General features: G+C 71.3%; 51 protein-coding genes (2 of these 51 running past the window's edge). 11 read left to right on the plus strand and 40 right to left on the minus strand.

Annotation, left to right across the window (positions count from 1 at the left end):
- Positions 1–519 carry the 5' portion of an aldo/keto reductase gene (locus ACFFR3_RS24450; RefSeq protein WP_345386782.1) on the minus strand. It extends 411 nt beyond the left edge of the window, so 519 of the gene's 930 nt are visible here — the first part of the coding sequence; the start codon lies at positions 517–519; the stop codon falls past the left edge of the window.
- Positions 520–583: 64 nt separating this feature from the next.
- Positions 584–1606: a polyprenyl synthetase family protein gene (locus ACFFR3_RS24455; RefSeq protein ID WP_345386784.1), complete on the minus strand. Its 1023-nt coding sequence runs from the start codon at positions 1604–1606 to the stop codon at positions 584–586.
- A gap of 427 nt (positions 1607–2033) precedes the next feature.
- On the opposite strand from ACFFR3_RS24455, the gene ACFFR3_RS24460 reads away from it, so the two are divergent.
- Both ACFFR3_RS24460 and ACFFR3_RS24465 read left to right on the plus strand, forming a co-directional pair.
- Positions 2034–3386, plus strand: a complete 1353-nt coding sequence (locus ACFFR3_RS24460) for a cytochrome P450 (RefSeq protein WP_379483903.1) — start codon at positions 2034–2036, stop codon at positions 3384–3386.
- Positions 3383–4933 (plus strand): prenyltransferase/squalene oxidase repeat-containing protein, encoded by a 1551-nt coding sequence (locus ACFFR3_RS24465; protein ID WP_345386790.1) that lies wholly within the window; start codon positions 3383–3385, stop codon positions 4931–4933. The genes ACFFR3_RS24460 and ACFFR3_RS24465 overlap by 4 nt, the downstream gene beginning before the upstream one ends.
- Here ACFFR3_RS24465 and ACFFR3_RS24470 read toward each other — a convergent pair.
- Positions 4930–5970 (minus strand): terpene synthase family protein, encoded by a 1041-nt coding sequence (locus ACFFR3_RS24470; RefSeq protein WP_364364355.1) that lies wholly within the window; start codon positions 5968–5970, stop codon positions 4930–4932. The genes ACFFR3_RS24465 and ACFFR3_RS24470 overlap by 4 nt on opposite strands.
- 192 nt (positions 5971–6162) lie before the next feature.
- Between ACFFR3_RS24470 and ACFFR3_RS24475 the strand changes: the two genes are divergently transcribed.
- The 4 genes from ACFFR3_RS24475 to ACFFR3_RS24490 are packed head-to-tail and all read left to right on the plus strand — an operon-like array spanning position 6163 to position 9992.
- Positions 6163–8631, plus strand: a complete 2469-nt coding sequence (locus tag ACFFR3_RS24475) for a sensor histidine kinase (RefSeq protein ID WP_364364352.1) — start codon at positions 6163–6165, stop codon at positions 8629–8631.
- Positions 8628–9047 carry a roadblock/LC7 domain-containing protein gene (locus ACFFR3_RS24480; RefSeq protein WP_345386804.1) on the plus strand — a complete coding sequence of 140 codons (420 nt, stop codon included), beginning with the start codon at positions 8628–8630 and terminating at the stop codon, positions 9045–9047. The genes ACFFR3_RS24475 and ACFFR3_RS24480 overlap by 4 nt, the downstream gene beginning before the upstream one ends.
- Entirely contained in the window at positions 9044–9424 is a 381-nt protein-coding gene (locus tag ACFFR3_RS24485) for a DUF742 domain-containing protein (protein WP_345386806.1), read from the plus strand. The genes ACFFR3_RS24480 and ACFFR3_RS24485 overlap by 4 nt, the downstream gene beginning before the upstream one ends.
- Positions 9405–9992, plus strand: coding sequence for a GTP-binding protein (locus ACFFR3_RS24490; RefSeq protein ID WP_345386809.1), 588 nt, complete (start codon positions 9405–9407; stop codon positions 9990–9992). Before ACFFR3_RS24485 ends, ACFFR3_RS24490 begins: the two co-directional genes overlap by 20 nt.
- Before the next feature lie 126 nt (positions 9993–10118).
- Here the strand turns inward: ACFFR3_RS24490 and ACFFR3_RS24495 are convergent, their stop codons facing one another.
- From ACFFR3_RS24495 to ACFFR3_RS24525, 7 genes are all read right to left on the minus strand, one after another.
- Positions 10119–10832, minus strand: coding sequence for a TioE family transcriptional regulator (locus ACFFR3_RS24495; protein WP_379483904.1), 714 nt, complete (start codon positions 10830–10832; stop codon positions 10119–10121).
- Positions 10833–10963: 131 nt separating this feature from the next.
- Entirely contained in the window at positions 10964–12895 is a 1932-nt protein-coding gene (locus ACFFR3_RS24500) for a hypothetical protein (protein WP_379483905.1), read from the minus strand.
- On the minus strand, positions 12892–15438 hold the full coding sequence (locus tag ACFFR3_RS24505) for an alpha-mannosidase (protein ID WP_364364342.1): 2547 nt from the start codon (positions 15436–15438) through the stop codon (positions 12892–12894). The genes ACFFR3_RS24500 and ACFFR3_RS24505 overlap by 4 nt, the downstream gene beginning before the upstream one ends.
- Before the next feature lie 29 nt (positions 15439–15467).
- Positions 15468–16052: a D-sedoheptulose-7-phosphate isomerase gene (locus tag ACFFR3_RS24510; protein ID WP_355430668.1), complete on the minus strand. Its 585-nt coding sequence runs from the start codon at positions 16050–16052 to the stop codon at positions 15468–15470.
- A 98-nt stretch (positions 16053–16150) separates the two neighbouring features.
- Positions 16151–17104 (minus strand): ROK family protein, encoded by a 954-nt coding sequence (locus tag ACFFR3_RS24515; protein ID WP_364364339.1) that lies wholly within the window; start codon positions 17102–17104, stop codon positions 16151–16153.
- Between the two features lie 356 nt (positions 17105–17460).
- Positions 17461–18504: a LacI family DNA-binding transcriptional regulator gene (locus ACFFR3_RS24520; RefSeq protein WP_364364336.1), complete on the minus strand. Its 1044-nt coding sequence runs from the start codon at positions 18502–18504 to the stop codon at positions 17461–17463.
- Positions 18501–20342 carry an MBL fold metallo-hydrolase gene (locus tag ACFFR3_RS24525; RefSeq protein WP_345386823.1) on the minus strand — a complete coding sequence of 614 codons (1842 nt, stop codon included), beginning with the start codon at positions 20340–20342 and terminating at the stop codon, positions 18501–18503. The genes ACFFR3_RS24520 and ACFFR3_RS24525 overlap by 4 nt, the downstream gene beginning before the upstream one ends.
- A 38-nt stretch (positions 20343–20380) precedes the next feature.
- Between ACFFR3_RS24525 and ACFFR3_RS24530 the strand changes: the two genes are divergently transcribed.
- Positions 20381–22093, plus strand: a complete 1713-nt coding sequence (locus tag ACFFR3_RS24530) for a glycoside hydrolase family 84 protein (protein ID WP_379483906.1) — start codon at positions 20381–20383, stop codon at positions 22091–22093.
- A gap of 73 nt (positions 22094–22166) precedes the next feature.
- Here ACFFR3_RS24530 and ACFFR3_RS24535 read toward each other — a convergent pair whose 3' ends face one another.
- The 12 genes from ACFFR3_RS24535 to ACFFR3_RS24590 form a co-directional block, all read right to left on the minus strand.
- Positions 22167–23681, minus strand: coding sequence for an FAD-dependent oxidoreductase (locus tag ACFFR3_RS24535; RefSeq protein WP_379483907.1), 1515 nt, complete (start codon positions 23679–23681; stop codon positions 22167–22169).
- Positions 23678–25387 (minus strand): hypothetical protein, encoded by a 1710-nt coding sequence (locus tag ACFFR3_RS24540; RefSeq protein ID WP_364364327.1) that lies wholly within the window; start codon positions 25385–25387, stop codon positions 23678–23680. The genes ACFFR3_RS24535 and ACFFR3_RS24540 overlap by 4 nt, the downstream gene beginning before the upstream one ends.
- Positions 25388–25390: 3 nt before the next feature.
- Positions 25391–26737 carry a GH1 family beta-glucosidase gene (locus tag ACFFR3_RS24545; protein WP_364364324.1) on the minus strand — a complete coding sequence of 449 codons (1347 nt, stop codon included), beginning with the start codon at positions 26735–26737 and terminating at the stop codon, positions 25391–25393.
- Positions 26734–27561, minus strand: coding sequence for a carbohydrate ABC transporter permease (locus ACFFR3_RS24550; RefSeq protein WP_345386831.1), 828 nt, complete (start codon positions 27559–27561; stop codon positions 26734–26736). The genes ACFFR3_RS24545 and ACFFR3_RS24550 overlap by 4 nt, the downstream gene beginning before the upstream one ends.
- A complete protein-coding gene (locus tag ACFFR3_RS24555) occupies positions 27558–28502 on the minus strand; it encodes a carbohydrate ABC transporter permease (RefSeq protein ID WP_345386832.1) in 945 nt (314 codons plus the stop codon). Before ACFFR3_RS24555 ends, ACFFR3_RS24550 begins: the two co-directional genes overlap by 4 nt.
- A gap of 1 nt (position 28503) precedes the next feature.
- Positions 28504–29895, minus strand: a complete 1392-nt coding sequence (locus ACFFR3_RS24560) for a type 2 periplasmic-binding domain-containing protein (protein ID WP_364364319.1) — start codon at positions 29893–29895, stop codon at positions 28504–28506.
- A 348-nt stretch (positions 29896–30243) separates the two neighbouring features.
- The gene (locus ACFFR3_RS24565) at positions 30244–31863 is read right to left on the minus strand and encodes a monocarboxylic acid transporter (protein ID WP_512699780.1); all 1620 of its coding nucleotides are present in this window, start codon (positions 31861–31863) and stop codon (positions 30244–30246) included.
- The gene (locus tag ACFFR3_RS24570) at positions 31860–32189 is read right to left on the minus strand and encodes a DUF485 domain-containing protein (protein ID WP_345386835.1); all 330 of its coding nucleotides are present in this window, start codon (positions 32187–32189) and stop codon (positions 31860–31862) included. Before ACFFR3_RS24570 ends, ACFFR3_RS24565 begins: the two co-directional genes overlap by 4 nt.
- Positions 32190–32369: 180 nt before the next feature.
- The gene (locus ACFFR3_RS24575) at positions 32370–33212 is read right to left on the minus strand and encodes a carbohydrate ABC transporter permease (RefSeq protein WP_379483908.1); all 843 of its coding nucleotides are present in this window, start codon (positions 33210–33212) and stop codon (positions 32370–32372) included.
- Positions 33209–34093 carry a carbohydrate ABC transporter permease gene (locus ACFFR3_RS24580; protein WP_345386838.1) on the minus strand — a complete coding sequence of 295 codons (885 nt, stop codon included), beginning with the start codon at positions 34091–34093 and terminating at the stop codon, positions 33209–33211. Before ACFFR3_RS24580 ends, ACFFR3_RS24575 begins: the two co-directional genes overlap by 4 nt.
- Positions 34090–35250 (minus strand): ABC transporter substrate-binding protein, encoded by a 1161-nt coding sequence (locus ACFFR3_RS24585; protein ID WP_364364313.1) that lies wholly within the window; start codon positions 35248–35250, stop codon positions 34090–34092. Before ACFFR3_RS24585 ends, ACFFR3_RS24580 begins: the two co-directional genes overlap by 4 nt.
- A 161-nt stretch (positions 35251–35411) precedes the next feature.
- Positions 35412–36569, minus strand: coding sequence for a trans-sulfuration enzyme family protein (locus tag ACFFR3_RS24590; RefSeq protein ID WP_364364310.1), 1158 nt, complete (start codon positions 36567–36569; stop codon positions 35412–35414).
- Positions 36570–36580: 11 nt separating this feature from the next.
- On the opposite strand from ACFFR3_RS24590, the gene ACFFR3_RS24595 reads away from it, so the two are divergent.
- Positions 36581–37627, plus strand: coding sequence for a LacI family DNA-binding transcriptional regulator (locus ACFFR3_RS24595; RefSeq protein ID WP_364364307.1), 1047 nt, complete (start codon positions 36581–36583; stop codon positions 37625–37627).
- A gap of 146 nt (positions 37628–37773) precedes the next feature.
- Positions 37774–38577: a TrbL/VirB6 family protein gene (locus ACFFR3_RS24600; protein WP_345386844.1), complete on the plus strand. Its 804-nt coding sequence runs from the start codon at positions 37774–37776 to the stop codon at positions 38575–38577.
- 78 nt (positions 38578–38655) lie between these two features.
- On the opposite strand, the gene ACFFR3_RS24605 is transcribed toward ACFFR3_RS24600, so the two are convergent.
- From ACFFR3_RS24605 to ACFFR3_RS24650, 10 genes are all read right to left on the minus strand, one after another.
- Positions 38656–40143, minus strand: a complete 1488-nt coding sequence (locus tag ACFFR3_RS24605; protein WP_364364301.1) for a sodium/solute symporter — start codon at positions 40141–40143, stop codon at positions 38656–38658.
- 28 nt (positions 40144–40171) lie between these two features.
- A complete protein-coding gene (locus tag ACFFR3_RS24610; protein ID WP_379483909.1) occupies positions 40172–40648 on the minus strand; it encodes a hypothetical protein in 477 nt (158 codons plus the stop codon).
- Positions 40645–41394 (minus strand): LytR/AlgR family response regulator transcription factor, encoded by a 750-nt coding sequence (locus ACFFR3_RS24615; RefSeq protein ID WP_355430791.1) that lies wholly within the window; start codon positions 41392–41394, stop codon positions 40645–40647. The genes ACFFR3_RS24610 and ACFFR3_RS24615 overlap by 4 nt, the downstream gene beginning before the upstream one ends.
- Before the next feature lie 33 nt (positions 41395–41427).
- Positions 41428–42609 carry a histidine kinase gene (locus ACFFR3_RS24620; RefSeq protein WP_345386851.1) on the minus strand — a complete coding sequence of 394 codons (1182 nt, stop codon included), beginning with the start codon at positions 42607–42609 and terminating at the stop codon, positions 41428–41430.
- Between the two features lie 27 nt (positions 42610–42636).
- A complete protein-coding gene (locus ACFFR3_RS24625; protein ID WP_345386853.1) occupies positions 42637–43041 on the minus strand; it encodes an HIT family protein in 405 nt (134 codons plus the stop codon).
- Positions 43038–43754 (minus strand): DUF1838 family protein, encoded by a 717-nt coding sequence (locus ACFFR3_RS24630; RefSeq protein ID WP_345386855.1) that lies wholly within the window; start codon positions 43752–43754, stop codon positions 43038–43040. Before ACFFR3_RS24630 ends, ACFFR3_RS24625 begins: the two co-directional genes overlap by 4 nt.
- 10 nt (positions 43755–43764) lie before the next feature.
- The gene (locus ACFFR3_RS24635; RefSeq protein WP_379484087.1) at positions 43765–44220 is read right to left on the minus strand and encodes a protease inhibitor I42 family protein; all 456 of its coding nucleotides are present in this window, start codon (positions 44218–44220) and stop codon (positions 43765–43767) included.
- 49 nt (positions 44221–44269) lie between these two features.
- Entirely contained in the window at positions 44270–45196 is a 927-nt protein-coding gene (locus ACFFR3_RS24640; protein WP_379483910.1) for a DUF3618 domain-containing protein, read from the minus strand.
- Entirely contained in the window at positions 45193–45573 is a 381-nt protein-coding gene (locus tag ACFFR3_RS24645; RefSeq protein WP_345386864.1) for a phage holin family protein, read from the minus strand. Before ACFFR3_RS24645 ends, ACFFR3_RS24640 begins: the two co-directional genes overlap by 4 nt.
- A 79-nt stretch (positions 45574–45652) precedes the next feature.
- Positions 45653–45829, minus strand: a complete 177-nt coding sequence (locus ACFFR3_RS24650; protein WP_345386866.1) for a hypothetical protein — start codon at positions 45827–45829, stop codon at positions 45653–45655.
- 167 nt (positions 45830–45996) lie between these two features.
- Between ACFFR3_RS24650 and ACFFR3_RS24655 the strand changes: the two genes are divergently transcribed.
- Both ACFFR3_RS24655 and ACFFR3_RS24660 read left to right on the plus strand, forming a co-directional pair.
- The gene (locus ACFFR3_RS24655; RefSeq protein WP_379483911.1) at positions 45997–48942 is read left to right on the plus strand and encodes a DEAD/DEAH box helicase; all 2946 of its coding nucleotides are present in this window, start codon (positions 45997–45999) and stop codon (positions 48940–48942) included.
- Positions 48943–48944: 2 nt separating this feature from the next.
- Positions 48945–49724, plus strand: a complete 780-nt coding sequence (locus ACFFR3_RS24660; RefSeq protein WP_364364286.1) for an SWIM zinc finger family protein — start codon at positions 48945–48947, stop codon at positions 49722–49724.
- 90 nt (positions 49725–49814) lie between these two features.
- Here the strand turns inward: ACFFR3_RS24660 and ACFFR3_RS24665 are convergent, their stop codons facing one another.
- From ACFFR3_RS24665 to ctaD, 8 genes are all read right to left on the minus strand, one after another.
- A complete protein-coding gene (locus ACFFR3_RS24665; RefSeq protein ID WP_345386876.1) occupies positions 49815–50753 on the minus strand; it encodes a diacylglycerol/lipid kinase family protein in 939 nt (312 codons plus the stop codon).
- Positions 50754–50801: 48 nt separating this feature from the next.
- A complete protein-coding gene (locus tag ACFFR3_RS24670; RefSeq protein ID WP_364364284.1) occupies positions 50802–53549 on the minus strand; it encodes an immune inhibitor A domain-containing protein in 2748 nt (915 codons plus the stop codon).
- A gap of 121 nt (positions 53550–53670) precedes the next feature.
- On the minus strand, positions 53671–54012 hold the full coding sequence (frdD, locus tag ACFFR3_RS24675) for a fumarate reductase subunit FrdD (protein ID WP_345386882.1): 342 nt from the start codon (positions 54010–54012) through the stop codon (positions 53671–53673).
- Complete coding sequence (locus ACFFR3_RS24680) at positions 54009–54416, minus strand: hypothetical protein (RefSeq protein WP_364364281.1); 408 nt, start codon at positions 54414–54416, stop codon at positions 54009–54011. Before ACFFR3_RS24680 ends, frdD begins: the two co-directional genes overlap by 4 nt.
- Positions 54413–55159, minus strand: a complete 747-nt coding sequence (sdhB, locus tag ACFFR3_RS24685; RefSeq protein WP_364364278.1) for a succinate dehydrogenase iron-sulfur subunit — start codon at positions 55157–55159, stop codon at positions 54413–54415. The genes ACFFR3_RS24680 and sdhB overlap by 4 nt, the downstream gene beginning before the upstream one ends.
- On the minus strand, positions 55152–56885 hold the full coding sequence (gene frdA, locus ACFFR3_RS24690) for a fumarate reductase (quinol) flavoprotein subunit (RefSeq protein ID WP_345386888.1): 1734 nt from the start codon (positions 56883–56885) through the stop codon (positions 55152–55154). Before frdA ends, sdhB begins: the two co-directional genes overlap by 8 nt.
- A 5-nt stretch (positions 56886–56890) precedes the next feature.
- A complete protein-coding gene (locus tag ACFFR3_RS24695; protein WP_345386890.1) occupies positions 56891–57124 on the minus strand; it encodes a hypothetical protein in 234 nt (77 codons plus the stop codon).
- Positions 57125–57157: 33 nt separating this feature from the next.
- A protein-coding gene (gene ctaD, locus ACFFR3_RS24700) for an aa3-type cytochrome oxidase subunit I (RefSeq protein WP_345409273.1) crosses the window boundary here: on the minus strand, positions 57158–57671 show its 3' portion. Its footprint extends 1130 nt past the window's final position; only the last 514 of its 1644 coding nucleotides appear in the window; the start codon falls outside the window, past its right edge — the gene reads right to left on this strand; it ends in the stop codon at positions 57158–57160.

A 57671-nucleotide genomic window follows, 5' to 3' on the forward strand; every position in this document is an offset into this window, starting at 1 on the left:
CACGTACCTGGCCAGGCCCTCCTCGTCGGAGATCTTGAGCGCCTCGGCCAGCCGGGGAGCGGTGTAGTTGGACGCCCCGACGTGACGGACCTTGCCCTCGCGGACCAGCGTGTCGAAGGCGCCCAGGGTCTCCGCCGGCGGCGTCTCCTGGTCGTCGACGTGCGCCCAGTAGAGGTCGATGTAGTCCGTACGCAGCCGCCGCAGCGAGTCCTCGACCGCCGCCCTGATCGTGCCCTCGGCCAGGCCCTTGCGCCCCTCCAGCATGCCGACCTTGGTGGCGAGCACGACGGACTCCCGGTTGCCGCGCGCGGCCAGCCACTCCCCGATGATGATCTCGGACGTGGACTCCCCCGTCTCCCAGGCCGGATAGACGTCGGCGGTGTCGAGGAAGTTGCCGCCACCCTCGACGTACGCGTCCAGCACCGCGAACGAGGTCTCCTTGTCCGCCGTCCAGCCGAACACGTTCGTGCCGAGCGAAATCGGGAAAACGGACAGGTCGGAATTGCCGATGGATCTCATCCCGCCATTATCGCCAGGCCGCATCCAGGCGGAACGCCCCGCCCCCTGACCCGATCGAGGCCGATCAGCTGGCCCGGTGCACCAGGGAGCCGCACAGGGCGCGCAGGTCCGCGGCGTCCGGCAGGCACTCGTCCAGCACGCCGAGCGCGGCGGTGACGTACCGCTGGGCCAGGTCCTCGGCGCCGGCCCGGCCGCCGGCCGCCTCCACCAGGTGGGCGGCGTGCCGTACGGACTCCTCGCCGTCCACGCCGGAGACGAGCAGGTCGGACAGCTCGCGGGCGGCGGGGCCGCCGCCGGCGAGCGCGGCGAGCACGGGCAGGGTCTTCTTCTCGCGCCGCAGGTCGCTGTGGACGGGCTTGCCGGTCAGGCGCGGGTCGCCCCAGATGCCGAGGATGTCGTCGGCGATCTGGAAGGCGACGCCGAGGTCGCGTCCCATGTCCCACATGCGCCCGGCCAGCTCGGGCGCGCCGCCCAGGGCCACGCCGGCCGCGGCGGCGGCGCCGAGCAGGCCGCCGGTCTTGCCCGCCGCCATCTCGGCGTACTCGTCCACGGTGACCTCGCCGGGCCCGCGCCACGGCCGGTTCTCGAAGGCCATGTCGGCGGTCTGCCCCTGGACCAGCTCCATCAGGGCCGCCGACAGGTAGGGCATCGCCTCGGGGCGTCCGGCGAGCTGGCCGACGGCCAGCGCCAGCAGCGCGTCGCCGGTGAGCAGCGCGGGCCCCACGCCGTACGCCTTCCACAGCGCGGCCCGGTGCCTGCGCAGCTCGTCGCGGTCGATGATGTCGTCGTGCGCCAAGGAGAAGGCGTGCACCAGCTCCACCGCGACCGCGCCGGGCAGCGCGGACTCGGCGCTGCCGCCGACCGCCTCGGCGCTGAGCATGACCAGGGCGGGCCTGACGCCCTTGCCGACGCCGCCCTGCCGCGGGCTGCCGTCCACGTCCGACCAGCCCAGCGTGAACGCGGCCATGCGGGCACCCCAGGGGTGCAGCGCCCCGACGGCCTCGCGCAGTGCGGGTTCGAGCAGACTCCGGTAGCGCGCCAGGGAGTCGGCGCCCTGCGGCAGAACGCCCGGCCGGCTGACGTTCATCGGGTGCTCCTACCTCCGGTTGATCTTGAAAATCCATGCAGAAGCATGTGATACTCCACTGTGGATTTGACATCTGTCATTACATGTCCCTTATGTGAGACAGAGGTCCACAGAGCTGACCCGCGCCCCGAGCACCGCCGGCACAGGCGGCCCCGGGGTGGCGCACACGATCGCACCCAGGAGAAACGACTGGTCGAGGACATCGGCGAGAGAGCCGGAAGCCGGAGTACGAGTGGAACCGACCACCATCATTCCTCCGTGAATGCACAAGATGGGCAACATCTCACCATTCGCCCAAGCTTGATCATACACGCACTTTCGTACGATAATCACTCAATGAGTGAGAAATCCTCACATAGCCGACTTCTAGCTACATAACGCTCTCTGATCGGGGATCGCCGCCATGCCGCACCCCACGGAAACCTCCGTGTCCACTCCCCACGTCGTCCCCTTCTACCGGGCCCTCCCGAGGCTGGTGAAAGACCCGGTGACGGAACTGGCCAACATGGGAACCGAGGCCAAGGGCCGGATCGTCCAGGTGAATCTGGGCCCGTTCCGACCGTACCTGGTCTCCCATCCGGAGCACGTGGAGCAGGTGCTCAAGACCGACTGGACCAACTTCGCCCGTGAGGGCATGTTCTGGCGGCCGCTGCACCGCGTGACCGGCCAGAGCATCCTCGGCGAAGGCGAGACGTGGGCGTCCACGAGGAAGATCCTCGCGCCGCTGTTCACCTCGCGCTACATCGCGTCGCTGGCCGACGACATGGCCGACATCATCGACGAGTGCATCGTCGAGCTGGAGGACTTCGCCGCCACGGGCCGCCCCATCGACGGCGGGCACCAGATGACCACGATCGTCAACCAGGCCGTCATCAAGGTGCTGTTCGGCGGCCGGATCTCGCGCGACACCGCCGAGCGGCTGGCGCCGGAGTTCGCCACGTGCGCCACGTCGATCGGGTTCCGGCTGCTGTTCCCCTTCGCCCCGTACTCCGTCAAGGTGCCCGGCGACCGGGCCTTCCTGCGTTCGGCGCAGAAGATCGACGAGATCGTCTATCCGCTCATCGAGCAGGCGCAGCGCGAGGGCGACACCTCCAGCAAGGAGGTCGTCTCCAAGCTGCTGTCGGCCCGCCTGGAGCAGGAGGGCAAGGCCGACCTCAAGCAGGTGCGCGACGACCTGGTCAGCATCTACGGCGCCGCGTCGGAGACCACCGCCATGTCGCTGACCTGGCTGTGGTCGGTGCTGCACGACCACCCGGACGTCAACGCCCGGCTGCGCGAGGAGATCGACAGCGTGGTGGGCGGCGAGCCGGTGCGCCCCGAGCACGTCGGCCGGCTGCCCTACCTGCGCATGGTGCTGCAGGAGCTGCTGCGGGTCTATCCGTCGGCCTGGATCATCCCCCGGCAGGCGGTCAACGACGTCGAGATCGGCGGCATGCGGATCAAGGCCGGCTCGCAGGTGCTGGTCAGCCCGTACACGACGCACCGGCTCGAGGAGTTCTGGGACCGGCCTGAGGTGTTCGACCCCGACCGCTGGGCCGACGAGAAGGCCGTGGTCAAGCACCGCTACTCCTTCATCCCGTTCGGCGCGGGCCCGCACGTGTGCCTCGGCCAGCACCTGTTCTACGTCGAGGCGCCGCTGGTCATCGCCAACGTGCTGAGCCGCTACCGGCCGGAGCTGACCAACCCGCAGCGGCTCACCCCGCTGCCGGGCGCGTCCGTACGGCCGAAGGAGAAGCTGTGGCTGCGCCTGCACCCCGTCGAAGGGCGGCGGGCGGCGTGAACCCCGCGGACCTCACCACGGGCCCTGAGGACCTCACCGCGGTCGCGAACGACCTGATCGCCAGCCTCATGCTGCGCCCCTGGGGCCAGGTGTCACCCTCGGTGTACGAGACCGGCCGCCTCGTCTCGCTCGCCCCCTGGCTGACCGGCCACGGTGAGCGCATCGGCTACCTCGCCCGCACCCAGCGCCCCGACGGCTCCTGGGGCGCGCCCGACGGCTACGGCCTGGTGCCGACGCTCAGCGCCACCGAGGGCGTCCTGGCCGCGCTCACGCGCGGCGACCCCGGCATCGACCGGGCCCGCCTGCTGGAGACGGCCGAGCGCGGCCTGTCGGTGCTCGGTGGCTGGTTAGCGGGCCGGCTCGACCTGCCCGACATGCCGGCGATCGAGCACATCGTGCCGTCGCTGGTGGCGCTCATCAACCAGCACCTCGACGCGCTCGGCGCGGGTCACGAGCCGCTGCCGCTGCCCGAGGGCATGAACTACGACACGCTCACGCTCCTCAGGGAGTGGGTGAAGTCGGGCGCGGAGGTGCCGGAGAAGCTGCTGCACGCGCTGGAGATCGCCGGCGCGGAGGCGGCGGGCGCGCCCGGCATCCGCCCGACGGTGATCGGCACGATCGGCGCCTCCCCCGCCGCCACGGCCGCCTGGCTGGGCCGCTCGGAGACCGGCGCCGACGGCGAGTCCGCCAGGCGGCACCTGGAGGACGTCGTCCGGCTGCACGGCGGCCCGGTGCCCGTGGGGCTGCCGATCACCGTGTTCGAGCGGAGCTGGGTGCTGAGCTGGCTGGTACGCGCCGGGGTGCCCGTCGAGGTGCCGCCCGAGATGCTGGCCGACATCAGGGCCGCCATCGGGCCCGAGGGAACGCCCGCCGGGTACGGCCTGCCGCCCGACGCCGACACCACCTCCGTGGCGCTCTACACGCTGGCGCTGGCGGGGGTGCCGTACGAGCCGGACTGCCTGTGGCGCTTCCGCTCCGGCACGCACTTCGCCACCTGGCCGGGTGAGCAGGGCACGTCCGTCAGTGTGAACGCTCACGTTCTCGACGCCTTCGGCCAGTACGTCGCCCGCCGCCCCGGCGCCGCGCCCCGCTACGCCGAGACGATCGCCGACCTGTCGGCCTGGATCGCCGAGCGCAGGGAGCCGAACGGGAGCTGGACCGACCGGTGGCACGCCTCGCCCTACTACGCCACGGCGAGCTGCGCGCTGGCGCTGGACGCCTTCGGCGGCCCCGCCGTGGCGCCCGCCGTGGCGGAGGCGGCCGAGTGGGTGCTGGCCACCCAGCGGCCCGACGGCTCGTGGGGCCGCTGGGAGGGCACCGCGGAGGAGACCGCGTACGCCATGCAGGTGCTGCTGCTGACCGAGGGGCGGGCCGATCCGCGGCGCGTCGCGGCCGCGGACCGGGGGCTCGCCTGCCTGGCGGGCTCGACGGGCGGCGAGCACCCGCCGCTCTGGCACGACAAGGACCTGTACGCGCCGTTCGCCATCACCCGCGCGGCGATCATCGCCTCGTCGTACCTGGCGACGCGGACGGCCGTGGTGTCCTAGCCGTGCGACTCCGACCTGGCGTCCTCGGCCAGCTCGCGCACGGTGTAGGCGTGCGTGTCCCTGGCCATGTACCAGGCGCCGTTGAACGCGACGCTCCTGCGCTGTCCCTCGACGACGCCGGCCAGCTCGGCGGGCAGCCGCCGCAGCTCGGCGTCGAAGGCGGCGTTCAGCTCGGCGATGTGCGCGCTCACCCGCTCCACGGCGGCCTCCGTGCTCGTCCCCGCGCGTTCGAGGATGAGCACGGAGTTCGGCTTGCCCTCGCGCCGCTCGCGCTCGAACGTCCTGAGGTCGTTGGCCAGGCGCATGCACTCCGCGCCGAGCGCGGTGGCCGGCTCGATCGCGGCCCAGTGCTCGGTGCGGGCCGGCTCAGGGCCGCAGACGCCCAGGGCGGCCGCCCACCAGGTGCGGTAGAGGATGGTCAGGCCGCCGTTGGCGAGGTAGCGGTCGTAGCCGGGCCACGGCTCGCCGCCGATCGCCCACCGGCGCTCCAGCGCCATGGCGGCGCCGGCCAGGTCGAGCTGCCCGAGCAGCGAGGAGGTGTGCGCGGCGGCGCCCGGGTGGGCGCGGAAGCGCGCGCACCACGCCCGCCACGCGCTCAGCGCCGCCGCCATCGGGCCGGCTTCTCCGGAGGCGCCGCCGGGCTCGGAGCCGGACAGGACGCCCTTGATGCGGCCGAAGAACGCGTCCACGTCGGCGTCGGACCAGTCGCCCGCGATGCTGTCGGCGATGTCGTCCATGCCGAACAGGACCGCGGTCAGCGCGCCCAGGTCGGCGATCTGGTCGCGGGTGGCGGCGGGGAAGGTGGCGGCGGCGGACAGGCAGCTGAAGGCGAGCCTGCTGGAGGCGCTGTCGCCGTCGGCGAACAGGGTGGTGTGGGGGCGCAGCAACCGGTCGGCCTCCGGCACGGCGTCGAGCGCCGCCGTCAGGACGGCCGCGCGGTCGCGCCCGGGCACCCCGGCGAGCTGGTGGGAGGCTTTGAGCAGGCGATCCGCGAGGTCATTGCGAATGTCGAAGTATGCGGAGGAAGGGTCACTCACCCGCGCAGGATATCCATTTTGCACGATTTCTGACTAAATCTGTCAAAAATCGGATATTTGTGCGCAAAGGGTTTGGAGTTGCTTGAGGGGCACTTTGTCCTGCGCTACAGTTTCGTGATCGACACCGTCCGTTGCCACCGCCGAGTGAGCTGGTGGCCAGCACTCGATTAACACTTTCTCAGGGTGGGTAAAATGGGCTTCCGCAATACGAGACTGCGGACCAAAGTCACGGCTCTGCTACTCTCCCTGGCGGCGCTGTGGGTCTTCGCGGCATGGGTCACTCTACGCGAGGGCGTCAACCTCCTGTGGGTCACCCAGGTCAACGACAGCGTGGTCGATCCCAGTGAGCCTCTGCTCGTCGAGTTGCAGAAGGAGCGCCGGATCTCGGCCGTCCACCTGAGCGACCCCACCTCACGTTCCCGCAAGGACCTCGAGGCCCAGCGCAAGCGCTCCGACGGCACGCTCGCCACCTTCAAGGAGGCCGCCACCGGCACGCTCGTCGGCTGGGCCACCGACGAAGAGGGCTCCGAGCGGCTCAACGAGGTCTTCCGCCGCCTCGACACGATCAAGCAGACCCGCCAGGCCGTCGATGCCGGCCGGCTGAACCGGGTGTCGACCACCGACGCCTACAGCGAAGTCATCGACTCGATCTACAACCTCTACGGCGCCCTGGCCACGCTCGACGACAAGGTCCTGGCCAGTGACATCCGTAACCTGCTCGCGCTGAGCCGGGCCCGCGACATCATCTCCAAGGAGGACGCGCTGCTGTCCGGCGCGCTGGTCAACGGGCGGCTCTCGGCCTCCGAGCACGCGCAGTTCGTCGCCACCACCGGCGCATGGAAGGTGGTGGCCGACCAGGCCGGCGCCGAGCTGTCGGACTTCGACCAGGGCGAGTACGAGAAGGTCAGCAACGGCCAGTCGATCACCCGGCTGCGCAACCTGGAGACGCTCGTCGCCGAGCAGGGCCCCGACACCGGCAGCGTGCCGTTCAGCGCCTCGACCTGGCGCCAGGCCACCGACCGCGCGCTCAACGACCTCAACACGATGGTCCTCGGCGCCGGTGACCGCCTGGTCGACCGCTCGGTCCCGGTCGCCGTCAACGTCATCGTCCGGCTGGTCCTGGCCGGTGGTCTCGGCCTGATCGCGGTCATCGCCTCGATCATCCTGTCGATCACCACCGCACGTGCCCTGTTCGCCCAGCTGCAGAAGCTGCGCGACGCCGCGCACGAGCTGTCCGACGACCGCCTGCCGAGCGTCGTCGAGCGCATCGGCCGCGGCGAGAAGGTCGACGTCGCCAGAGAGGCCCCCGCGCTCGACTTCGGTGACGACGAGATCGGGCAGGTGGGCCAGGCGTTCAACACCGTGCAGCGCACCGCCATCGCCGTCGCCGCCGAGCAGGCCGAGCTGCGCCGCAGCATCCGCGACATCCTGCTGAGCCTGGCCCGCAGGACGCAGGGCCTGGTGCACCGCCAGCTGACCGTCCTCGACGTGATGGAGCGCCGCGAGACCGACCCGGAGGAGCTGAAGGAGCTGTTCCGGCTCGACCACCTGGCCATCCGGATGCGGCGCAACGCCGAGAACCTCATCGTCCTGTCCGGCTCGTCCCCCGCCCGTACGTGGCGCCGCTCGGTCCCCATGGTGGACGTCGTCCGCGGCGCCCTGGCCGAGGTCGAGGACTACACCCGCGTCTCGCTCATGCCCATGGGCGACGTGGTGCTGGCCGGCCGGGCCGTCGGTGACGTCATCCACCTGCTCGCCGAGCTGATCGAGAACGCCGTGTCGTTCTCGCCGCCCTACACCAACGTGCAGGTCAGCGGCCAGCTCGTGGCCAACGGCTACGTCATCGAGATCGAGGACCGCGGGCTCGGCATGAAGCCCGAGGACCTCGACGCGGCCAACGAGCGCATCGCCGACCCGCCGGAGTTCCGCCTCTCCGGCACCGCCCAGCTGGGCCTCTACGTGGTCAGCCAGCTCGCCAAGCGGCACGACATCCAGGTGGTGCTCAAGTCGTCCCCGTACGGCGGCACGACCGTCGTGGTGCTGCTGCCGCAGGAGCTCGTCCAGCTCGACCCGTCGCCCGAGCCCCGCGACGACGGCCGCGAGCGGCTGCCCCGTCGGCAACCCGGCCGGGAGAACGGCAGGGAGAACGGCCGGGAGAACGGCAGGGAGGCGGGCCTCGCCACGGCGGCCAGGCCGATGGCGGAGAACGTCCGCACGCTCAAGTCGGCGCGGTCGGCCGCCCCGCTCGCGGCCCCCACCCCGGTGCGTGAGGTCAGGGAGCCCCGCACGGCGCCCGCGCCCGCGACCAGGCCCGAGCCCGCGGCCAGGCCGGAGCGCGTGAGCAGGCCCGAGCGCGTGAGCAGGCCCGAGCGCGAGCCCGCGCCCGCCCCAGAACCACCCCGGACCGAAACGCCGGCCGATCCGGAGCAGCAATCCGTGACCGAGTTCACACCGTCGGGGCTGCCCTTGCGGGTGCCCCAGGCCAACCTGGCGCCAGCGCTGCGTGACGAGACCCCCACGCAGCCCGACATCGAGGAGGACGATGACGAGCGATCGCCGGAGGAGATCCGCGCGATGATGGGATCCCTGCAGTCAGGCACCCGTCTCGGCCGCTCCGACGCGGCCAAGATGCTGGATGAGCACACGGGAGGTGAGAAATGAGTCCCACGGCGGGCACCGACCTCAACTGGCTGCTCGACGACCTCGTCGGCCGCATCAAGGATGCGGAGCACGCCATCGTGCTGTCGTCCGACGGACTGCTGATGGCCTCGTCGGCCGCGTTGCAGCGCACCGACGGCGAGCACCTGTCAGCCGTCGCCTCCGGGCTCCAGAGCCTGGCCAAGGGCGTCTCCGACCACATCTCGGGCGGCCAGGTCAGGCAGACGGTCGTCGAGTGGAAGAGCCAGTTCCTCATCGTGACCACCGCCGGTGAGCGCGCCTGCCTCGCCGTCCTGTGCGGGCAGCACGCCGACATCGGCCTGGTGGCGTACGAGATGGCCATGCTGGTCGCCAGGGTCGGCCAATACCTGACCTCCGGCGCCCGCAACGCCGAGGCCGCCGCCAGGAGCGACCGGTGAGAGCCCCGGACGGCGAGCCCACGGACGAGCACTGGGTGGATCCGGAGATCATCCGCCCCTACGTCGTGACCCGTGGCCGTACCCAGCCTGCCCACGGCAGGTTCGACCTGATCTCCATGGCCCTGGCGGTGGGCCCGCCGCCAGGGCCCGACGCCGGGCTGGACCCCGAGCACCTGCGCATCCTGCAGCTCTGCCGCGAGCCCAAGTCCGTCGCCGAGATCGCCGCCTACCTGGATCTGCCGGCCGGCACGATCCGGGTGCTGCTCGGTGACCTGTTCGATCGCGAACTCGTCTCTGCCCAGGAACCCCGATCCGAGGTGGACATGCACGACATGAAGATGTACAGGGCGGTGCTCGATGGCCTTCGCTCGCTCTGAGCGTCCGCGCCTCCCGACGGCGATCAAGATCCTGATCGCGGGCGGCTTCGGCGCGGGCAAGACGACGATGGTGGGCGCGGTCTCCGAGACCCGGCCGTTGCGCACCGAGGAGGTGCTGACCGATCGCGGCATCGGCGTCGACGACCTCACCTCGGTGGAGGCCAAGCGCACCACCACCGTGGCGATGGACTTCGGCCGCATCACGCTCGGCAACGATTACGTCCTGTACCTGTTCGGCACGCCCGGCCAGGAGCGGTTCTGGTTCGTGTGGGACGAGCTGGCCGAGGGCTCGCTGGGCGCGGTCATCCTGGCCGACACCCGGCGGCTGGCCGACTGCTTCCCCTCGGTCGACTACTTCGAGCGGCGGGGCACGCCGTTCGTGGTGGCGGTCAACTGCTTCGAGGGCGCGCCGACGTTCGAGCTGGAAGAGGTACGCCTCGCGCTGCAGCTCGGGCCCGACGTGCCGATCATCATGTGCGACGCGCGCAAGCGCGACTCCAGCCGTGAGGTGCTGATCACGCTGGTCAAGCACTCGGCCAGGCTTCGCGCCGAACCGGTCGGCAGCTGACCCACGCCACCAGCGTCCCACCGGCCCTCACCGGCCCCCGGCCGGTGAGGGCCGGTTCAGGTCCGTTCCGCCGGTCCGCTCGGCGGGCCCGGCTGCTGAGTCCGCCCGTTCGCGTCTCGGGCGGGCTCAGGGGGTGGGTTTCTCCATGTGGCCGGTCAGGTAGGCGTCGAGTGCGGCGGCGCCTTTGACCATCGCGCGGCCGCGGGCGGAGAGGCGGCCGTGCCACTCGTGCAGGGCGCTCTCCAGCGGCTCCTGGCCGCCCGCCGCCCGGACCTGGGCGATCAGCGGGGCGATCTGCTCCAGCAGGTAGCCGCCGCGCCTGAGCTGGTGGGCGAGGCGGGCGTCGCGGACGTCGGCCCCCGTGTAGACGCGGTAGCCCGTACGCGGGTCGCGGCCAGGCTGCACCAGCCCCGCGCGCTCCCACTTGCGCAGGGTGGCGGGACGGATGCCGAGCTTCCTGGCCAGCGGGCCGATGAACGTCACCCCCGGCTCGACCGGCTTGGCGGGCGCCAGCGCGCGCAGCGCCTCCTCCACCGCCTGGAGGGTGCGGCGGTCGTCGAGGAGCTGGGCGTGGCTCTCGTCGATGAGCTTCAGTGCCGCGTCCGTCTCGCTCCTGTTGACCGCCTGCATGATCGCGGTGGCCGTGCGGTGGCCGTGGGCGGGGATCAGCGCGATGAACGCGGCCAGGGCTTCGGCGTGGCGCTCGGTGTAGGCCCGGTAGCCGCTGTCCGTGCGGGCGGCCGGGGGCAGGATGCCGGCCTCCTCGTAGTTGCGCACCGCCTGCGTGGACAGGCCGTGCCGCCGGGCCAGGTCCACCGGCCGCAGTCGGCCACCGGGCATCGACGCCACCTCGCCGCGTTTGAGGGTGCCGCACCGGCATGCGGCGTGGCACCGGGTCAGAGCTTCAACAGAAGTCCAACCCTACCGTCGAGCGAGCGGAGGCCGGGAGCGCCGGACGCCCTGCGCCGGCGTCAGGCCGGCGTCGCGCGGTAGGCGTCGCCCGGTTTGGCGGCGAGGACCTGTTCGCAGGCCAGCAGCAGCACGCCGGCGCTCCAGGCGTGCGACAGCGTCAGGTACATGCCCTTCGGCTGGAAGCAGTCCGTCTGGTAGTAGCGTTCGGTGATCATGCCGCGGTAGGCGTTGAGGTCGCCGTCGGCCGCGGGGAGGAGCTGGCGGAAGCAGTCGAGGGTCTCCTGGGCCCGCTCCGCGTAGTACGGATCCCCCAGCGCCTCCGACAGCTCGGCCAGCTCCGCCGTGCACACCAGCCCGTACGCGTGCAGGTGCTGGTTCGACGGCGACGCCTGGTCGGCGCCCCGGGTGGCGAAGCCGTACACGCCGAGCGGGGTGCGCGGCCCGAAGCGCACGTTGTAGGTGTAGCGGAAGGTGAGCATCCAGTCGGCGGCCCGGCGGGCGAGATCGAGCCAGCGGGCCGCGCCGGTGCGCCGGTGCAGCGCCATGTACGCCATCACCGCCGCGTACCCGTCCTCGGAGGTGGGCGCGAGGTCCACGTCCTCGGGCGCGCCGTAGATGAACTCGTCCTCGACGAACCTGGCGTAGTACTCCCCCGCCCGCTCGGCCGCCCGCAGGTCGCCGGGGTCGCCGGACTCGGCGAGCGCGGCCACCCAGGTCAGGCCGGACGCGCCCGACCACGACAGCACCTCGCCGGTGACGGCGTGGTGCAGGGTGCCGAGGTTGCCGTCGGGGCGCTGGCGGGCGACCATGACGTCCAGGTTGGAGCGGGCGGCGGCCGCCCACTCGGCGTTCGGCCGCAGGCGCAGCGCGCGCAGCAGGAACAGGGTGGCCTCGCCGAGCGTGCGCGCGTGCAGGGCGTCCTTGACCGGGCTCCAGCTCTGCGCCCAGCCGGTCTTGCGGTACCAGGTGCCCCAGAACGTCCCGGACGGCGACAGGTTCGCGCAGATGAAGCCGATGACGCGCTCGGCGGCGGCGACGTGCTCGGGACGTCCGGTGCGCAGGCCGTGCTCCAGGAGCGCCGTCGCCCACGGGATGCCGCTCACCCAGCCGACGTGCATGGCCTGCCGGTCCACGCGCTGCCCGTCGCCGCCGCTCACCTCCCTGTCGAACCCGACGGTCTCCAGCAGCACGCCGGGATCGGGGTCGTAGTGCCAGCGGTAGAGGCCCTCGGCGGCGATGCCGGCGGCGGTGGTGACGTCCTCCCACGGCTCGATCGGCGCATCGGGCAGCCTCAGGTCGCGGTCCTCGCGCAGCAGCGGCGCGTACGCGTGCCGGTCGGCCGGCAGCGGCGCGGTGGCGAGCGTCAGCGTGCGCGCCTCGCCCGGCTGCCAGACGTGGGTGGCGGCCTGGGCGGGGAGCGGGTCCGCCGAGCCGTAGTAGGTGACCGGATGCTCGCGGTACGGGAACAGCAGCGCGGCCGTCGCCCGCCCGTCGTCGTAGGAGAGCTCCAGGCCGGTGAGGCCGAGCGGCGAGACCTCGTCGGCGATCAGCGCGGCGCCGCCGTCCTCGCCCCACACCAGGACGGCGGGGGTGGCGGCCCGGTCGGCGCGGAAGCCCCACGACGCCGAGACCATCTCGTCGGGACGGTCGGCGCCCGGCTCGAAGCGGGGGAAGACGCGGTGGCAGGCCGCCGGCCGGTTCTCGCCGTAGAACAGGCCGGGGATCAGCCACCACGGCTCGTCCTCCGACGGGACCGACCTGCTGACGCGCACGGTCGCGGCGGCCGGTTCCGCGCCGCCGTACCGGACGTCGAGCCGCAGCTCGCGCCGCCCGCTCGCCCGCCGCTCACCCCAGCCGTACGCGACCGCGAACGGCCCCGCACCCAGCACCTCGACCCGCACCTCTCCCCCGTCGGGGACGGCGATCAGGATTGCGGCGCCAGGGGCCGGCGACCCCGCCGCTCCGGCGGCGGGGTCGGAAGCGCTCGTCACCACGGCTCCACCGTGAACGCGCCCTTACGGGTCTCCAGCTCCACCAGGTCGGTCTCCACCGCCGAGAGCGGGTCGTCCAGCGGGATGCGGAACGTGCGGATCTGGCTGGGGCCGAAGTCGGCGGTGAGCCGGATGCCGGCGACCGGGATGTTCAGCGTCGCCGTCCCGGCCTGGCCGGTGGTCTCGACGGCCCTGACCACCAGGTCGCGCGGCGCGTCCTCGTGCAGCTTCACGGCGGTGACCATCACCTGGCCGCCGCCGTCGTCCAGGTAGCCGCGCGAGCCGGGCAGCGGACCGTCGTGGAAGCTCTCCAGCATGGCCCGCACCGGCGAGCCGAGCAGCGCCGCACGCCGGGTCAGCCCGGCCGCCCGCCAGTCGCCGGCGTGCGGCACCAGCAGGTACGAGAACCGCTGCACGCCCTGGTCCTGGAAGGAGTAGAAGCCGTCGGGGTCGAGCAGCCTGGGGTCGTGCCAGGAGTAGACCGGGCTGCGCACGGCGGTGATGCCGATGCTGTGGCTGCGGCCGGGCCCGGGAGGCGCGACGTCGTAGCCGTGCTTGGCGTTGTTGACCACGGCGAGGCCCGCGCGGGTGCCGTTGACCGAGCCCGACAGGTCCACCCACGACTGCGCCGGCTCCTCGGCCCCGTCGATGGGCCTGGTGAGGTGGGCGAACGGGATCTCGTACGTCGCCACCGGGCTCTCCAGCCCGACCGGGAAGCGCAGCTTCATCAGGTGCGCCTGCTCGCGCCAGTCGAGCGTGACCCGTACCTCGACCGCGTCGTCGTCACCGGCGCCGAGGATGAACTCCTCGGCCATGGTGGAGCGGCCCCACTCGCGCTCGACGCGGATGCGGGCGCGCAGCGGCCCGTGCTCGCGCAGCACGATGTCGGTGACGGCCATGGGCTGACCGGGCCAGTCGTAGGAGACGACGCGGTGGCCCCACGTGTCGGTGGGGTCCTCGCAGATCTGCGTGTGCTCGCCGGACGCGCCGGCCACGAGGTCCACGCCGGTGCGCTTGTCGACCAGGCTGGACAGCCAGCCGGTGACCGGGTCGAGCTCCAGGCGCAGCACGTCGTTCTCGAGGTGGTGCTCGGACGCCTCCAGGGTGCCGCCGGGGTTCATGCCGGGGCCCTGGCGCAGCCGGTAGAGGCGGTAACCCAGCGGCGGCAGCTCGGCCTTGAACACGGTGGCGCCGCGGCCCTTGTCGTCGGTGGTGGCGACGGACTGGGTGCGCTGGCACGGCACGTCGGCGCCGTCCGCGTCCACGACGTGCACGCCGTTGGGCGCGACGCCGTACTGCAGCTCGACGCGGGTGCTGACCGGCCACGGGTGCGGGTTGAACACGATCACCGGCTGGGTGCCGGTCTCCTCGGGCACCTGCACGTCGCGGGCGATCACGTTGTGCGCCCTGGTGATGATGCGCTTGGAGATGGCGACGGCCTCGCCGAGCTGGTCGCGGGCGTCGTCGTAGGCGGGCTCGATGGCCGAGCCGGGCAGCACGTCGTGGAACTGGTTGAACAGCACCTGCTTCCAGGCCCGCTCCAGGTCGGCGCGGGCGTCGTGGCCGGCGATCGCGGCCCACCGCTCGGCCGACAGCACCGCCGCCTGGGCGCGGCGCTGCCACGCCTTGATGCCGGAGTGCGAGGAGTAGCAGCCGGCCGCGTGGTGCTGCAGGTCGTCGCGCCACACGGGCAGCTCGGCCAGGCCCTGCTCGCCGAGCCGCTTGACCATCTCGTCGAAGTAGCGGCGCGGCGAGGACAGGGTCAGTTCGCCGTACGTGCCCATGCGGTCGTAGCGGTGGATGGACTCGATGTTGGCCTTGGTGGGGCCGCCGCCGTGGTTGCCCACGCCATAGAAGATCATCAGGTCGCCGAGCGAGCGGTCGAGCTGGGCGAGCGCCTTCTCGGTCTGTCCGCCGACGTCGCCGGGCGGGCTGCAGTATTCGAACGGGATGCGGTACGCCAGCACGCGGCTGCCGTCCGGCGCCTCCCACCAGAACATCGTGCCGGGCAGCTCGCTCTCGTGCGGGGCCGGGCGCAGGAAGGTGTAGGAGTCCATGCCCTGGCCGCGCAGGATGGCGGGCAGCATGGCGTTGTGGCCGAACGGGTCGACGTTCATGCCGACCGTGGCGGTGACGCCGAACTTCTCCTTGAGGTAGCGCTGGCCGTACAGGCCCTGGCGGACGAACGACTCGCCCGAGGGCATGTTGCAGTCGGGCTCCACCCACCAGCCGCCGGTCATCACCCAGCGGCCCTCGGCCACCTTCTCCTGGATCCTGGCGAACAGCTCGGGGTCGGACTCCTCCACCCACGAGAGCAGCACGACCTGGTCGCAGGTGAAGACGAAGTCGGGGTACTCGTCCATGCGGTGGATCGCCGACCAGAACGTGGCCCGCGCCTCCTGGTAGCCCTCCTGCCACGGCCACAGCCACACCGGGTCGAGGTGGGCGTTGCCGATCATGTGCAGGGTGCGGCCCGGGGTGGCCACCGGACGGGGTGCGTGGGGCAGGTCGCGCGGCTGGGCGCCGGAGGGCGCGTTCGCCATGGGGGCGCGCAGTCTGGAGGGACGCCTGGTCATGCGGCCGCCCAAGCGTCGACCTTGTCGCTGATCATGTGCAGCATCAGTGTGTGGATCTCCTGGATGCGCGGGGTCTCGGTGCTGGGGGCGAGGAGGAGGTGGTCGGCGTACGCGGCGGCCTTGCCACCGTCGCCGCCGCCGAAGAGTACCGTCACCGCCCCATTGGTCTGTGCGGCCTGCAGGGCGCCGACCACGTTCGGGGAGTTTCCGCTGGTCGTGAAGGCCGCCACCACGTCGCCCCGCCTGGCCAGCGCCTGGACCTGGCGGGCGAAGACGTCGTCGTAGACGTAGTCGTTGGCGATGCAGGTCATGACCGTGGCGTCGGTGGTGAGCGTCACGGCGGGCAGCGGGCGGCGGTCGCGCCGGTAGTGGCCGATCAGCTCGCCGGTCAGATGCTGGGCGTCGGCCGCGCTGCCGCCGTTGCCCACGGTGTAGAGGGTGCCGCCCCGGGTGAAGGTCTCGATGAGCAGGTCAGCGGTGGCTTCGACGGCGGGCAGCAGCGCCGCCATGCCGCGCGCGGCGGCGAGATGGCCATCGACGTGCTGCGCCAGCAGCTCGGGCATGGGAGATACGTCGGGCATTTGGTCTTTCCTGGTGCTAGGTCTGTGCAGTTCGGGCACCGCAGGAGCGAGGGCCTGTGGTTCCCGTCTGGGGGCGGGGCCTTCGCCTTGCGTGCGCGTCAGCGGGCGGTGCCGGTGATGAGGTCGTGGGCGACGGCGCCGGCCCCGACCACGCACACGCCGGCGCCGAGCGTGGCGAGCTGGATGCGCGCGCTGCGGGCGGCCGGCGGCATGGCGTCTCTGGCGACCGCGGCGGCGACGGGGTCGAGGAGCCGGGCGCCGGAACGGGTGACGCCGCCCCCGAGCACGACGAGCTCCGGCTCGAACGCGTTCACCAGGTCGGTGAGCGCGCTGCCCAGGGCCCATGTGGTCTCGTCCCAGATCTCGACGGCGAGCGGGTCGCCTGCCTCGGCGGCGCGGGAGACGTCCTCGGCGGTCGGTCGCTCGACGGCGGACAGGGACGAGGTGCGGCCGGCGGCCAGCGCCTCCCTGGCGCGCTCGGCGATGGAGGTGCCGGACGCGTACGCCTCCAGGCAGCCCATCCGGCCGCACGAGCAGCGGCGACCGCCCGGACGCACCATGACGTGACCCAGCTCGCCACCGTTGCCGGCCGCGCCGCGGTGGAGCCGGCCGCCGATGACCGAGCCGCCGCCGACGCCCGTGGAGATCGTCAGGTAGAGCATGGTGCTGGTGCCGCGTCCCGCGCCGTAACGGAATTCGCCCAGCGCGGCGGCCGTGGCATCGTTCTCAAGGACCGCGGGGAGGCCGTATGCCTCCGTGGTCAGTGCGCAGATCGGGATGTCGACCCAGCCCGGGAGGTGCGGCGGGCACTCCAGCACGCCGGTCACCGTGTTCAGCGGCCCGCCGCAGGAGATGCCCACGGCGGCCACCTCGGGCAGGCCGGCCTCCGCGATCGCCTTCCTGCCCAGGTCGAACAGCCTGGTCAGAACGGCTCGCGGCCCCTCCTCCCTGTGGGTGGGGGCGAGCTGCCAGCCGTGGATCAGGCCATCGCCTGTGACCACGCCCGCGGCGAGTTTGGTGCCGCCGATGTCGAGCGACAGAACGGGGGGCAAATCGTGCTCCATTGGGCCTCCGACTGGGAACGACTGACGCACATGCCTATGACATCGTTCCCACATCGGATCCTAGGGCGAGTTTTCCCCGCGGGTCAACGCACGCCACGGGAGAAATGTCAGATCGCGGAGGTCGCTGGAGGTGGATGCGGCGGATCCCGGAGGTCGAGAAAGACCGGCGCGACCAGGTCGCGGGGCGTCTGACGCGGGGGCCGGCGTCACGCGGGGGCCGGCGTCACGCGGGCGCCGGGCGCCCGCCGCGGTGAGTGTGTCGCCCGTGCGGTGCTTCCAGGGGCGTGACGCGGGTCGCCGGGCGGCGTCTGCGGATCGCGAGAGTCGCCGGACCTTCGGCGCCGTCAGAGGGCCGGGGGGTGGGTGGTGGATTCGCGTTCGATGAGGTGGACGTTCAGCACCGTGGTGACCGAGTCGGACTCGGGCATCTCGATGCGTTCGTGCAGCCGGCGCACGGCCGTCGCGCCCAGGTTGAAGGTGTCCTGGGAGACGGCGGTGACCTGGGGCGAGACCATGCTCATCCAGGGCGCGTCGTCGAAGGCGACCAGGCTGATGTCGCTCGGCACGGCGAGGCCGCGTTCGCGGATGGCCCGCCAGACGCCCTCGGCGAGCACGTTGTTGGCGGCGAACACGGCGGTGGGACGGTCGGGGCCGCTCAGCATGTCGAGGGCCCGGCGGCGGGAGTCGGCGACGTCCCAGCCGGAGGAGACGACCAACTCGGGGTCGACGGTGATGCCCCCGGCCGTCAGCGCCTCCAGATAGCCCTGGTAGCGCTCGTAACCGGTGGTCCAGTCGGTCTCGTCGATGAACAGCGCGATGCGGCGGTGGCCGAGCTTGACGAGGTGGGCGGTGGCCGTACGGGCGCCGACGCGGTTGCCGACCACGACCCCGTCGGTCGAGCCGGCCGCGAACTGGCGGTCGACCTCGACGACCGGGATGCCGTGGGAGGACAGGTAGGTGGACACGGCGGAGGAGTTGGGGGTGACGATCACCCCGGCCACCCGGAGCGCCACCAGCGCCTCCGCGGCCTCGCTCTCGGTCTCGCCGGACAGGCTGGTGTCGGCCAGCACCATGGTGTAGCCGCGCTCACGGGCGGCGCTGCTGGCCCCGGCGGCCAGCTCGGCGTAGAAAGGGTTGCGCAGATCGCTCACCAGCACCCCGACCGACCGGCTGACCTGCTGCTTGAGCGTGCGGGCCATGATGTCGGGCACGTAGCCGAGCTCCTCGGCGGCGCGCAGCACGCGTTCGCGTACGTCGCTGGCCGCGTAACCACGCCCGGTGAGCGCCCGGGAGACCGTGGAGCGCGAGACGCCCGCGGCCTCGGCGACGTCTTTGATCGTGGGACGGCGGGAACGGCTGACGGGGGTGCTGCGCCGTTCTACGGTCATCGGTTCCCTTCCACGACCACGTCGACCAGCGCCTCGGCGTGCTGTCCGAGGCGCAGGTCGCCGATGGTCAGATCGACTGCCAGGCGTACGCGGCGGCGCGGCTCCGCGGGCGCGCCGAGCCGCAGATGCACCTGCTCCATACCCCCTCCAGGCAGCCTAAGCGTCAAAGATCCGGGCTCGCGCCGCCAGCCGGGCGGCACCACAGGCTCGATGGTGGCCACGGCCTTGTCCGGCCACGGGTTGCGCACGGTGGCCGTCAGCGTGATCTCGCCGCCCGCGGGGACGCTCGTATAGTACGGCGTCAGGCGGCACAGCACCCCGTCGGCACCGAGATCGAACCGCCCGGACGGGAGCAGGTCGTGGTGCAGCGCGACCAGCTCCTCACCTCGTTCGGTCAGCATGTGCAGGTAGTCGTCGTCCACCCAGCGGGGGCGCCAGTGGCCGCTGACCATGAGGTCGGGGCGCAGCCGGTTGTAGAGCGCGGCGCTCTTCCGGTAGTCCTCGATCCGGAACCTATTCTTGTACTGAAAATTCAGGATTTCCTGTCGTTCGCCCGGAACGCCCAATCCGTCCTGCTGGTCGCCGGTCACCAGCACCCGGTGCCCGTCCACCTCGAACGCGTACGCCGCCGCGAACATCGTGTGCCCGGGCAGGTCGTGGACCGTGATCTCGTACTCCCGCCAGCGCACGCTCTCCCCCAGCCCCAGCACCCGGTCGGCGGGGATGGGGTCGAACCACGTGCACGGCAGGTCGTGGTGGAGCGGCGTGGCCAGGATGGGCGCAATGTGGGAAGGTGCCCAGATCTCCGTGCCCTCGACGTCGCGCAGCAGCGGCATGCCGGCCACGTGGTCGTCGTGGTAGTGGGTCGGCACGGCCACCTCGACGGCGGTGACGCCGTAGTGCTCGCGCAGCGCGGGCAGCGAGGCCAGCCAGGGCCGCCGCGCCTCGCGGGCGGTGCTCTTCACGAGGCCGGTGCACATGTCGTAGCCGAAGTCGAAGACCATGGCCGCGCCCGACTCCGACAGCAGCACGTAGCTGTAGGACTGGCTGCTCCTGTTCATCAGCAGGTGGGGCGTGACCTCGATGAACGGGTTCTCCAGCAGGCCGCGCACGTCCCAGGGGCGCGGGCGGCGGAAGTCGACGTACCGCTGCATGGCGGACGAGAGCCTGGACAGCGCGTCCCGCGGCTCGGTCATCGGGTCGCCGTGCGAGGGCAGCAGCACGTCGAGGTCCTCGCGCTGGAGCAGCTCGGCGCTGACGACCACCATGGCGGGGCCCTCGTTCTCGGTGTACGACCACTGGGTGGCGGCCAGCGACCACACCTTGCCGGGCGCGTAGATCAGGTCGCCGGTGAAGGCCGTCCCGCCGACGACGTACGTCACCGAGCCGGGCGTGTGGCCGGGGGTGGGCAGCACGCGTACGTCCACCCCGCCGTATCGGGCCGTCCGATATTCGGGCACCACACCGGTGATCTCGACCGGCTCCAGCAGCGAGAACCGGTCGTCGCGCAGGTCGTAGTCGTTGTAGATCTGGCGGCCCGACCACAGCTCGTCGACCTTGTCGAACAGGTCGCGCTCGACCGGCGGCACGTGGATCGCGACGCCCGCCTCGGCCGCCCGATGCAGCCCCTGCACCTGGTCGCGGTGGTGGTGGGTGACCAGCACGTCGGTGATGCGGTCGAGGCCGAGCTCGCCCAGCAGGTCGAGCACCCGGCCGGAACCGAAGTCGATCGCGATGCCGGTGCGCGGCTCTCCGGGCTCGCCCGGGGCCTTGATGACGTAGACGTTGCAGGTGTCCTCGACGCGGAGCACCCCGGGCGCGACTTCGGTTACTTCCATACCCACGGGCCAGGAGTCTATCCGGTATCGTTCCCACAATGGATGCCCTGGAGTGGATTGTTCCCTGTCCGAAAAAGGCCACCATCGGTAGCGAACATCTGGTTCTGCGCGAGTGCCGGATCACGGGCGACCCCGCCGCCGTACGCGCCGTCGCAGCCCTCACCACCGCCCTGGGCGAAGCGGCAGCCGCCTGCCTCACCATCGACGTACGCCTGGACGCCGAGTTGCCACCCGAGGGCTACACGCTGAGCGCGGGCCCGTCCGGCGTGGTGATCACCGGCGCCGACCCGGCCGGGGCGTTCTACGGCGCGCAGACCCTGCTCGCGCTGGCCGCCGCACCCTGCGGGACGCATGCGCGGTGCGTGCCGGAGTGCGACGTGCGCGACTGGCCCGACCTGCCGCTCCGGGGCACGATCGAGGGCTTCTACGGCACCCCGTGGAGCCACGCCGAGCGCATGGAGCACCTGCGCTTCTCCGGGCGGCACAAGCTCAACTCCTACGTGTACGCGCCCAAGGACGACCCCTTCCACCGGGAGCGGTGGCGGGAGCCGTACCCGGAGGAGGAGCTGGCCAGGCTCGGCGAGCTGGTCGCGGAGGCGGCGGCGCAGCACGTCAGGTTCGTCTTCGCGCTCAGCCCCGGCCTGTCGATGGTCTACAGCGACCCGGCCGAGCGGGCGGCGCTGCGCGCCAAGGCCGAGCAGGTGTGGGAGATCGGCGTCAGGGAGTACGCGCTGCTCTTCGACGACATCCCGCCCGAGCTGGGCCACGAGCCCGACAAGGCGGTGTTCGGCACGGCGGAGGGCGTGAGCGCGAGCGCCCACGCGGCGGTGTGCCGCGACTTCGCCGAGCACTTCCTCGCCCCGCACGGCGCCGACCGGCCGCTGACCATGGTGCCCACCGACTACGCGGGCACCGCGCGCTCGGCCTACCGCGACCGGCTGGCGGCCGAGCTGCCCGCCGACGTGCTGGTCTGGTGGACCGGGTCCGACATCGTCGTGGGGGCGATCTCCGCCGACGACATGCGGGCGGCGGCGGCCTCCTACGGGCATCAGGTGGCGTTGTGGGACAACTTTCCCGTCAACGACTTCGACTTCGCCCGGGTCTTCCTCGGGCCGCTGGTCGGGCGCTCGACGGAGCTGGACGGTGTGCCCCTCGAAGGCATCACCGCCAACCCCATGGTGGAGGCGGCGGCCTCACGCATCGCGCTGACCACGGTCGCCGACTACGCCTGGCACCTGGCGGCGTACGACCCGGCGCGCTCGCATGAGCGCGCGGTACGCCTGGTGCCCGGCGCGACCGACCTGCTGCCTTTGGTGCAGGTTTGTTCCTCCTGGCCCCCGAGCGCCGACCAAAGCCCCGGACTGACCGCCCTGTGCACGTCCGTCCTGAAGAACGGGGCGGCACCGGAGACCGGGACGCCGCCGGAAGGCGACGCCACGCCGGGCAGCGGTGACGCGTCAGAAGCCGGGGCCGGTGAGCGGCTGCGGGCCGAGCTGGGCCGGCTGGCGGCGCTGCCCACCGACGCGCCGAGTGCGCTGGCACGTGAGCTGGCCCGCTGGGTGCCGGCCGCCCACGACATGGCCGCCGCCGGCCTGGCCGCCCTCGACCTCCTGGAGGGCGTCGAAGGCCGCACGCCGGCCCAGGTGACGGAGGCGCTGACCCGCGCCGAGGCCCACGAGGCGAACGTCCTGCGCCGCGTCATCCCACCCTTCGTCCGCGAGGTCCTCACCCGCGCCGGCACTCCGTCCTGACACACGAACGCCCGCTCCGGCGGTTACCGGAGCGGGCGGGCCGGAATGGAGCGAGCAGGCACCGGCCCCCGGGTCAGAGGGAGAGGACCTGTCCGGCTGCCGCCAGGTCCTCCTGGAGGGCTGTGACGTCCACGTCCTGGACCGCCTTGCCGGTCGCCGCGGACCGGGCGGCGGCGAGGCCGGCGGCGTGGCCGAGCATCTGGTACTGGACCTCCATCCGGATGGAGGAGAATGCCACGTGCGAGGCCGACACGCACACCGGCACGACCAGGTTCGCGCACTCCTCCCTGCGCGGCACCAGCGCCCGGTAAGGGATCTGGTACGGCGCCACCCCCACCGACAGGTATCCCTCGGTGACCACCATGGGGATGGGGTCGGGGTGCTCGTAGACCCAGCGCCAGGTCCGCTGCACCTCGCGGATGTCGAGGTGGTAGGACCCCATGGCGACCACGTCGGGATGCCGCCGCCCCTCGACCAGGTCGTGCTCGGTGAGGTGCGCCTCGCCCAGCATGCGCCGCGCCTCGCGGACATAGAGCTGGTGCGGCAGGTGCCCGGTGTCGGCGAACTCGTCGGCGGGCAGCCCCCACCGGCCCAGCTCGGCCCGCACGACGGCGGGCACCTCGGGGTCGTGGGAGAGGAAGTACAGCAGGTCCTGGGCGTGGTGGAGGTGGTGCAGGCGGATGCGCTCGCGCTCCTCGGGCCCCGCGTCGGGGTAGGCCCAGGCGGAGCGGTCGAGCACGCTCAGCGAGAACGGCCCGAGGGAGTTGCCGTCGGCCTTGCCGTTCGGCAGGTTCGGCTCCAGCCCGACGAGCCGCCCGGCCCGCGGCGAGACGCCCTGCTCGCGCCAGTGGCGGAAGAGCCGGCGGCCGAGCTCCCAGTGCTCGTCGTCGTAGCCGGGCCGTCGTGCGAACGGGATGCGGTCGGGCGCGGTGGACATGCAGACGCGGTAGCCGTACGACATGACGCCGCCGTCCCCCTCGCCCACCTCGGCCATGGGGCCGTCGGCGACCTGCGGAAGCAGCGTGCCGTCGGCGCGGAACGGCGAGACGTACGGCGGGAAGTTGTGCATGCCGGGCATCACCTCACGCCGCCCGGCGAACCGCTCGCCGTGCAGGGCCCTGTCCTCGCGGCCGACCTGGTAGCTCACCCCTGCGGCGGCCATCAGGTCGCCCTCGTAGCTCGCGTCCACGAAGACGCCGCCCGCGTAGTCGCCGCGCAGGGTGGCGGCGGAGAAGATCCGGTCGCCGGAGGTGACGACGGTGCGCAGGGCGGCGCCGAAGACGACCTCGACCCCGGCCTGCTCCAGCCAGGACAGGAAGATCTGCTCGGCGACGTGCGGCTCCGGGCCCGCGTAGTGCCCCGGCGCGACCCCGTAGGCGTCGGCGACGGCCTGGCGGAACTCGGCCGCCATGCCGCCGAGCACGCGGGCGTCGCCGATGTCGGTGTAGCCGAGCCCGCCGGAGGTCATGCCGCCGACGTGCCTGCCGGGTTCGAGCAGCACGGTGTCCAGGCCGCGCCGGGCGGCGGCCACGGCGGCGCACACGCCGGCCGACGTGGCGCCGTGGACGACGACCTCGGCCTGCCTCATCGCCGCCACCACGCGGCGATCCGCCGCAGGTCGTCGCCGGTGATCGGCTCGCGGCTGTTGTCGATGGACTCGACGTAGTAGAGCGCGGGCACGCCCAGCCCGGGCTGCGCCTCGGCGTAGGCGAGCCAGTCGGCCCTGCTCGGCATCGGCCACTGGTCGGTGTCGATGAGGTGGTCCGGCATGGCGGCCGCGGCGACGGCGTGGCGGTAGCGGAGCTGGTCGACGGCGGGCACGGGGTCGCCGGCCGCGTCGACCTCCAGCACGTCGTTGAGCCTGATCATGTCGCTGACGTCGGCGAAGGCCGGGTGCGGGGTGTGGGTGATCATGAGGGCGTCGGGTTTGACCTGCTTGGCGGCGTCGTACATGGTGGCCAGCAGCTCGTGGAGGAGGGCGATGCCCCAGGTGGAGCCGTACGTCTTCAGGTGGGAGCCGCTCGGCGACCACTGCGTGAAGTCGATCTTGAACCCGTCGGCGTCGAGCTCGCCGAGCAGGCGCTCCATGATGGCGCGGACCCGCTGCCGGTAGGCGGGGTTCGACGGGTCGGCGGCCACGGCCCGGCCACCCGCGTCGGTCACGCACTCCTCGACCGGCAGGCCGTCGGCCGACCAGGCCCGCCACCACAGCAGCACGCGCTGCCCGCGGGCGTGCCTGGCGGCGATCCACGCGCGCAGGTCGGGCCACTTCTCCTCGTCGGTCTCCAGGTCGCCGTACGTGAGCTGCCAGCGGTCGTCGATGACGATCGTGCCCGGCACCACGCCGTGCTCCTCCAGCCTGCCCAGCCACTCGTCGTAGAGGTCCTGGCGGGACAGCGTGACCGGCGAGACGCCGTCGGCCCTGGCGCACTGGGCGCCCCAGCCGCAGAAGATCGGCTCGCTCCACCACGCGGCCCGCTCCCCTGCCGGCCCCTGAGGGGCCAGGCCGTGCTCGACGAGGTCGGCGCGGTGGTGGGTGATCGCCTCCCAGGGCGAGGACGCGAAGCGGAACACGACGGCGGGCGAGGTCCAGGAGCCGCGTACCTCGGTGTGGCCCTCGTAGTCGAAGCGCAGCAGGGCGCCGCCGTCGAGCGGCTCGTACGTCAGCTCGGTGAAGGTCAGGCCGGCGATCCCGGCGCGTACGGACGCGCCCAGCCACGGCCCGTCCGGCACCGCGGTCGGCCCGGCGGGCGCGTCCTTGCAGAAGGCCAGCACCAGCGGCGGCGGCGAGAAGACCGCGTGCAGCCGCCCGGGGGAGGCGTCGCCGACGACGGTCAGCGCGACCGGCGCGGACACCGGCCGCACCACGTTCACCGGATGGGCGGGCGTGGGGCTGAACACGCCGCGCGCGTGCACCCCGGAGCGGAACGTGCCGGCCGCCCTGGTGTTGAGCACGGCCCGGCCGCCGAGCAGCGTCACGTCGCTGAGCACGCCGTCGCCCTCGACCCGCACCTCGACCGCGATGGTCTCGGGCGTGCAGGTCAGCCGGACCGTCTTGCTCTGCCACTCGGTGGTGCGCTGGGGGAAGTCGAAGACGGCCACGCCGTCGCGCTCCGCGAGCACGGGCGGCAGCGTCTCGTACGTCTCGTCTCGCCCTCCCCTGGTGTTGACCGAGGCCAGCAGGTTGACCGACAGCCACCCTTCGAGCTCGGCGCTGGCGTCGGTGCGGGAGACGGTCAGGCGGTAGTGGCCACTGTCCACGTAGTGGGCGGTGGCCGTGGTGGTGATCCGCATGGGTTAGCCGAAAGCCTCGATCCTGGGTGTGGCGGGCGCCGTGCCGCCCGCCGCGATGAGCCGGGCGTAGTAGCGCCCGGAGTCCTTGATGGTACGCACGCCGCTCGCGTAGTCGACGTGCACGAGCCCGAACCTGGGCCGGTAGCCCAGGGCCCACTCGAAGTTGTCCATGAGCGACCAGTGCAGGTAGCCCCGCACGTCGGCACCCGCGTCGATGGCGGCGCCGACGGCTTCGACGTGGTCGCGCAGGTAGGCGATGCGCCGGTCGTCATGGACCCGGCCGTCGTGGGTGGGGGCGTCGCCGAAGACCCCGCCGTTCTCGGTGATCATGAGGGGGACGCCGGGGAAGCGGCGGGACAGGCCGATGAGCAGGTCGCGCAGCGCGCCGGGGTTGATCTCCCAGCCCTCGTCGGTCCGCGCGACGTCGCCGCTCGGGCCGACCACCTTCCAGGGGAACGGGGCCGGCGGCGCGGCGGCCATGACGCGGCGCGTGTAGTAGTTGATGCCGAGGTAGTCGCTGCGCCCGCCGATGGCGGCCTCGTCGCCGTCGGCGATGAAGTCGAGGCCGTGGCCGAGTGCCCGTTCCCAGTGCTCGCGCATGTCGGCGGGGTATCCGTCGCCGAGCAGCGGGTCGAGGTACCACCGGTTGACGTAGCCGTCGGAGCCGGCCGCCGCCGCGCGGTCCTCGTCGCTGTCACCGGCCGGGTCACAGGGGAAGAGGCTGAGCGCGCAGCCGGCCTTGACGCCCTGGTGGGCGTGCAGCACGTCGGCGGCGGCGCCGTGGCCGAGCAGCACGTGGTGCCCGGCCTTGACGGCGGTGCCGAGGTCGGCGACGCCGGGCGCGTGCAGGCCGAGCTGGTAGCCGAGCAGCGCGATGATCCAGGGCTCGTTCTGGGTGATCCACCAGGTGACGCGGTCGGCCAGGCGATCGGCGACGGCCTGCGCGTACGCGGTGAAAGCGTTTACGGAAGAGCGGTCCGCCCAGCTCAGCCCGGCCGGCATGTCCCAGTGGTTGAGCGTCAGCACCGGCTCGACGCCCGCCTCCAGCAGCGCGTCGGTGAACCGCTCATAATGGTCGAGCGCCTTGGGGTCGGGGTGCGCGCCGCCGGGCATGACGCGGGACCAGCCGGTCGAGAAGCGGTAGGCGGTCAGGCCCAGCTCCTTGACCAGCTCGATGTCCTCGCGCCAGCGCACGTACGAGTCGCAGGCCCGCGAGCCGTCGCCGCCGCCCTCGACCGCGCCGGGGCGGCGGCAGAACGCGTCCCACACCGACTCGCCCCGGCCGTGATGTCCCTCGATCTGGTACGCCGAGGTGCCCGCGCCCCAGAGGAACCCGTCAGGAAAGCTCATCCCTTGCTTCCCGTCGTCGCGATGCCCTTGATGAAGTGCTTCTGGCCCAGGAAGAACAGGATGATCATCGGGATGGTGGTGATGACGCTGGCCGTCATGACGATCTCCCAGTGCCACTCACCGCCGAACCCGAACTGGTCGAGCAGCGCCTTCAGCCCGCGCGGCACGGTGAAGGTCTCGGAGTCGCGCAGGTAGATGAGCGGCCGCATGAGGTCGGTCCAGGCGGCCTGGAACTCGAACAGCAGGGTCACCACGACCGCCGGCTTGCACAGGGGCAGGGCGATGCGGGTGAAGATCTTCCAGTTGTTCGCGCCGTCGATCTTGGCCGCCTCGAACGGCTCGCGCGGCAGGCCCATGAAGAACTGCCGCAGCAGGAAGATGTAGAAGGCGCTGCCGAACAGGTTCTGGGCCCACAGCGGCGTCAGCGTGCCGACCGCGCCGAGCGAGTTCCAGATGAGGAAGACCGGGATCATCGTGACCGCGCCCGGCAGCATCATCGTCGCCAGCACCACGCCGAACAACGCGTTCCTGCCGGGGAAGCGGAAGTAGGCGAACCCCCAGGCCACCATCGCGCTGGTGACCGTCACGGCCACCGCCGCCAGCACCGTCACCAGCAGCGTGTTGGCCATCCAGAGGCCGAGCGGGGCCTCCTGCCACACCTGGATGTAGTTGTCGAAGGTGAACGTCTCGGGGATGAGCCGGTTGTCGAACACCTCGCTGCGCGGCTTGAAGGACGCGCTGAGCAGCCAGATGAACGGGTAGATGAACGCGACGGTGAACGCGCCCAGCGCGACCCAGGTCAGGATCTTCGCGGCGCGCCTCATGGGTTACCCCCTTCGTAGTGGACGTAGCGCCTGGTCACCACGATCTGCACGGCCGTGATCGCCATGATGACGATGAACAGCAGCCAGGCGAGCGCGGAGGCGTACCCCATGTGCAGGAACTCGAAGGCCTGCTGGAACAGGTAGATCGCGTAGAACAGCGCGGCGTCGTTGCTGTAGGTGGTGTTGCCGGCGCCGAAGAAGGCGGTGTACGCCTCGGTGAACGACTGCAGGGCGTTGATGCTGTCCACGATGAACAGGAAGAACAGCGTGGGACTGATCATCGGCACGGTGATCCGCAGCAGCCGCTTCCACCAGCCGGCGCCGTCCACGAGGGCGGAGTCGTACAGCTCCTGCGGGACGCCGCGCAGCGCGGCCAGGATGATGACCACGGAGGAGCCGACCGTCCACAGGTTCATCAGCACCAGGGCCGGCTTGACCCAGTTCGGGTCGGTGGTCCACGCCGGGCCGTCGATGCCGAAGACGCCGAGGAAGGCGTTGATCAGGCCGTCCTGGCCGTTGAACAGCAGCAGCAACAGGATGCCGATCGCGACCGGCGGCGTCATCTTCGGCAGGAAGAACGCCGTACGGAAGAAGCCGGTGGCCTTGCTGGCGCTGTTGAGCAGCAGCGCCAGCCCCAGCGCGACGACGAGGTGGGTCGGCACCGACAGCACGGCGAACACGAACGTGTTCCACAGCGCCAGGCCGACCTTCGGGTCCTCGAAGAGCTGCACGTAGTTGTCGAAGCCGACGTAGTTCGGGTCGTTGATGACGTCGTAGTCGGTCAGCGACAGGTAGGCGCTGTTGATGACGGGCCACGCGGTGAAGACGACGAAGCCGATGATCCAGGGGCTGATGAACAGCAGCGCCGCCCTGGTCTCGATGAAGCGCGCGCTGCGCCGCCGTGGTGGCCGTCCTGGTGTTCTGGTACGGGAAGGGGACATCTCAGTTCGTACGCTTCGTCCAGCCGGCCCATGCCTTGTCGAGCGCCGCCTGGGCGTCCTGCTGGGCCTTGTCGAGGGCGGCCTGCGGCTCGTCCTGGCCGTTGAGCACCCGGTTCACGGCGTTCTGCCAGGCGTCCTTGAACTCCTTGTCGGCCGGGTTGGCGGGGAGGCTGAAGGTGTTCTTGTTGGCCTCGTAGAACGCCTTGACGCCTTCGTCCCAGGTGGCGCCGCCGGAGGTGAGCATCTTCTCGATCTCGGCGTCGGCCTTGACGTTGCCGGTGAGGATGCCGGTGAACGGCTTGCCCTCGGCCTTGCGCTTGTCGAGGCGGGCCTGGGCGGCGGCCTTCCAGGTGTCGACCAGGGTCATCGACTTGGCGAAGCGGCAGGCCGCGCCGGGGTTCTTGGCGCCCTTGGGGATGGCCCACGACGAGCCCGACGAGTAGGCCAGCGCCTTGCCCTCCGGGGTGCGGAAGGTGTCGAAGGCCATCGGCGCCTTGGGCGAGACGTCGTTGAGCACGTTGACGTACCACTGCTCCATCGGCATGGCGCCGAGGGCGTTCTTGGCGTACTGGTTGCCCTTGCCGAAGAAGTCGGCCGAGTCGCGCACGGCCTTGACCTTGGCGAAGCCGCCCTGCGCGTCGTAGATGGAGACGGCGAACTGCAGCGCCTTCACCACCTCGGGGCTGTTGAGCTGGGCGGTCCTGCCGTCGGCCGAGAGCAGGTCGGCGCCGAGCGACTTGGCCCACAGCGGCAGGAACTCCGGCAGCTTGCTGTCGAAGCCGATCACCTTGAGCTTGCCGCCGGGCGCCTTGACCAGTTTCTTGGTCGCGGCGGTGATCTTCTCCCAGCTGGAGCCGTTGACGTCGTCGATGGTCAGGCCGGCCTCCTTGAGCAGGTCGGCGTTGGCCATCGTGATCTGGACCTGGTTGAACTCGGGGATGGCCCAGATCTCGTCGCCGAAGGTCACCTGGGCGAGGGCGTTGGGGTTGTACATCGAGGTGTCGATCTGCTCGCCCTGGATGCAGGCGGTCAGGGGGATGATCGCACCCCGTGAGGCGAAAGTGCCGATCTGGTCGCGGTTGGCGTAGATGATGTCCGGCGGGTCGCCGGCCGCGACCGAGGACAGGAACTGCTGGATGTCCAGGTCACCCTCGATCAGCTTCACGTCGGCGCCGCCGAGCGCCTTCTTGGCCAGATCGACGCGGGTGGTCCCGATCTCGTCGGTCGCGCCGAAGCCCATGGCCGAGATCGTGCCCTGATAGGAGGCACCGGGGTTGTACTGGCCTGCCGACGGGGTCGGGTCGGCCGCTCCACCGGTGCCCTTGGCGCACGACGTGAGCGCCAGCGCGAGGGACACGGACAGGACGGACCAGCGGACAAGTGGGGTTCTCATTGGGGGTTTCGCCTCCACACTGATCAAGCGGGGCATCAGGCATGCTGATGACGGCCACGTGGCGCCAGGCCAGTGTGGCAACGTTCACACATCTGAGAACGTACCCATACCGCTGAAATCCCGTCAACCACTCCATCCACTGCGTTTCGGTGACGTTAACAACTCCAAGGGTGTGGGACGCCCCACTGGGACACCTGTCGGGAACGACCACAGCCCCTTCCCCGTCGGCGATCCCGTACACGCGCGAGGGCCCGGCCGAAGCGATCGGCCGGGCCCTCTGGTGCAGGCGCCCTGGGGCAGGGGGGTAGGGCGCCCTTCTGGGAAAGCCCCGTGCGGGTCAGCCCCGGATCAGTGCGTGCTCGCCTTCTCCGCGCCGACGCCGGTGAGCGAGCGGACCTCGATCTCGGCGTACTTGGCGGCGTTGTACTCCTTGCTGAGGACGGTGCCGATCCAGCCGCACAGGAAGCCCAGCGGGATCGAGACGATGCCGGGGTTGCTCAGCGGGAACCAGGCGAAGTCGGCACCCGGGAACAGCGCCGTCTTGCCGCCGGAGACCACCGGCGAGAAGATGACCAGCAGCAGGGCGGAGACCAGACCGCCGTAGATAGCCGAGACCGCGCCGGCGGTGTTGAACCTCTTCCAGAACAGGCTGTAGAGGATCGCCGGCAGGTTGCCCGACGCCGCCACCGCGAACGCCAGCGCCACCAGGAACGCCACGTTCTGGCCCTGGGCGAGGATGCCCAGGCCGATCGCCACGGCGCCGATGACGAGGGCGGAGATGCGGGCCACGACGACCTCCTGCCGCTCGGTGACCTGGCCGCGCTTGAAGACGTGCGCGTACAGGTCGTGCGAGAAGCTGGAGGAGGAGGCCAGCGTCAGACCCGCCACCACGGCCAGGATCGTGGCGAACGCCACAGCGCCGATCAGCGCCAGCAGGATCGTGCCGCCGACGGAGCCGAAGATCTCCTCACCGATGCGCTGTGCCAGCATGGGCGCCGCGGTGTTGCCCGCCGCGTCGCCCGCGGCGATCGCGTCCTTGCCGACCAGGGCCGCCGCGCCGAAGCCGAGGACCAGGGTGAGCAGGTAGAAGACGCCGATGATGCCGATGCCCCAGAGCACCGACTTGCGGGCGTCCTTGGCGGTGGGCACGGTGTAGAAGCGGATGAGGATGTGCGGCAGGCCCGCGGTGCCGAGCACCAGCGCCAGGCCCAGGCTGATGAGGTCGATCTTGCCGGCCAGGCCCTGCGCCTCGGTGCCGTACTTCAGGCCGGGGATCAGGAAGCTGCCGGGGTTGCCCGAGGGGCCGCTGGTCGCGGCGGCCTGGCCGAGCAGCGCCGAGAGGTTGAAGCCGAACTTGCCGAGCACCAGCAGCGTCACCAGCGCGGCGCCGCTCATCAGCAGCACGGCCTTGACGATCTGGACCCAGGTGGTGCCCTTCATGCCGCCGAAGACGACGTACACGATCATGAGGGCGCCGACGCCGATGATCGTCCACGCCTTGCCGGCCTCGCCGGTGATGCCGAGCAGCAGGCCGACCAGCGCGCCCGCGCCGACCATCTGGGCCAGCAGGTAGAAGATGCTGACCACGATGGTGGAGACGCCCGCCGCCGTACGGACGGGCCGCGGGCTCATGCGGAAGGCCAGCACGTCGGCCATGGTGAACTTGCCGGAGTTCCGCATCAGCTCGGCCACCAGCAGCAGCGCCACCAGCCAGGCGACGAGGAAGCCGATCGAGTAGAGGAACCCGTCATATCCGGACAGGGCGATGATGCCGGCGATGCCGAGGAACGAGGCGGCCGACATGTAGTCGCCGCCGATCGCCAGGCCGTTCTGCACGCCGCTGAACGACCGGCCGCCCGCGTAGTAGTCGGCGGCCGTCTTGGTCTGGCGGCTCGCCCAGACGGTGATCGCCAGGGTGAAGGCCACGAAGGTGAGGAAGAGAATCATCCCCAGGGTCGTCGAGCTCACTGAGTCTTCTCCTCCACCTCGTGCCGCAGCTTGTCAGCGATCGGGTCGAGCTGCTTCTCGGCGTGCCTGGAGTAGGCCCACGCGATGAGGAAGGTCGACACGAACTGCAGCAACCCGAAGATCAGCCCGACGTTGATCTCGCCGAACAGCTTGATGCCCATGAAGTCGCGCGCCCACCCCGACAGCACCACATACAGCAGGTACCAGACGAGGAACGCCACGGTCATGGGGAACGTCCAGCGGCGGAAGCGCCGCTTCAGGTCCTGGAACTCACTGCTCTCCTGAACTTGCTCATAAACCGATGCGTCATGTTCTTGTGTCGTCACGAGACCTCCACTGTGATGCGGATCACGCCCAACGTAAGAGCGCAACCTACCCGGCGTGGAGATGCCCCGAAGGGTTGTTCGGCGAGCCGCTGATGCACCGCGCTTAGTTGGAACGGGCTTGCGGCGAAAGGTCCGTCTGGCGCGATGAGCGGTCGGTTATCCCTTTCACTCCCTTACCGGTCATCCCTTCACCGCGCCCGCCGTCAGCCCCTCCACGATGTAGCGGCGGACGGCGGCGAACAGCACGAGCGTCGGCAGCACCGAGACGACGGTGGCGGCCGCCATCGAGCCCCAGTCGATGTCGTACTGGGTGATGAAGGAGTTCATGGCGACCGGGATCGTCTTGGCGTCCTCGCTGTCGATGAACGTGATCGCGAGGAACAGCTCGTTCCAGCACTGCACGAACGCGAAGATGAACGTCGCGGCGATGCCGGGCAGCATGACCGGGATCACCACGCGCACCATGGCCACGAGGCGCGAGGCGCCGTCCACCTGGGCCGCCTCCTCCAGCGCCACCGGCACCCGCTCGTAGAAGCCGCGCATGATGATCGTCGAGAACGGCACCAGCATGGCGACGTACACCAGCATGAGCCCGGCCAGCCGGTTGAGCAGGTCGAGGTCGGACATCAGCAGGTAGAGCGGCCCGAGCGCGATGAACAGCGGGATCATCTGGGTGACCAGGAACGCCAGCATCAGCGCCCCGCGCCCGGGAAAGGCGAAGCGGGCCAGCGTGTAGCCGCCGAGCACGCCGATCGCCGTCACCACCCCCGCGGAGACGAGCGACACCAGCAGCGAGTTGAGCAGGTACGTGCCGAAGTCGGCGAACGAGAACAGCTCCTGGTAGTGCTCGAACGTCACCTTCGACGGCCAGTAGCGCAGCGGCACCGAGAAGATCTCCGGCTGCGGCTTGAGCGAGGTGACGACGATCCAGTACAGCGGGAACAACGTGATCAGCAGCCAGCCGCCCAGCACGAGCACCTTGGCGGTCGTGGCGAGGCGCCGCAGCGGGGTGCGCGCGGTCATCGGGCCTTCTCGAATCTCGTGGCGTTCAGGTAGAACACGCTGAACGCCAGCAGCAGCCCCAGCACGAGCAGGCCGACCGCGCCGGCCCTGCCGTAGTCGCCGCCGATCACCTGCTGGATGAGGAACGTGGTGACGATGTCGGTGCTGCCGGCCGGGCCGCCGCCGGTCATGGAGTAGATCAGGTCGGGGAAGTTGAGTATCCAGATGATCCGCAGCAGCACGATCAGCGCCAGGGTGGGCCTGATGTGCGGCAGCGTCACGTGCCAGAACCGCCGCCACCGCGAGGCGCCGTCCACGGCCGCGGCCTCGTAGAGCTCGCCCGGCACCGACTGCAGCGCGGCCATGATCATGATGGCGAAGAACGTGACGCCGTACCAGATGTTGGCCACGATCACCGACGTCATCGCCCAGCCGGGCGTGGCGAGGAACCCGATGCGCTCGTCGATGATCCCCGCCTTGAGCAGCAGGTCGTTGATCACGCCGAACTGGCCGTTGAACAGCCACCGCCACAGCAGCCCGATCAGGAACCCCGACATCGCCCACGGGAAGAACACCCACGCCTGGTAGAGCCCGCGCCCCCGGAAGTGCCCGCGCAGCAGCAGCGCCAGGCCGAAGCCGAGGAAGAACTGGAAGAACAGCGAGACCGCCACCCACGTGCCGGTGTTGCGCAGCGCCGTCCAGAACCGCTCCTCCGCCAGCACCGCGCGGAAGTTCTCCAGGCCGGTGAACGGGGTCGCGGTCAGGTCGAACAGCGAGTACCGCTGGAACGCGATGACCGCGCCCCTGATCATCGGGTAGTACGTGAACAGCGCGACGAACACCACGCCCGGCAGCAGGCACAGCGCGATGAACCGGGCCCGCCGGACGGTGAACGTCCTCAAGAGACCTTCTTGGCCTGGTCGGCCCAGAAGGCGTCCCATGCCTTCAGCACCTCGGCCGTGCTCTTCTTGCCGGTGATCAGGGCCTGCACGTCACGGTCGGAGTCGACCAGGAACTGGCTCCAGCCCGGATAGTCCACCGGCCTGATCGTGATCACCTGTTTCGGGTCCTGCTGCGCCTCCAGGTACGCCTTCCACGCGCCCTGCGAGAACTGCGGGTCGCTCTGTGCCTGCTTCGAGATCGGGATCAGCGAGTTGCCCTTGGCGAAGGCGATGCTCTGCTCCGCCTCCGACAGGTACTGCACCAGCTTGACCGCCTGCTCCGGGTGCGCGCTGAAGGAGGTGACGCCCCAGCCGGCGTAGCCGACGGGCTGGAAGGCGTACCCGGTGGGGCCCTTCGGGATGGGGGCGGTGGCCCAGTTCGTCAGGCCGCTCTCCTCGACCGTCTTGATGACCTCGGGGTCCTGGATGAGCATGCCGGTGACGCCCGAGGTGAAGCCCTGCACCATCTCGGGGAAGCCCCAGGCCACGGAGTCGGGCGGCGACGCCTCACGGTAGATCTTGACGAACAAGTCGAGCGCCTGCGCCGCCTCGGGCGTGGCGAAGATCGTCCGCTTGTCCTTGAGGAAGAACGACTTCTCCGGGTCGAGCGCCTCTCCGTTGTACGCGCTGATCATCATCACCGCGTAGTCGGCGCCGCCCTTGCCGCCGCGGAAGGAGTAGCCGTAACGGTCGCCGGTGGTCTGGGCCTTGCCGGCCTCGTACAGCTCCTGCCAGGTGGCGGGCGGCCGCGTCAGGCCGCGGTCGGTGCGGTAGAACAGCGTGCGCTGGTAGAAGCCGTACGGGATGAGGTACGCCTTGCCGCCCACCTCGACCGCCTTCTTCTGGGCCAGCTCGGTCAGGTCCGACCAGCCGGCCCAGCCGGTCGTGGGCAGTTCGGCCAGCCAGCCGTTGTTGGAGAAGGACTTGGCGGTGTGGTCGCGCACCTCCAGCACGTCCAGGTCCTTCTTCGTCTGCAGGATCTGGGTGATCTTCTGGTCGGCGCTGTCGAGCGGCGGGGAGACGAGCTCGACGGTGACGCCGGGGTTGGCCTGCTCGAAGCCGTCGAGGAGGGACTTGATGAGCTTCGTACGTTCTGGACTGGTCAGACTCTCGATCATCCGGAGCCGCACCTCTCCCCCGGACCCGGAGGATCCGGAGGAGGAGCCGCAGCCCGCGAGGACGAGCGTGGCGGCGACCGTGGCTGCTAGGAGGGGATTTCTCACGACGAGCCTCCCGCGAAGGGCAGACAGCGCTGTCAATCACGATGCTGTCCTTCACGTTAGGCGGACATGCCCTCCAGCGCCAGACCGAGATCCTTGATCAGGGTGTCCGCGGGCTCCAGGCCGACGGACAGGCGGACGAGGCCGACCGGGATGCCCATGGTGACGCGGACGCTCTCCTCGGTGGTCAGCGCGGGCGCGTTCACCAGGCTCTCGAACCCGCCCCACGACACCCCGATCCGGAAATGCCGCAACTGGTTGATGAACCGGCCGACCTGCTCCCGCGACTCGGTGTCCAGCACGAGGCTGAACAGGCTGGAGAAGCCCGACATCTGCCGCAGCGCGACCGCGTGCCCGGGATGCGACGGCAGCCCCGGGTGGTTCACCTCGCGCACCGCGGGATGGCCCTCCAGGAACGCCGCCACCGCCAGCCCGCGCTCCTGGTGCGCCGCCATCCGCACCGGCAGCGTACGCAGGCCCTTGATCACCTTGGCCGCGTCATGCGGCGACATCGCGGCCCCGTACAGCTGGTACTCCTGCAACGCCAGCGGCCTGACCAGCCGCGACGGCCCCACGACGACGCCGCCCACGAGGTCGCTGTGCCCGCCGACGTACTTCGACAGCGAGTGCACGACGAGGTCCACCCCCATCGTCAGCGGCTTCTGGAACAGCGGCGTGGACCAGGTGTTGTCCATCACCGTCAGCAGCCCGCGCTCGCGCGCCCAGGCCGTCACCTCCGTGATGTCCACGATCTGGTAGGCCATGTACGACGGCGACTCGAAGTAAAGTATTCGGGTGCTGGGCCTGATAGCGCTATCACCTGCCGCGAGGTCGTCGACGTGCGTATGCGACACCCCGAACTTCTCCAGATAGCGCAGGAACTGCGTGGTGGGCCCATAGACCGCACCCAGCACCAGCACGTGATCGCCCGCCGACACGAGCGAGGAGATGGTCGCCGAGATCGCGCCCATGCCCGAGCCGAAACACTTCGCGCGCTCTCCCCGCTCCAGCGCCGCGAGCTTACGCTGGGCGAGATCCACCGTCGGGTTGGTCCCCCGCCAGTAGACGTAACGCTCGTCCTCGTCCTTGACGGCCGCGCCCAGCTCCTCCGCCGTCTCGAACGTGAACAGCGAGTTCTCGAACACCGGCGGGTTGACCGCGCCCAGCACCCAAGGCTCGTCCTCACCCAACCGGCCACAGATCCATTCGTCATCCATGGGGGCACACTATGACAGCGCGGGAGAACGGCGACCTCGTGGTCTCGCTGAACGACGGTCAGGAGGCCGCCACGCGCAAGCCCACCATGGCCGACGTCGCGCGGCACGCGGGCGTGAGCCTCAAGACCGTCTCCCGGGTCGTCAACCAGGAGCCGCACGTGCGGGCCTCGCTGCAGCAGCGGGTGCAGGCCGCCATCGACGCGCTCGGCTACCGCCGCAACGAGGCCGCCGCCCGGCTCGCCAGGGGCGCCTCCATGCTGACGCTCGGGCTGGTCATGGAGAACATCTCCAACGAGTTCTACGGCCGCCTGGCCGCCGCCGTGGAGGCCGCCGCCGCCGAGCACGAGGCGCTCGTCGTGTTCGGCTCGTACGAGGAGAGCGCCGACAAGGAGCGCATGCTCATCGAGTCGATGTACGCCCGCGGCGTCGACTCCCTCATCGTCGTGCCGTCGGCCGCCGACCACGGCTGGCTGGCCAGGCACGCCGGGCTCACCACGGTGTTCGTGGACCGGGTGCCGCCCGGCCTGGTGACCGCCGACGCGGTGCTGCTCGACGACGTGCGGGGCGGCCAGGTCGCCACCGAGCACCTGCTGGCCCACGGCCATCGCAGGATCGCGCTCATCTCCGACGACGAGGACATCAGCTCGGTGCACGACCGGGCCGCCGGTCACCGTACGGCGCTGGCCGCCGCCGGGGTGCCCGCCGACGAGACACTCGTGGTGCACGCGGTGTACGACCCCGCCCGGGTGGCCCGCGAGGTCGCCAGGCTGCTCGACCTGGCCGACCCGCCCACCGCGTTCTTCGCCACCAACAACCGGGCCGCGATCGGCATCCTCCAGGCGCTGCGCGAGCGGCCCGAGCGGCCCGCGTACGTGGGGTTCGACGACTTCGCGCTGGCCGGCGTGTTCAACCCGGGCGTCACCGTGGTCCGCTACGACACCGCGCGGCTCGCCAGGGCCGCCGTGGACCTGCTGCTCAACCCCTCGCGCGCGGGCCGCAGGGTCAAGGTGCCGATCGAGCTGGTGGCGCGCGGCTCGGGCGAGCTGCCGCCCCCATGACGCCCCCCATGACGCCCGCCATGACGCCCGCCATGACGCCCGCCATGACGCCCGCGTGACACTCAAAACCCGGTCACGTCTCCACAAGCTCCGCACGCCCGGCGGATGAGCGGGTACCCCCTGTCTCGACCGACGGGGAGCAGAGCATGTCCGAGGGCGCCGAGGAGGCCAGGGTCGACACCGACCCGGACGTCTATCTCGACGTGCCCGAGGTCAAGGTGGACGAGATCACCCTCGACGTCCAGGACCTGCGGGCCAGGGTGTCGCTCCAGGCCGAGGTGCTCGACCTGCTCAAGCTCAATGTCGGCGCGGACGTCTTCCTCGGCAGCGTCAACCTCACCATCAAGGGGGTGGAGGCGCAGGCGCTGCTGAAGGTGCGGCTGGACAACGTGGCCCGCATCATCGACCGGGTCCTGCAGACCATCGACACCAACCCGCAGCTCCTCGAACACCTCACCAGGGGCGTCGGCCGCGCGGTCGAGGACATCGGCCTGGGCGCGGGCCACGCGGTCCGCGACGTCGGCGCGGGCGCCGGTGGGGCGGTCAGGGACGTGGGCGCCGGTGCCGGCGGCGCGGTCAGGGACGTGGGAGCGGGCGCCGGCGGCGCGGTCCGCGACCTGGGAGCGGGCGCGGGCGGCGCCGTACGGGACGTCGGCGCGGGCGCGGGCGGGGCGGTCAGGGACGTGGGCGCGGGCGCCGGCGACACCGTCCGCGAGGTGGGCGCGAGCACGGGCGACACCGTCCGCGAGGTCGGGTCGATCACAGGCGCCCCGGGGGAAGGGGAGCACCATGCCGAAGCCGGAACGCCCGGAGAACCCCGACGTGGAGATCAGCGCCACGGCGAAGGCGAAGGAGCTGCGCTTCCACGACCGTCCCAAGGTGGTGGTGCGCGCGCATGCCGAGCCGGATGGCGAGTGCTTCTGGGGCAGCGACCGGACGAACCTGCCTGACCAGGTGGAGCCGGACGTCACCTACCAGGACATCCGCATCGACTTCCGCATCGGCGCCAAGCTCACTGCCCCGGACGACTAGGACGAGCGGGGCCGCCAGTCGCCGCGGTCGAGGTCGAGGTTCTCCGGGGTGTGCAGGCGGACCATCGTCCGCGCCACCCCGGCCGGCACGCGGTGCGGGGTGAGGAACGACACCGCGATCATCACGGTGAACGCGATGGGCACCGTCCACGCCGCCGGCTGGGCGAGCAGCGCCCCCGCCAGCCCGCCCTGGGGCCCGGCGACGATCGTGACGAGAACGGCGCCGCTGGCCAGCCCGCCCCCGATGAACAGCCCGGCGAGCGCCCCGATCGTCGACAGGCGCCGCCACCAGATGCCGAGCACGAGCAGCGGGCAGAACGACGACGCGGCCACCGCGAAGGCCAGCCCCACCACGTCCGCCACCGGCAGCGCCCGCGCCCACAGCGCGAGGGCCAGCGGCACCGCGACCGCCATCAGCGTGGCCTCCCTGAACGAGCGCACCCCGCCCTTGAGCAGGTCCTGGGCGATGACCCCCGCCACGGACACGGTCAGCCCCGACGAGGTGGACAGGAACGCCGCGAACGCGCCCGCGGTGACCAGCGCGGTCAGCAGGTCGCCGAGCGTGCCGCCGATCATGCGGCTGGGCAGCGTGAGCACGACCGTGTCGGTGCGGACGAGGTCGGGGGCGTACAGGCGGCCGAGCCAGCCGTACACGGCCGGGAGCAGGTAGAAGGCGCCGAGCAGCGTGAGGACGACGAGCGTGGTGCGGCGCGCGGCCCGTCCGTCGGGGTTGGTGTAGAAGCGCACGAGCACGTGCGGCAGCCCCATGGTGCCGAGGAAGGTCGCGAGGATCAGCGAGTACGTCGAGTACAGCCCGTACTCCTTGCCGCCCACCAGCGGCACCTGCCAGGTGGCCGCGTCGGCGGCGCTGAGGCCGGGCGCGCCGTCGCCCTGCCAGGCGATGAGCAGGAACACCAGCGGCACGGCCAGCGCGGTCAGCTTCAGCCAGTACTGGAACGCCTGCACGAACGTGATCGACCGCATCCCGCCCGACAGCACGTTGACCGCGACGACGACGGCGACGAGCAGGCCGCCCACCCAGACGGGCGCGCCGGTGATCGTGCGCAGCACCAGCCCCGCGCTCTGGAACTGCGGCATGAGGTAGAGCCAGCCGATCAGCACGACGAGCACGCTGGCGGTGCGGCGCACGGTCATCGACTCCAGCCGCGCCTCGGCGAAGTCGGGCAGCGTGTACGCCCCCGACCGCCGCAACGGCGCCGAGACCAGCACCAGCAGCACCAGGTAGCCGCCGGTCCAGCCGACGGGCAGCCACAGCATGTCCACGCCGAAGGACAGGATGAGCCCGGCGACGCCCAGGAAGGAGGCCGCCGACAGGTACTCGCCGCCGATGGCGGAGGCGTTCCAGAGCGGGCTGACCGTGCGGGAGGCGACGTAGAAGTCGGAGGTCGTCCGGGAGAACCTGATCCCGAACGCCCCGATGAGCACGGCCGCCACCATGACGACCAGGACCGCGGTCAGGCTCATGCGGCACCCGCGCCCGTGAAGGAGACGTTCACCGGCGCTCGACCAGTTCGGCGAAGTGACGCTCGTTGCGCTCGGCCTGCCGGACGTACAGCCACGCCCCGATGACGAACGCGGGGTAGATGAGCCCGGCCAGCACCGCCCACGGCAGCGGCACGCCCAGCAGGTGCACCTCGCGCAACTCGGGGATGAGCAGGAACAGCAGCGGCAGCCCGCCGACGACGCAGGCCAGCACCGTGCAGACGAACAGCGCCAGCCGGAACTGGGTGCGCAGCAGCGAGTGCATGTAGACCTCGCCGAGCGTGGTCTGCTCGTCGATCTCCCGGGTGGCGGGGTAGCGGGGGCGGCGGGCGGCGGCCGTGCGGGGGCTGGTGACGGCGATCCTGCGCGGCGCGTCCGCTCCCCGCCGCGAGCCCTCCGAGGCCCGCCTGGAGCCGTCGGACGACCGGCGCGGCTGCTCGGGGCGGGGCAGCGGCGAGCGCCGGCCCTGACGTGGCTCGGAGCTCATTCCTGCCTGCCCTTCCTGGCCCGCCGCACCAGCAGGTCACGCAGCTCCCGCGTGTGCCGGCGGCTGACCGGTAGCTCGGTGTCACCGACGCGTACGGTGCACTTGCCCGAGTCGATGTGCAACTCCTCGATGTGTTTCACGGCCACCAGGTGGCTGCGGTGCACCCGGACGAACCCGGCCGACGCCCACCGCTCCTCCAGCGTGGCGAGCGGGATGCGCACCAGGTGGCTGCCGGAGGCGGTGTGCAGGCGGGCGTAGTCGCCGTGCGCCTCGACGTAGATGACGTCCGCGCTGGAGACGAACCGGGTCACCCCGCCCAGCTCGACCGGGATCGTGTCGCTCTCGCCGCCCTCCGCGGGCACGTCGGCCGAGACCGCGACCCGCCTGATCGCCTCCGCGAGCCGCTCGGGGCGCACCGGCTTGAGCAGGTAGTCCTCGGCCTTGATCTCGAAGGCGTCCACCGCGTGCTCCTCGTACGCGGTCACGAACACCACCCTGGGCGGGTTCGCGAACTGCGACAGCAGCCGCCCGAGCACCACGCCGTCGAGGCCGCGCATCCTGATGTCGAGGAACACGGCGTCGATCGGCCGCCCCTCGGCGATGGCGCGGTCGAGCAGCCGCAGCGCGGCGGCGCCGTCCCGCGCGGTCGCGACCTCGCCGATGCGGGGGTCGGCGCGCAGCAGGTACGACAGGTCTTCCAGAGCGGGCAACTCGTCGTCGACCGCGAGTACCCGGAGTTGTGCCATAGACAGTGATGAAACCGACAACGAAGATCGAGGTCAACGGGCGGAGACGCCTGGGTGATATTTCGGCAATCTGATGTTGACCTTGGTGCCCGCGCCGTCGGCCGTCTCGACCACGAGGCCGTACTCGTCGCCGTAGACCTGGCGCAGCCGCTCGTCCACGTTCGCCAGCCCGACGCCGCCCGCCGGAGCGATCTCACCTGCGAGGATACGGCGCAGCCTGTCGGGGTCCATGCCCAGGCCGTCGTCCTCGACGCTGATGCGGCACTCCGCGCCGGCGTCCTCGGCGATGATGGTGATGCGGCCGACGCCGTTCTTGCTCTCCAGGCCGTGCCGCACGGCGTTCTCCACCAGCGGCTGCAGGCACAGGAACGGCACGGCGACCGGCAGCACCTCCGGCGCGATGCGCAGCGTCACCTGGAGCTGGTCGCCGAACCTCGCCCGCTCCAGGATCAGGTAGCGGTCGATCGAGCGCAGCTCCTCGGCCAGCGTGGTGAACTCGCCGTGCCGCCGGAAGGAGTAGCGGGTGAAGTCGGCGAACTCCAGCAGCAGCTCCCTGGCCCGCTCGGGGTCGGTGCGCACGAACGAGGCGATCGTGGTGAGCGAGTTGTAGATGAAGTGCGGCGAGATCTGCGCGCGCAGCGCCCGCACCTCGGCCTCCATGAGCAGCGTGCGCGAGCGGTCCAGCTCGGCCAGCTCCAGCTGCGAGTCCACCCAGCCGGCCACCTCCTGGGCGGCCCTGACGAGCCCGGCCGAGGCGGTCTGCCCGTACGCGGCGAGCGTGCCCACCACCCGGTCGTCGGTGGTCAGCGGCACCACCACGGCGTGCCTGATGGGGCACTCGAGCAGGTCGCAGTCGATGGTGAGCACCTGGGTGCGGCCGTCCTGGAGGGTGGCGGCGGCGTGCTCGAACGCCTGGTCGGCGTGGTGGTCGTCGCCCTCGCCGTCGTAGACGAGCAGGCGTTCGCCGTCGGTGATGGCCAGGGCGGCGGAGCCGAGCAGGGTGCGCAGGTGGCGGGAGGCGCGCTCGGCGCCGTCGGCGGTCAGCCCGGCCCGCAGCGGCGGCCCGGCCAGGGAGGCGGTGTGCAGGGTCTCGAACGTGGCCCGCTCGGCCGGGCTGGTGCCGAGCTCTCTGCGCCCGCGCATGAGCCGCCACAGCACGACGCCGGGCACGCCGACGAGCACCGCGACGACGGCCGAGCCGACGAGGTACTCCACGCGGCCAGAGCCTAGCTCATAGGGGGCTCACAGGGCCTTGGCGATGCGGGCGGCGTAGGAGGCGGCCTCATCGGCGGAGTCGTACGAGGTGCGGGGCCAGAAGAAGCCGCGCAGGCCGTCCTTCTTGTTGCGCGGCACGACGTGCACGTGCAGGTGGGCGACGCTCTGGCTGACGCGGTTGTTCATCGCCACGAACGTGCCGCCGGCCTCGAGGCCCTGCTCCACGGCCCGCGCCATGGCCTGCACCCGCTCGAAGAACGGCCCGACGTCGGCGAGGTCGGTGAGGGTCTCGACGTGGACGCGCGGCACGACCAGCACGTGTCCCTTGAAGACCGGGCGGATGTCGAGGAAGGCGAGCGCCACGTCGTCGGAGCTCACCAGGTGGGCGCTCCGCTCCCCGGCGATGATCTCGCAGAACAGGTCGGTGCTCACGGGCCGACCCTACCGGCCTTGGCCGCGAAGGCCGTCCAGCTCGTCATGTTGGGCTCCGACCACTGCTCGGGGGCGTGCAGGAAGTGCTCGCCGACCCGTTCGCGCAGGCGTACGGGCACCTCGGGCACCTTCGCGCCCCTGCAGTGGTAGACCAGCCCGCCGCCGCGCCGTCCCATCGCCATCCACGGCAGCCACGGCGAGACCCGGCACCACGAGAACACGCACGGCACGTCCGGCACGCCCGACTCCAGGTCGGCGGCGGAGGCGAAGAACTGGAACAGCTCCAGCGCCCGGTAGGTGTCGCTCGCCGAGTTCTCCGGGTAGTCGGCCACCTTGAGCGGCGACGGGTAGGCCAGCCGGACGTCCACGTTGTAGACGACCTGCCCGCCGAGCCGCGTCTCGGGCACCGTGTAGGCGCCCAGCCGCTGGTTGACCGGGTCGTTGAAGACGTGCTGCACCTCGGCCTCGCGCCCGGTGAACGGGTTGGTCCAGGTGTCGAGCACCCGCCGGTCGCGGGGGTCGAGGTAGAGCGCGGCCTCCCGGGTCAGCAACCGCCAGCCGCCGTCGGTCTCGACGGCCCTGGCCACGTTGAGCCCCTCGAAGCCGAACAGGTGGTGCGGGCCGTCGTCGTCCTGCCAGCCGTAGACGTCGCCGGTCCAGTACGAGATCGTCTCCGCGCCGTCGGCGGACGCGCGCACCCGGATGAAGTCCATGCCGGGCAGCCTAGCCACCGGGTATGCCGGAGGACGGCCGCTCGCGCACGGTCACCTGGAAGACCGCCTCGCCCGACTGCCGCCTGCTCTCCTCGGTGGCCGGCGTCCTGTCCTGGCCGCAGCGCCAGCAGTCGTACAGCCTGATCTCGGCCGTGCCCGGGTGCTTGCCGTTGAAGACGAAGTACGCCGTGCCGCCCGAGCCGGGCGCGTCGCCCTGGCTCTCGCGCTCCTCGCTGATGAACGAGGCCACCTTCGTGTCGGGCACCGCCACCAGGTCCCAGCTGTCGCCCACGGACGGGTTCTCCGGCACGGCGAGCGAGAACCGCTGCCCCGGCGTCACCTCGACCTGGACGGTCGCGCCCTTGGCCCCCTTGGCGACCTTCCCGTAGTCGCTCACCCACGACCCGGCGCCGCACCCGGCCGCCAGCAGCGGGACGAGCAGGGCGGCGGCCACCGTTCCACGCATCACCCTGGCAGGTTACCGGCCCTGCTCCTCCGTCCCCTGGAAGGGGGCGTCAGGGAAGTTGCACGACGATCCTGATGCGGTCGCCGCGCCGCCCGACCTCGATCACGCGGCGGCGGTAGGCCGCCCTGCCGGTCATCATCCGGCGCAGCGCGAACGCGGTCATCGCGCCCGCCACCAACATCAGCACCATGGGACGCCGTCCCTTCGCCACGTCGATGACGGGCTCGGGCACGCTGTCCCTGGCTCGGTCCGCCAGGTGCGACGCCCGGCCCTTGACGGCATCGGCGCGCTCCCTGGCGACCTCGGCGGCGTGCCCCGCGCGTTCCCTGGTCAGCTCGGCCGCGTGGCCCGCGCGCTCCTTGGTGACCTCGGCGGCGTGGCCCGCGCGCTCCCTGGCCACTTCGGCGGCGTGCCCCGTACGCTCCTTGGTCACCTCGGCCGCGTGGCCCGCGCGTATCCTCGCCGCTTCCGCGGCGCGCCCCGCGCGCTCCTTGGCGCGGGCCTTGGCACGGTCCTTGGCGCGGCCGGCCCGGCTTTTCATGTTGACCTTGGCCGCCAGCGCCCCGACGGTCGCGCCCAGCTCGCGCCGGGTCTCCTCGATCTCGCGGCGCAGCTCGTCCTCCGTGGTGGCGCCGCCGGAGCGCCGCTCGCGCGTGCCGGTCCCGCGCGCCGCGCCCTGGGTGCTCATGCGGGAGGACGTACGCCGCTCCCGGTCGCCGCGTGAGCCGCGCAGCGACGCCTCCTCGGTGCCGTGGCTCATGTCGGCCTCGGCGCGTTCGTCACGTATGGGGGTCTCGGGGATGAACGTCTCGTGCCCCTCGCGCTTCAGCTCGGCCTCGTGCGCGTTCTCCGCCGCGCCAGGACGCGTCTGGGGGACGTTCATGGACTCACGGTCCGTCGGCGTGCCCACGGTCGCTCTGCGGGCGCCGACGTCACCGGCGTGCTGTCCGCTGTATCCGGGGTCGGTCTCGCTCATCGCCGTGCACTCTCCTTGACCATGTCGATGTCGGCCCTGACGCTCGCGATGGTCTCCTCGGGGACGGGCGGCTTGGCCCGCTTGACCTCGGTCCTGCCCGCGTACGCGAGCACCGCCGCGACGAGGAACAGCACCACCGCCACGATGGCGGCGGCCGCCCAGCCCGGCAGCACCAGGGCGAGCAGCATGATGACGGCGGCCACAAGGGCGGCAGCGCCGAAGAACGCGACGAGACCAGCCGCGCCGAACATGCCGGCGCCGAGACCCGCGCGCTTGCCCTTGGCGGTCAGCTCCATCCTGGCCAGGCGGAGCTCATCCCTCACGAGCCTGGAGACCTGCTCGGAGAGGTCGGTGACCAGCTTGTGGGTGTCGTTCACGACGTTCGCCTCCTCCGCTGAGGAAGGCGACTACCCACACACATGGCCTTCTATCGCACCCGTGGACGGGGCCGCCGCGCTACCGCCTGGTCGCGGCCCTGAACAGGAAGCCCAGCACGGACACCACCGGGTCCTTGCCCGGCTTGTCGCTCTTGCACCAGTCGTCGGGCTGCTGCGGCTTGCTCCACGGGGAGGGCAGCTCGCACGAGGGAGCCTGCGGCTTGGGCCGCTCACACCACGATCCGGGAGTGTTCATACCTTCAGCCTACTCTTCGGTTTCGGCGGTGTTAGGGGAAAGCGCGGCAAATGAGCGCCGCGACCCGCCGGCTCCTCCAGCCGCTCCGCCCGCGCGTGCACGGTCCTGACGTGCATCCCCGCCGCGGCCTGGCCCGGCGCACGCCGGAGTGGCGGTAGCCTGCCGACGTGCTGGTACACGGGGTCTGGGCGGGCGACGGTCTCGCGTTCTGGGCGGAGACCACCGACCCGCCCGCCACCCCGCCGTCCCGCACGACCCCCCGCACCCACCCCCACGCCGCCACGGCGCCCGATCTCGCCGCCTTCCTCCGAGCAGCGGGCTCCTCCCCTGAGACGGAGCCGCGGGTGCTGACGTTGTTGCTGCCGGGGTCGGCCAAGGAGCCGCTGCCGTCGCCGGAGACCGGGCGGCTGGCGGAGGTGGCGCGGCCCAGGCTGCGTCCGTGGCGGGTGCCCGCCGTCCTCCCCTCGGCGGGCGACGCGCTGCGGGTGCTGGAGGAGCATGCGGAGACGGCCACCCTGCGCCACTGGGCCGCCGTCGCCGCCTTCGCCCGCGACCTCGTACGCCGGGGCCGCGTCATCCCGCACCTGGTCATGTCGCGGGCCGTGTGGCGGCCCGTGGTGACCGGGGCCGACGCCGCGTACTTCCGTGAGCTGGCGCTGGCCATGCCGCCTGCCTGCCGTACCGGCGAGGTCGAGCGGGCGTCGGCGGAGGTGCAGGCCGAGGCGCTGGAGGTGGTCACGGACGCGATCGTCCGCGAGACGCTCACCGCTCCTCTGCTCACCAAGGAGGCCGCCAGCCCCGCGGAGAGGTGGCTGGTCGCGCTGACCGGGCCCGACCCGGCCTGTCCCGATGTGCCCGGGCTGCGGGCCGAGCTGGAGCGGTGGCACGCGGCGGTGACGGCGGCCGAGGGCGCGACGCGCGTGTGCTTCCGGCTCATCGAGCCCGCCCAGCCCGCCGAGGCCGCCGAGGCCGCCGAGGCCGCCGAGGCCGCTGACGCCGGGTGGCGGGTCGAGCTGGCGTTGCAGGCGGTGGACGATCCGAGCCTCTACGTGCCCGCCGCCACCGTGTGGAGCGGGGTGACGGGGCTGCCCGGCAGGCCGGAGCGGGACCTGCTGGCGGGGCTGGGGCGGGCGGTGCGGCTCTATCCGGAGCTGGAGCGGGCGCTGCGGGTGCCGGAGCCGGGCGAGCTGGCGCTGGACACGGTGGGCGCGTTCGGGTTCCTGCGCCAGGCGGCGCCGCTGCTGCAGGCGGCCGGGTTCGGGGTGCAGCTGCCGCGCTGGGCGGGCCGTACCCGGCTGGGGCTGAAGCTGACGACGCGGACGAAGAAGCAGCCGGCGGCGGCGAGCCAGGGGTTCGGGATGGCCGACCTGGTGAACTTCCGGGTGGACCTGGCGGTCGGCGGCGAGACGATCAGCGAGGCGGAGCTGGCCGAGCTGGCCAGGCTCAAGGTGCCGCTGGTGCGGGTGCGCGGCCAGTGGGTGGAGCTGGACGACCGGCAGCTCAAGGCGGCGCTGCGGGCGGTGGAGGGCGGCCGTACGGGAGAGGCGAGCGCCGCCGACATCCTGCGCCACGTCGTGCAGGGGGACGACGAGGAGCTGCCGCTGCTGGAGGTGGACGCCGACGGGGTGCTCGGCGACCTGCTGTCGGGGCAGGCGGAGCGGCGGCTGGCCCCGCTGGCCACGCCGCCCGGCCTGGACGCGACGCTGCGGCCGTACCAGGAGCGGGGTCTCGCCTGGCTGAGCTTCCTGTCGGAGCTGGGCCTCGGCGGGGTGCTGGCCGACGACATGGGCCTCGGCAAGACCATCACCACGCTGGCCCTGCTCGTCCACGAACGCGCCGGTGCGCAGGACGTGGAGCCCACCTTGCTGGTCTGCCCGATGTCGCTGATCGGGAACTGGCAGCGGGAGGCGGCCAGGTTCGCGCCCGCCCTGCGCGTGTACGTGCATCACGGCAGCGGCCGCGACGCCGCCGGGATCGCGGACGCGGACCTGGTGATCACCACGTACGGCACCGCCTACCGCGACCTGGAGACGCTCAGGAAGCACGCCTGGCGGCGGGTGGTGTGCGACGAGGCCCAGGCGATCAAGAACAGCGGCACCCTGCAGGCCAGGGCCGTACGCTCGATCCCCACCGGCACGAGGCTGGCGCTGACCGGCACGCCGGTGGAGAACCACCTGGCCGAGCTCTGGTCGATCATGGAGTTCGCGAACCCCGGCCTGCTGGGCCCGCGGGCCAGGTTCAGGACGCGCTTCCAGGAGCCGATCGAGGCCCGTCAGGACGAGCAGGCGACGCGGGCGCTCAGGAGGGCGACGGGCCCGTTCATCCTGCGCCGGCTCAAGACCGACACCTCGATCATCTCCGACCTGCCGGAGAAGCTGGAGGTCAAGGAGTGGTGCTCGCTCACCACCGAGCAGGCCACGCTCTACCGGGCGGTGGTGGACGACATGCTGGGCAGGATCGACGACAGTGAGGGCATCGAGCGGCGCGGCCTGGTGCTGTCGGCGATGGCGAAGCTGAAGCAGGTCTGCAACCATCCGGCGCACCTGCTCAAGGACGGCTCCCGCCTCGCCGGCCGATCCGGAAAACTCACTCGCTTGGAGCAGTTGTCCGAAGAAATCCTGGCGGAGGGCGAAAAAGCGCTGCTCTTCACCCAATACGCGGAATTCGGCACCATGCTCCAGCCGTACCTCGCCCAGCGCCTCGACCACCCGGTGCTGTTCCTGCACGGCGGCCTGCCGAAGAAGACGCGCGACCGCCTGGTCGACCGGTTCCAGGACGACCCTGAGCCCGCGCTGTTCGTGCTGTCGCTCAAGGCCGCCGGTGTCGGGCTCAACCTGACGGCCGCCAACCACGTCGTCCACGTGGACCGCTGGTGGAACCCGGCCGTCGAGGACCAGGCGACCGACCGCGCGTTCCGCATCGGCCAGCGCAAGAACGTGCAGGTCCGCAAGCTCATCTGCGCGGGCACCCTGGAGGAGCGGGTGGACGAGATGATCGAGCGCAAGAAGGCGCTGGCGGAGCGGGTGGTCGGCACCGGCGAGGACTGGCTGACCGACCTGTCCACGCAGGAGCTGCGCGAGGTGTTCAGGCTGAGCGCCGAGGGGGTGGACTGATCGTGGCCGAACGCCCCGGCTGGTACGACAGCACCGGCCCGATCGAGGTCGAGGGCGGCATCAGGGCGCGCTCGAAGCGCGGCAGCATCGGCTCCACCTGGTGGTCGCGGCGCTTCATCGACATCCTGGAGCGGGTCTGTGACAAGGGCCGCCTCTCGCGCGGCCGGGCCTACGCCCGCAAGGGCCAGGTGGTCTCGATCGACCTCGAAGCGGGCGAGGTGCGGGCGTCGGTGCAGGGCTCGCGGCCGAGGCCGTACCGGGTGACGATCAGGATCGAGGCGTACGACGAGGCGCGCTGGAGCGCCATCGAGGAGGGCATCGCCGCGCAGGCCGTGCACCGGGCGCGGCTGCTGGCCGGCGAGATGCCGCCGGAGATCGAGGAGCTGTTCGCCGCGATGGGCATCGACCTGTTCCCGCGCGACCTCGACATGGACTGCTCGTGCCCCGACTGGGGTTTCCCGTGCAAGCACCTGTCGGCGGTGCTCTATCTGCTGGCCGAGTCGTTCGACGACGACCCGTTCCTGGTGCTGGCCTGGCGGGGGCGGACGCGCGAGCAGCTGCTCGGCTCGCTGGCGGAGGAGCCGGCGGCGGGCGCGCCGGCCGTGGAGGACGTGCCGTTCGCCGACCGGCTGGCCGACTTCTACGCCCCTGGCGCCTCGGCGCACCGCCCGGAGCGCCGCCCGGTGACCGTGGCGCCCGGCCTGCTGCCCCGCGTCTTCCCGCCGCCCGGCGAGGTGGCGGCCCCGCTCATCGAGGCGTACCGGCGACTGGAGACGTCGTGACGTAGCGCGATCTCTCGTTTACCGTAGGTGTACGGACAGTCGCGACGAAAGGGCGGAGACATGGGATTCTCCTGGGCGTGAGCCGCTGACTCAGCGGTCCTCGAAGTCGGCGGGCACCATCACGCGCACCCCGTTAGGGACCACGCGGAGCCTGATCGGGGTGCGCAGCCGCACCTCTCCGTCGACGTCGGCGGCCATCGGCGGGTCGGTCTCCAGCAGCATCTCCCTGCCCATCACGAACGGCCCGCCCGCGAGGCTGCGCCACCGCCCGGTGGTCGCCCTGATGAGGGTCTCGCCGAGCAGCCGCAGCTTCTTGCCCGAGCCGAGCTGGTAGGCCACCAGCATGCCGTTGTCGATGCTGATGTCCTTGGCCACCTGCCAGCCGCCGTGGAAGCGGCCGTTGGCGATGTTGAGCTGGTGGGTGAGCAGCTCGTGGCGCTCACCCTCGACCGTGATGTACGCGCGGAACGGCCGGTGTCCCGGCAGGATCGTCAGCGCGGTGAGGGGGTAGGCGGGCCGGCCCACGATGCGCTTGAGCCACGGCTTGACCTTGCCGGCCACCTCGACCGACACCCCGAAGCTGGCCAGGTTGGCGAACGGCCGGTCGTCGGCCAGGCCGAGGTCGATGTCGGCCACCTTGCCGGTGTCGAACACCTTGATCGCGCCGGCGAGGTCGAGCGGCAGGCCGAGGCTGCGCGCGAAGTTGTTGGTGGTGCCGAGCGGCAGCACGCCGAGCGCGACGTCGCGGTGGGCGACGTGGCGGACGGCGGAGGAGAGAGTGCCGTCGCCGCCGCCGACGATGAGCAGGTCGGGGTCGGTGGCGAGGGCGGTGTCGAGCAGGTCGCGCAGCCGCTTGGGGTTGTAGACCGACAGCTCCGCCAGCGGCTCGAACCCGAGGTTGTGGATCTGCTCGATCACCTCGAAGTAGTGGCGTCGGCCACGGCGCGAGCGAGTGTTGACCACCACCGCCACCCGGCGATCTCTGCGGATCGCCGCGGTGTGCTCGTCTTTGGTGCGCAATTCGGCCATGGTCATCAATGGTAGGGGGCCGCCGGACGCCCGGCGGCCCCCTGTGGATCACTTCTTCGGCGGGACCACGTGGACGATCGCGCCGAGGTTGCCGGGCAGCGGACTGACCAGCTTGAACTGCACGCCGAGGGCCTTGCCCTCGTCACCGGGGTTGCCGGTGCCGAGCACCGAGCCGGCGGCCACCTGGCCGTACAGCTCCGTGGCCGGGGTGCCGTCCTGGTGGACGACGCGCGTGGTGTAGGCCTGGTCGCCCTTCGACGGCACGACCACCGAGGCGTCGAAGTCGCGGTAGTACAGGCCGCCGTCGATCACCTCGATGCCCGGGTACCAGGTCTTGGCGTCGGTGAAGGACTTGACCGGCTTCTGCGCGGGGAAGTCCGTGCAGTAGGAGCTGGCCGGCTCGTCCGGCGCCTCCACGCACTCCTTGAACGGGTACGTCTTGACGAACCCGAACGCGGCGTTGGAGGTCTGGACGCGGCCCTGGAGGTTCTTGTTCAGGGTCGGGTCCAGCTCGGCGGCGCGGCCGGTGCGGCGCAGCGGCTCGTAGTGGGAGTCCACGACGAGCAGGCTGCCCTTGGGCCCGACGCTCGGCGTCTGCTGCAGGGTGCTGCCGATGTTGTTGTTGATGAACGTCGAGTCGCGGTACCAGACCAGCAGGCCGGGCGCGTTGTACTTCACCTTCTGCACCTTCCACGCCCCGTCGCGGAGGTAGTCGGTGTCGTAGGTGTAGGCCAGGCCCTTGTCGAAGCCGTCGAAGTTGCGCCACTCGGCGAGGTAGAAGCGGGAGATCTCGCGCTCGCCGTTGTTGCGGGTCCAGCCCTGGCCGCTGGTGTTGGTGAAGGTGCCGCCGACGGCGATCCAGCCGGTGTCGCTCTCGACGTCGTCGCTCCAGACGGCGGTGCCGCCGTTGGTGAGCTCGAAGTCGTCGACGTGCCAGCCGCGTTCCTGGTAGGCGGCGTCGGAGTTGAACGTCAGCCGGAACTTGATCGTCTGGCCGGCGTACGGCGTCAGGTCCACGTAGTCGTGCCGCCAGGCGCCGCCCGTGCCGCCGGTGATGCCGTACTTCTTGTTGCCGAAGGTGACGAGGTTCTTGTTCGGGTCGGGGTAATCGTCAGGCGTGGTGACCTCGTTGCCCGCCTCGTCGAACATCTTCTGCTGGGTCCACGTCTCGCCGCCGTCGGTCGAGACCTCCACGAAGCCGAAGTCCCAGTCGGACTCGATCTCGTAGTTGTTCCACATCCACATCTTGAGGTCGCTGCCGGCGGGAACGGGCAGGTCGCGGGTCAGCGTGAGGTTGGCCCAGTCCTGGTCGAGGCCGCTCCACCAGGCGTTCGAGCCGCTGTGGGGGTCGATCATCTTCAGCGGGGTCGACTTCAGGTTGACCCGGACGCCGTCCTGGGTGAGCTTGGGCGTGCGCGAGGACTGCCCGACGGTGACGAGCCCGGCCCTGTCGCCCGGGTCGAACACCTTCGGGTTGGCCCAGCCGAGCACCCACTTGTCCCACAGGCCCATGTGGCTGGGCATCGACTGGAAGATGGGGCCGGAGTGGGAGCCGCTGGACATCAGGTCCCAGAAGTCCACGGCGGAGCTGGCCTGACCCGAGGTGTCGTACAGGTCGGGCAGGCCGAGGTCGTGGCCGTACTCGTGGGCGAAGACGCCGACGCCAGAGTCCTCGGGCTGCACGATGTAGTTGGAGATCTTCTTGTCGGTGCCCGGGATCTTGTAGCCGCCGGCGACCGCGCTGGAGTGGGCCCAGATCGCGTACGTGCCCTCGGCGCCGCCGTCGGAGGACTTGTCCTTGCCGGCGTGCACGAGCACCAGGTGGTCGATGACGCCGTCGGGCTCGGCGAAGTTGCCGTCGCCGTCGGCGTCGGAGACGTCCTCGACGTCGTAGTCGGCCCACGGGAAGTCGGGCTGCGCCTTGGCCAGGGCCTCGATGGTGTCGATGGGCAGCTGCTGGGCGCCGCGCGCGTTGTCAGGGTGGCCGGACATGTCCTGGGGCGCGCCGCCGCAGGCCGCGGCGCCGTACCAGGCCTCGGAGTGCGGCACCTTGATCCAGCCGACCGCGGAGCCGGTGACGGAGTAGGCGCCCTTCGACATCTCCTCGTACATCTTCTTCATCGTGAAGCCGGAGATGTCGATGCCGCGCTTGCCGTCGCGGGGGTCCTTCAAATCCGTACGCACGCGCTGCGTGATGCCCTTGTCGGTGTAGAGCATCTTGTTGAAGTGGTCGGTGCTGAAGTCCTTGACCCAGAAGGAGTTGTTGTCCTTGTACGGCAGCGTCGCCGGGTCCGGGATGTTGTTGTGCAGCGGGCCGTTGAGCAGGGTGCCGGCCGGCTCGACCACGCAGTCGTCGGGGGCGCTGTTCACCGTGCGCAGGCGGTTGAAGCCGGAGAAGTCGTCGTTGGCCTGGTCGTCGAACTCGACGAGGACGGTCAGGAGCTTGGCCGTGCGGGCCTGCTTCGACTTCTTGAAGATCCATTCAGCCGGGTTGCGCCCGGTCCTGATGGCCTCGTTCTCACGGGCGGCGAGCACGCGGCCCGCCGCCGGGTTGCCGCTGCTGAACTTGCGGTCGTACTTCTGCGCGGGGGTGAGCGAGCGGGCCTGCGCGCCGGTGAGGGACGGCTCCTTGACGTCCTTCTCGACCTGCGGCGGGGCGTAGTTGATGTAGAAGTCCGCGGCCGTGGGCTCGTAGGTGGCGACGGAGGTCGCCTGAGCCGCCGGGGGCACGAACAGGGCGGCGCTCAGGAGCGCGACCGCCGGGACTGTAGCTAACAGGCGCTTTGTGCTGGGCACCAGGAACCCTCTCTGCCCGGGGTCGCCGGGCGCATGGCCATGGGGTGTGCAATGCCGGACGCTAGAGCCTGCGTCAACCGATCGTAAAGTGCGTTGTTGAAACGTGATCAAAACACGACAATCACACCATCAAGGTCACAGCCACCACGCCGCCCGCGACCGCGGCCCCGTAACACAGGATCGCGATGGGCACGTCGAAGCGGCCGATGCCGAGCAGCTCCTCGCTGGTGAAGCGGAGACGGTGGGCGGCGTGGAAGAGACAGAGCACGACGACCACCACGAACGCCGCGCGTACCAGCGCGTGGCCGAGCAGGCCGCTCAGGTGCTCCGGCGCCGGCCACTCCAGCACGCCGAGCGGCATGAGCACCCCGAACAGCAGCACGAGCACCGGCAGCAGCAGCGCCGCCACCACTCCCCCGCCGCTGAACAGCAGCCACAGGTACGGCTCCAGCCTGCGCCTCACCCGAACCCCCTCAGCACGAAGAACGCGACGACCGCCGAGACGACCAGCCAGAGCGAGTGGTTGCCGCCCTGGATCAGCCAGGCCGGCAGCCGGTAGCCGTCCAGCCGGACGACGGTCGCCTTGGGCGCGAGGTTGAGGAACGTGACCGCGTGGAAGGCGGTCGCCACCAGGGTCACCACGTTGATCGCGACCATCCACGGGCGGGCCGCCAGCGCCGCGAACTCCGCGAGGCGCCCGCCGAGCACCGCGGCGGCCAGCATGAGCAGGAACACCACGGCCCACGCCACGAAGACGCTGGTCAGCTCGCGCAGCACGAACACCGCGTAGCCGCGGCTGCGGGTGAACCACAGCCGGTCGCGCCCGGGCCGGTGGACGGCCGGGGGGACCTCCTCGCCGGCCTTCATCTCCTGCTCCAGGGCAGCACCGAGCGCAGCGCCGCCGTCAGTTTGTAACGCTGGATCGCCTCCGCCGGGTCCACGTGCTTCGGGCAGACCTTCGTGCACTCGCCGACGAACGTGCACCCCCACACCGCGTCGTCCTGGCTGAGCACGTCGAACCGGTCGCCCATGTCGCGCGAGTCGAGGTTGTAGCGCTGCGCCAGCGCGATCGCGGCAGGGCCGAGGAAGTCGGGGTCGAGCACGTAGACCGGGCAGGCCGAGTAGCACAGCAGGCAGTTGATGCACATGCTGTACTGCTTGTACGCCTCCAGCTGCTCGGGCGTCTGGGCGTACTCGGCGGTCAGCGGCGGCTCCTCGCCCTGCCTGATCAGCCACGGCCGCACCGACGACAGCTTGGCCAGGAAGCCGTCGATGTCCACCACCAGGTCCCTGATCACCGGGAAGCCCTTCAGCGGCTCGATCCTGACCGGGCCCTCGCCGTACTCGGTGAGGAACGTGCCGCAGGTCAGCCGTGGCTCGCCGTTCACCGTCATGCCGCACGAGCCGCACACCCCCATGCGGCACGACCACCGGTAGGACAGGCTGCCGTCGAGCCGGTCCTTGATGTGGTTGAGCCCGTCGAGTACCGCCCAGTCAGGCAGCACCGGCACGTCGTAGCCTTGCATGACGGGCGCGTCGTCCTCGCCGGGCCGGAACCTGGCGACCTCCATCCTGATCGTGCGGGCACCCGCCTGCCTGCTCTCAGTCACGGCCGTACACCCTTTCTCCCGGAGGCCAGCGGGTGATCGTCACGGGCAGCAGGCCGACGGACGGCGTGCCGTCGGGCGCGCGGTGCACCAGTGAGTGCGCCAGGTAGGTCGCGTCGTCCCTGGCGGTGTGGTCCGTACGCTGGTGCGCGCCGCGCGACTCCTGCCGGTTGAGCGCGCAGGCCACGATCGTCTGGGCGATCTCCAGCATGCCGCGCAGCTCCTGGAGGCTGATCAGCTCGGTGTTGAACGGGCCGCTGTCGTCCTCGACCCGCGCGTACTCGGCGCGTTCGCGCAGGTCGGCGAGCGTGTCGGCGGCCTTGGCCAGGACGCCGCCGGTCCGGTAGATGCCGGCCGCCTCCTCCAGCGTGTGCTGCATGCGCTCGCGCAGGCCGGCGATCCGCTCGCCGCCCTCGTGCCGCTCGCGCGCCCGGAGCAGCCGCCGCCGCTCGTCCTCCCCCTGGGCGCCTGCGACGGCCGGCTGCGGCTCACGGTGCTCCCTGGCGAACTCCGCCGCCGCGATGCCCGCCCGGCGGCCGAACACCAGGATCTCGGGCAGCGAGTTGGAGCCGAGCCGGTTGGCGCCGTTGATGCTCACGCACGCCGTCTCCCCCGCCGCGAACAGCCCGGCGATCGGGGTGGCGCCGTTCAGGTCGGTGTGGACGCCGCCCATCATGTAGTGCACGACCGGGCGCACCGGGATGAGGTCGGTGGCCGGGTCGAGGTTCTGGTAGCTGCGGCACAGCTCGCGGACGAACGGGATGCGGGCCTCGATCCTGCCCTCCCCGAGGTGGCGCAGGTCGAGATGGACGACGGGGCCGTGCGGGGTGTCCACGGTGCGGCCCTTGCGCTGCTCGTGCACGAACGCCTGCGAGAGCCGGTCGCGCGGGCCCAGCTCCATGCTGCGCAGCTTGGGCGTGGGCGTCGGCGTGCCGAGGTCGTAGTCCTGGAGGTAGCGGTAGCCGTCCTTGTTGAGCAGCCAGCCGCCCTCCGCCCTGGCCGCCTCGGTGATGAGGATGCCGGTGAACGGCAGGCCGGTGGGGTGGTACTGGACGAACTCCATGTCCTTGAGCGGCGCGCCCTCCCGGTAGGCCAGCGCCATGCCGTCGCCGGTCTTGATGGCGGCGTTCGTGGTGAAGGGGAAGACCCGGCCGCAGCCGCCGGTGGCGAGGATCACGGTCCTGGCGTGGACGGTCTCGATGCGGCCGGTGCGCAGCTCGACGGCCACCACGCCGTGGACGCGGCCGTCGTCCACGAGAAGCTTGGTGACGAACCACTCGTCATACCGCAATATGTCCTGATATTTCAGGGTGGTCTGGAAGAGCGTGTGCAGCAGGTGGAAGCCGGTCTTGTCGGCGGCGTACCAGGTGCGCATCTTCTTCATGCCGCCGAACGGCCGCACCGCCACCCGCCCGTCGCGCTCCCTGCTCCACGGGCAGCCCCAGTGCTCCAGCCTGATCAGCTCGGCCGGCGCCTCGGCCACGAACGCCTCCACCGCGTCCTGGTCGCACAGCCAGTCGCCGCCGGAGATCGTGTCGTAGCAGTGCTCGTCGAGCGTGTCGTCCAGGCCGATCACGGCGGCGGCCCCGCCCTCGGCGGAGACGGTGTGGCTGCGCATCGGATAGACCTTCGACACGACCGCCACCTTGAGCGCCGGGTCCGTCTCGGCGACCGCCACGGCCGCGCGTAACCCCGCGCCGCCGCCCCCCACGATGAGCACGTCGATCATGGCGCTCACTTCCCCCGGTCCGGTTCGATGGGGTCCTTGACGCGCTTGCCGTCGTGGCGGACGGCCGACAGATGGATGCTGCCGTCGTGGTACTCGTGGCGGATCCTGCGGCAGCCGCAGTCGAAGAGCTGGTCCCTGATGACGAGGCCGTAACCGTCGTCGTCGACGAGACGTTCACCGCCCGACTTCTCCCCGCAGGGGGCCGTCTCGGGGTCGAACGGAATCTTGCTGCCGGTCATCGCCGATCTCCTTGGATGGGCGAGGTGTCATGGTCAGCCAGGTGCGTCGGCGCGCGGCGGCACCTCGGGGGCGTCGTCCCCGCCGGAGATCTCGTCCGGCGCGGGGCTCTCGGCCGTCTCCTCACGCGGGTAGTGCAGGTCGAAGGCGGGCCGCTCGGAGCGGATGGGCGGCATGAACGTGAAGTTGTGCCGCGGCGGCGGGCAGCTCGTCGCCCACTCCAGGGAGTTGCCGTAGCCCCACGGGTCGTCGAGGGTGACCTTGGGCGCGCGCCTGGCGGTCTTCCAGACGTTGTAGAGGAACGGCAGCGTCGAGGCGCCGAGCAGGAACGCCCCGACGGAGGAGATCTGGTTGAGCGTGGTGAAGCCGTCGCCCACGCCGTAGTCGGCGTAGCGCCTCGGCATGCCGAGCTGCCCGATCACGTGCTGGACGAGGAAGGTGGTGTGGAAGCCGATGAACAGCGTCCAGAAGTGCACCTTGCCCAGCCGGTCGTCCAGCATCCTGCCGGTCATCTTGGGCCACCAGAAGTAGAAGCCGGAGAACATGGCG

The sequence above is a fragment of the Nonomuraea salmonea genome (genome assembly GCF_042428605.1).
Lineage (GTDB): Bacteria > Actinomycetota > Actinomycetes > Streptosporangiales > Streptosporangiaceae > Nonomuraea > Nonomuraea salmonea.

Coding starts and splice junctions, on each gene's coding strand:
- ACFFR3_RS24540 (WP_364364327.1), bottom strand. CDS start 25,387: ATGCGGATCACCACCACGGCCACCGCCCACTACGTGGACAGTGGCCAC.
- ACFFR3_RS24600 (WP_345386844.1), top strand. CDS start 37,774: ATGTCCGAGGGCGCCGAGGAGGCCAGGGTCGACACCGACCCGGACGTC.
- ACFFR3_RS24520 (WP_364364336.1), bottom strand. CDS start 18,504: ATGACCGTAGAACGGCGCAGCACCCCCGTCAGCCGTTCCCGCCGTCCC.
- ACFFR3_RS24610 (WP_379483909.1), bottom strand. CDS start 40,648: ATGAGCTCCGAGCCACGTCAGGGCCGGCGCTCGCCGCTGCCCCGCCCC.
- ACFFR3_RS24490 (WP_345386809.1), top strand. CDS start 9,405: ATGGCCTTCGCTCGCTCTGAGCGTCCGCGCCTCCCGACGGCGATCAAG.
- ACFFR3_RS24695 (WP_345386890.1), bottom strand. CDS start 57,124: ATGACCGGCAGCAAGATTCCGTTCGACCCCGAGACGGCCCCCTGCGGG.
- ACFFR3_RS24555 (WP_345386832.1), bottom strand. CDS start 28,502: ATGTCCCCTTCCCGTACCAGAACACCAGGACGGCCACCACGGCGGCGC.
- ACFFR3_RS24550 (WP_345386831.1), bottom strand. CDS start 27,561: ATGAGGCGCGCCGCGAAGATCCTGACCTGGGTCGCGCTGGGCGCGTTC.
- ACFFR3_RS24615 (WP_355430791.1), bottom strand. CDS start 41,394: ATGGCACAACTCCGGGTACTCGCGGTCGACGACGAGTTGCCCGCTCTG.
- ACFFR3_RS24605 (WP_364364301.1), bottom strand. CDS start 40,143: ATGAGCCTGACCGCGGTCCTGGTCGTCATGGTGGCGGCCGTGCTCATC.
- ACFFR3_RS24585 (WP_364364313.1), bottom strand. CDS start 35,250: ATGATCGAGAGTCTGACCAGTCCAGAACGTACGAAGCTCATCAAGTCC.
- ACFFR3_RS24575 (WP_379483908.1), bottom strand. CDS start 33,212: ATGACCGCGCGCACCCCGCTGCGGCGCCTCGCCACGACCGCCAAGGTG.
- ACFFR3_RS24680 (WP_364364281.1), bottom strand. CDS start 54,416: ATGAAGGCCGGCGAGGAGGTCCCCCCGGCCGTCCACCGGCCCGGGCGC.
- ACFFR3_RS24590 (WP_364364310.1), bottom strand. CDS start 36,569: ATGGATGACGAATGGATCTGTGGCCGGTTGGGTGAGGACGAGCCTTGG.
- ACFFR3_RS24665 (WP_345386876.1), bottom strand. CDS start 50,753: ATGGCCGAATTGCGCACCAAAGACGAGCACACCGCGGCGATCCGCAGA.
- ACFFR3_RS24495 (WP_379483904.1), bottom strand. CDS start 10,832: ATGCCCGGTGGCCGACTGCGGCCGGTGGACCTGGCCCGGCGGCACGGC.
- frdA (WP_345386888.1), bottom strand. CDS start 56,885: ATGATCGACGTGCTCATCGTGGGGGGCGGCGGCGCGGGGTTACGCGCG.
- ACFFR3_RS24525 (WP_345386823.1), bottom strand. CDS start 20,342: ATGGAAGTAACCGAAGTCGCGCCCGGGGTGCTCCGCGTCGAGGACACC.
- ACFFR3_RS24475 (WP_364364352.1), top strand. CDS start 6,163: ATGGGCTTCCGCAATACGAGACTGCGGACCAAAGTCACGGCTCTGCTA.
- ACFFR3_RS24630 (WP_345386855.1), bottom strand. CDS start 43,754: ATGGACTTCATCCGGGTGCGCGCGTCCGCCGACGGCGCGGAGACGATC.
- ACFFR3_RS24635 (WP_379484087.1), bottom strand. CDS start 44,220: ATGCGTGGAACGGTGGCCGCCGCCCTGCTCGTCCCGCTGCTGGCGGCC.
- ACFFR3_RS24595 (WP_364364307.1), top strand. CDS start 36,581: ATGACAGCGCGGGAGAACGGCGACCTCGTGGTCTCGCTGAACGACGGT.
- ACFFR3_RS24480 (WP_345386804.1), top strand. CDS start 8,628: ATGAGTCCCACGGCGGGCACCGACCTCAACTGGCTGCTCGACGACCTC.
- ACFFR3_RS24530 (WP_379483906.1), top strand. CDS start 20,381: ATGGATGCCCTGGAGTGGATTGTTCCCTGTCCGAAAAAGGCCACCATC.
- ACFFR3_RS24545 (WP_364364324.1), bottom strand. CDS start 26,737: ATGAGCTTTCCTGACGGGTTCCTCTGGGGCGCGGGCACCTCGGCGTAC.
- ACFFR3_RS24560 (WP_364364319.1), bottom strand. CDS start 29,895: ATGAGAACCCCACTTGTCCGCTGGTCCGTCCTGTCCGTGTCCCTCGCG.
- ACFFR3_RS24510 (WP_355430668.1), bottom strand. CDS start 16,052: ATGCCCGACGTATCTCCCATGCCCGAGCTGCTGGCGCAGCACGTCGAT.
- ACFFR3_RS24455 (WP_345386784.1), bottom strand. CDS start 1,606: ATGAACGTCAGCCGGCCGGGCGTTCTGCCGCAGGGCGCCGACTCCCTG.
- ACFFR3_RS24535 (WP_379483907.1), bottom strand. CDS start 23,681: ATGAGGCAGGCCGAGGTCGTCGTCCACGGCGCCACGTCGGCCGGCGTG.
- ACFFR3_RS24640 (WP_379483910.1), bottom strand. CDS start 45,196: ATGAGCGAGACCGACCCCGGATACAGCGGACAGCACGCCGGTGACGTC.
- ACFFR3_RS24505 (WP_364364342.1), bottom strand. CDS start 15,438: ATGGCGAACGCGCCCTCCGGCGCCCAGCCGCGCGACCTGCCCCACGCA.
- ACFFR3_RS24650 (WP_345386866.1), bottom strand. CDS start 45,829: ATGAACACTCCCGGATCGTGGTGTGAGCGGCCCAAGCCGCAGGCTCCC.